This window comes from Corynebacterium sp. AOP36-E1-14, assembly GCF_052377495.1.
Taxonomy (GTDB): Bacteria; Actinomycetota; Actinomycetes; order Mycobacteriales; family Mycobacteriaceae; genus Corynebacterium.
The window spans coordinates 57672-115342 of the sequence record NZ_JBQSWV010000007.1 but is presented as its reverse complement, the minus strand read 5'-3'; the positions used below and the strand labels follow the sequence as shown (position 1 = coordinate 115342).

Here is a 57671-nt window from a genome sequence, read left to right as displayed (position 1 = left end):
TCGAACTTGTGCAGGTTGCGCAGCGGCGCACCCGCACCGTCCAGGAAACTCTGGACGGGGCCGGCGACCGGGGAGAACGGGGAGGCTGCCACGCCGAACACCAGCACGCCGGCGCCCAGCATCAGCAGCCACGTGCCGGCGAAGGGCATCGGACGCGTACGGGTGGCACCGCGTGCGAAGCCGCCGCGCGCCAGACCTGCCAGCCCCAGCAGCGCCACGGCCAGCGTCGCCGCGACGAAGACCGCCTCGGTGGCCAGCGCGAAACCCGCCTCACGCTCGGTCGACAGGAACGCCGTCCAGCTCGTGGTGCCGCGCAGCACCTCACCCAGGTTGAACCAGTGCGTGGTCAGTCCCGCGGCCTCGATGTAGTCGGTGAACGGCGGGGAGTAGCGGCCCAGGATCAGCAGCGGGCCGACCCACCAGAAGCAGGCCAGGACACCGCCGGGAATCCACCAGGCGGTGAAACGCCAGGCCGTCCGGCGGCGCACCGCGGCCCCCGCGCCACCGGCGAACACCCCCTGCGCCAGCCACCACAGCACCGCCGGCACCACCGCGGCCAGCGTGGCCACCGCGTTGATCGCCCCCAGACACAGCACCGCCACGGCCGAGCCGAGCGCCGCGGCGGCGACCCGCCGGCTCGTCGGACGTGGGCCCGCCACCAGGATCCGCACCACCGGCAGCATGATCCACGGCACCAGCGCCACCGTCCACGCCTCCGAGGAGATCGCCCCCAGCGTGGTCAGGATGCGCGGGCTCAACGCGAAGAGCACCGCCGCCACCAGGCGTGACAGGCGCGACCCGGTGGCCGTGGCCTCCAGGAGTTTGAGTGCCCCGGCGAAGGCGAGGAACAGCAGCAGTGCCCACCACAGCCGTTGCGTCACCCAGTCGGGCAGGGGGTCCAGCAGGGCGAAGAACAGGCCCTGGGGGAAGAGGTAGCCGTAGGCCTGGTTCTGCAGCTGGCCCAGCGGGAAGACATCCGTCCACGGCGACAGCGCCTGCGAGAGGAAACCCCACGGGTCGGCCGTGAGGTCGTGCTTGGTGTCGGCGACGGTCAGCCCCGGTCCCTGGAGCAGGGCCACCACCAGCCAGAGGAGGCCGGCGAGGCCCCAGCCGCGGCGGGAGAGCGTCACACCTGTCGGTATCGTCTGTATCGTTCGGCGGCCGCTAGCGGCGCTCGCCGTACTGGATGGAGCCCATCACCGCGTCGTCCACCGCGATCTGGTTCGACGGCAGGTCGGAGGAGTCCGCGATGCTGCCGGCGAACAGGGCCGCGGCACCACCGAGCACGACGCCGACGACGGCGGAGGCGACGGCGGGGCCGAGCGTGCGGCGGGGCTGGGAGTCGGTCTCGGTCGGCATGGGTTATCCCGTCAGTGGGTCGGAGGCGTGTGGGGCGGCGGCGATATTCACCAGATGATACTACCTGGTCGGCGCGTCGCCCGAACCCGCGTCGGAGGCCGTGTCGGCGGAGTCGGCGGAGTCCGCCGTGTCGGTGCCGTCCTCGTCCTCGTCCTCGACGGGCGGGACGATGAGCACCGGGCGCCCGGCGTGCTTGACCAGGCTGTCGGACACGCTGGACTGCAGCAGCGAACGCCACCCGCTCAGCGCGCGGGAACCGGCCACGATGATGCTCACGTCGAGCTCACGGGCGGCGTCCACGATCGCACTCCAGATCGCCGTCGCCGACTCCACCAGGAAGGGCTCGGTGGTGAAGCCCTGCGCCTCGGCGAGGGAGACGCCCTCGCGGCAGATCGCCACCGCGTCGGAGTAGGCGGGGTCCTCGGTGTCGTCGGTGACCGAGGACCAGTCGTGCTGCATCATGCCGCTCATGCCGGCGGTGCGGGCCGCCTGACGGTGGATCGGCTCCCAGACGGTGAGGATGTAGATGTTGCGGGTCGACAGGAACCGCCCGGCGTACTCGATCGCCCCGCGGGCCTCGTCGGAGCCGTCGAAGGCGATGAGTACGGTGTCGCCCTCGAACGACCCGAGCGTGCCGACTGTCTCTGTGCTGGATTCGCTAGCCATGGCCCCGAGCGTAGTACGGTCGGGGTGCGATATGGCGGCACGGTGGTGAAGAAACCGTAAATTCCCTGGCAAACACTTCGCCGTGCCCCCGCCCCGACGATCCCACGACGATCCAGAGAGCCTGAGGCCCACCCGTGAGCGCTGTCCGACGCACCCCAGTCACCGTCCTCGCCCTCGCCGCCACCGGCGCGCTCGCGCTCGGCACCGCGGCGTGCTCCTCGCCGGACGCCGACAGTGCCGGGACCACCGCGGCGGCGCCCACCTCCGCCGCGGCGTCCGGCACGTCCGGCGCGGAGGAACCGGACGCGCAGGACGGTACGGACGCCGGGACGTCCTGCGTGGACGGTGAACAGGACGTGGCGCAGCTGGCGGCGTCCACCCTCGCCGTCGGTGTCGTCGGCTTCGACGACGCCGCGGCGGCCGTCGACGCCGGGGTGCGCCACATGTTCATCGGCTCGTCCACCGACCTGTCCATGCTCGACGGGCAGGGCGACCCGGAGCGCAGCGTCACCGCACTCAAGGAGCGTGCCGCGGCCGCCGGCGGGGAGCTGACCGTCTCCGTCGACGAGGAGGGCGGCCAGGTCCAACGCCTCGGCGAGATCATCGGCGAGCTGCCGGCCGCCCGCGAACTGGCGGACACCCTGAGCCCGGAGGAGGTCCGTGGGGTCTTCGCCGAGCACGGGCGCAAGATGCACGACCTGGGCATCACCATGGACTTCGCCCCGGTGGTGGACCTCGCCGGCGGGGAGTCGATCAGCGACAACGCCATCGGTGACCGGGCGTTCTCCGACGACCCGCAGGTCGTCACCGACTACGGGCGCGCCGCCGTCGACGGCCTGCTCGACGCCGACGTGACCCCGGTGATCAAGCACTTCCCCGGTCACGGCCACGCCACCGGCGACTCCCACGAGGGCACCGTCACCACCCCGCCCATCGAGGAGATGGGCGCCGACCTCGCACCTTTCGCCGAGCTGTGGCAGATCCCCGGAGTGGCCGTGATGGTCGGGCACATGCAGACCCCCGGGCTGGACGCCGGCGACGTCCTCGGCGCGGACACGCCGTCCTCGCTGAACCCGGCGGCGTACACGGCGATGCGCGACGGGCTGGACGGTTCCGGCCCCGGTTCCAGCCCCGGTTTCGATGGCGTCGTCTTCACCGACGACCTCACCGGCATGCAGGCCATCACCGACCTGCACTCCGGCCCGGAGGCCGTGGTCGCGGCGCTGAACGCCGGGGCGGACGCACCGCTGACGTCCACCGCGGCGGACGTCCCGGCGACCGTCGACGGCCTCGTCGCCGCCGTGGAGTCCGGCGACCTCGACCGGGCGCGGCTGGAGGAGGCCGCCGAACGGCTGTGCTCTGTGTGAGGTCCGGGGTGAGGTTTTTGCCGCCTCAGGTTCCGCCTCAGGATAATCTCCGGTTATTGTGAAGGGCGTGAGCAGTAGCAACCCGAACGACAACACCCCCGAGGCCACGACGCACCGGCGCAAGCGTCGGCTGTGGCCGGTGTGGACCGTCGCCGGCATCGTCGGCATCGGTGGGATCCTCTACGCCACCGACCTGATCATGACCGAGGGCAACGTGCCCCGCGGTGTGACCGTCGGCGGGGTCGATGTGGGCTCGATGTCCAAGGACCAGGCCGAGGCCCGGCTGAGGAACCAGCTCGCCGAGGGCGTCCGCGCCCCGGTGGAGGTCACCGCCGGCGAGATGTCCACCAGTATCGACCCCGCGAAGTCGGGACTGTCGGTGGACTGGGCGGCCACGATCGACCAGGCCGGCCAGCAGCCGCTGAACCCGGTAACCCGGGTGATGAGCTTCTTCGAGCAGCGTGAGGTCGGCACCGTGAGCGCCTACAACGACGAGCTGCTCGACAACACCCTCACGCGCGTGGAGCAGGACCTCACCCGCGACCCGGAGAACGCCGCGCTGGCCATCGACGACCGTGGCGCCGCCGACATCACCGACGACGTGCCCGGCCAGGCCGTCGACTCCGGTGAGCTGCGCGAACAGGTCCGCGACCACTGGCTCAACGACCAGCGCGAGGTCAGCGTCGACGCCGACGTCACCCAGGCCGACGTCCGGCGCGACGCCGCCGATGAGGCCGTCACCGAGGTCGTCGACAAGGTCACCAACGGTGACGTGGTCTTCGCCGGACGTGACGACACCGACGGTGTGCTGCGTCCGGGGGACATGGGGCGCATCGTCACCTTCGTGCCCGAGGACGGCGACTTCCGCGTGGACTGGAACCGCGACGCCGCCGAGGAGATCCTCGACGCCCAGCTCGGCTCCACCGAGGTGGAGTACCGCGACGCCGGCTTCAACATCAACGGGCGCGACGTGCAGGTCACCCCCTCGCAGGACGGGGTGACCATCGACTGGGAGAAGACCCTCGACCCCGTCGAGGACAAGCTGCTCGACACCGACGAGCGCCGTCACGAGGTCACCTACGAGGACGAGAAGGCCACCTACACCACCGAGATGGCGCAGCGTGCCAGCTTCGACGACGTGGTCGGCACCTTCACCTCCGGCGGCTTCGCCGACGACTCCGGGGTGAACATCCGACGTGTCGCCGAGCAGGTCGACGGGGCCGTGGTGCTGCCCGGGGAGACCTTCAGCCTCAACGGCTACACCGGCCCGCGTGGCGAGGCCCAGGGCTACGTGGACGCCGGCATCATCCAGGACGGTCACGCCGACACCGCCGTCGGCGGCGGCATCAGCCAGTTCGCCACCACCCTCTACAACGCCTCCTACTTCGCCGGGATGGAGGACGTGGCGCACACGCCGCACTCCTACTACATCAGCCGCTACCCGGCCGGACGCGAGGCGACGGTCTTCGAGGGCGCGATCGACCTGCAGTTCAAGAACACCTTCGACACCCCGGTGCTCATCGAGGCCAGTGCGGACTCCAGTTCACTGACCGTGGACATCCGCGGGGTGAAGGAGGTCGACGTCTCCTCCGACACCGGTGAGCGCACGAACTTCACCGACCCGGAGCGCATCGAGCTCTCCGGCGACAACTGCTCGCCGTCCTCGGGCGCGCGTGGTTTCACGGTGACCGACACCCGGACCGTGCGTGACCTGGGCGGCGCGGTGGTCTCGCGGGACACCACGACCACGGTCTACGACCCGGCACCGATCGTGACCTGCTCGGACTGAGTTCTAACCGGACCGTAGCGCGCAGGAAACTGACCGGTTACATGGTAGTTCTAGATTTGTAGGCAGTCCTCGGGAATGCCGGGGGCAACCCCTCATAAGGAGAACTATCATGGGTCTTGTTTCTGGTCTTGTCGGTATCGTCGGCGATCTTCTTCACCTGCTGCTCGGCGGTCTGTGACCTGATTTTCCGCTCTTTTTCCGGGGCCTGCGCGTGGCATTCAGCCACCCGCGGGCCCCTTTTTTCTGCCCTGGGGAGGGGATGGGCGGTCAAGTCCCCGGACGTGGTGGCTCCAGCGCCGTGGTGGGTGGCGCGGTGAGGGGCCAAGATCGAGCGTGGGGTGTTTGAATCCCCGGGTTCAGCCATCCCACGCTCGATCTTCGCCCCTGTATCCAGCAGCCGTCCCCGCACACGGTCGGGCCCGCCACCGGAAGGGAATTCCGGGGGCGGGCCCGATCGTTCTCGTTCTCATGTGCCGTCGACGACCATTTATAGGAGAGGTCCCGGGCGGTTTCCACGCGCGGCACCTGGAGAGGAGAGGAGAGAGCGGTGCGGCGTGGGCGTTGAGGGGTGCGGTGCCCGGGGAGGGCGTGGACGGCTGTTGAGTTGAGGAGCCAGCGGCGGCGGCCGGGGTGAGGTGGGGCGGGGACGTCCACGGCTAGAGACGCTGAGAGACACCGTTGTCGGACATGCCCGTCCACCTGCGTTCGAGGAGAGAACCGGGGGGCCCGGCCGCTCGTCGCTGGCGTGCCAAGAAGATAGGCAGGCCAGTTGGTCATCTGCAACGGCAGGAAACGGGCTCTGGGGGTGGCCACATGGCCACCGTCAACGATCCCCCCAAGGAAATTGACAGCATTCTTCCAGTACAGACGTACTATCGTTTTTCCGGAGCAATCGTTACGGGGCCGACGGGAAAGTTCTTCCGGGGGTGGAACTTCTCCAAGTATATGCTTAGCTCATTTTCCTGACATGATCCTTCAAGTTCGGGGAAATGAGCCGGTAACCGGGGCGTCGTCTGCAGGATGCCGGGACGCCGGGGCCCCTGACTTCCCTGAGGCCCCTGTGGCCTTCGCCGGACGCGTGTTCGCTCCCTCGCCGGGCCACGGGGCGATGAACAGTCCCGGCACCGGGCGCAGCACCCGCCAGACCAGCAGGGTGCCGGCCACGGTGAGCACGGTGAGCACCACGGTGCCGCCCGCGGCGGTCAGCGGGGTGGAGGTCAGCTGCGGGTCCGCGGTGAGCAGCACGCCGATGACGGGCAGGTGCAGCAGGTACACCGGCAGGGTGTTGCGTCCGAACCAGTCCAGGTGCAGCCACGGCAGGTACCGGGCGATGAGGGTGGCGGCGATGATGCCGGTGGCCATGCCCAGCACGGTCAGCGGCAGCCAGCACACCGACGTCAGGCCGATACCGGTCACGGTGGCCCCGGCGATGCCCGCGGCCCACACCCCGCCCACGGCGACGAGCAGCAGTACGCTGGCACGTCCGGCGACCGCGGCGATCACCCGGTGGCCGTAGACGCCGAACTGGAAGACCAGGAAGTGGGTGAGCGTGCGCTCCCAGGCGAAGTTGTCGATGCCCAGCCACCCGAACGCGACCGGCAGGGACACCACGGCGCCGATCCCGAACTGCAGCCACAGCGGCAGCGGGCGCATCAGCTTCACGGCGGCGTAGTAGATGGCCAGGGCGTAGATGAACCACGGGCCGTACGTGGGGTCGATCGGCACCTCGAGGATGCGCAGGAGGGTGTCGTAGCTGTCGTTCCAGGGGAACACCTGGGCGCTCAGGGCCCACAGGGCGCTCCACAGCAGGAACAGCCACAGGAACGGCCCGAGGCGGTTCTGCACCTGCCACGGCCAGGGCCGGTCGACGCGGCGCAGGAAGAAGTAGCCGGCCATGGCGAAGAACAGGGGCATGCGTACGGTGCGCAGCGGGGACATGGCGTCCAGCACGCGCGGGTCGTACCAGGACTGGTCGACGGCGGCGGTGGCGACGTGCATGAGAACGACGAGGAGGATCGCCGCACCCTTGACGGTGTCTATCCAGGTGACGCGGGAGGGTGGTGAGGACGGCGAGGAGAGAGTACGGGCTGACATGTGGATCCTTGGGGTGTGTGAGGGGGTGCGGGGTGTGTGGGGGGAGGCCTTCAGCAGTCGAGGGTCTTCATCGCGCGGCCCCAGCCGGCGGTCTGGTAGACGGCCTGCTTGAGGTGGTTGACCACGGAGCGCGGGCTCTCGGGACGGTTCACGGAGAGGTCACCGTCCCAGCACCGTTCGAAGTACAGGCGGACGCGTTCGACGTGTTCACGCCCGGTGGACAGCACCATGGCGGACTCCCAGCCGTTGTCCTCGGCAAGGTCGGCGAACTCCCGGGCCTCCCCGCGGGTGGTGGAGGGCTCGGGGGCGAAGCAGTGCACGCGCACGCCCTCCAGCGGGGCGCACCAGGCGTCGTGGAAGCGTTGCACGCCGGTGGGGTCGGAGATCACCAGGTCGGAGATGCCCTGCTCCTGGGCGAGTTGCCGGGCGGCGAGCGCATCGGACGGTGCGGCGCCGCCGACCTGCATGAGCACGTCGACGTCCGCCGGCAGCGGGTCGAGGCGCGGCAGGTAGATCTTCGTCAGGGCGAAGAACCCCCACAGGCACAGCAGGAACGCCAGCAGCAGGACGCCCACCGCACGCGCGTGGGCCCCCGTGGTGCGGGGGCGCAGATGTGTGCGGGGACGTGGGCGGGGCATTCAGGAGTTCCCCACCGGCAGCTGCCCGCTGCCCTCCCGGTCAGGACGCTGCGGCGCCGGCGCCGCGTCGGACGCAGCGTCGGATGCCGGGGCGTCCTGCCCGGTCTGCGCAGTCGGGGACTTACGCGCGGTGCGCGTGTTCGCGCCCTCGCCGGTCCACGGGACGATGAAGACACCGGGGATCCCGCGGATCACCCGCCAGATCAGCAGTGCGACCACCACGGTCAGTGCGGTGCCGAGCAGTGGCACACCCACGGCCACCGGTGTGGTGGAGGGCAGGTCGAGGTCGACGCTGTAGAACACGCCCAGCAGCGGGATGTGCAGCAGGTAGATCGGCAGGGTGTTCTTGCCGACCCACGCCAGGCGCAGGCCCGAGGCGTGCCGGTCGATCAGCACCGCCGCGGTCACGCCCATCGCCATACCCAGCAGGGTCACCGGGATACGCGCCAGGTTGTCCAGCCCCAGGCCCACGAAGAACAGGGCCGCGGTGCCGGCGCCCCACGCCGCGCCGAGTCCCAGCAGCCACCACACGTTCGCCCGGCCGGCCATGGACGTCAACGCCCGGTTGCCGAGTGCACCGATCTGGAAGGTGATGAAGTGGGTGAGCAGCGAGGTCCACACCCACGAGTCGACCGTGAGGAAACCGCAGGCCACCGGCAGGGACACCGCCGCGCCGATCACGAACTGCAGCCACACCGGCAGCGGACGCATCAGCTTGACCACCACGAAGTAGATCGCCAGGGCGTAGATGTACCACGGGCCGATCGAGGGGTCCACGAACAGCAGGACGAACTGGCGGACGTCCGTGCCGCCGTTGCGCTCGACGGGCAGGAACTGGAAGACCAGCAGCCACACCGCCGTCCACACGACGAACAGCCACAGGAACGGGCCGATGCGGTTGCGCAGCTGCCAGGCCCACGGCCGGTCCACCCGGCGCAGGAAGAAGAACCCGGACATCGCGAAGAACAGGGGCATGCGCACGGTCAGCAGCGCGGAGGTGAACATGGAGAGCTGGTCGCCGGACCAGGACTTCGGTTCGGCGAGGGCGACCGCGTGGTAGAGGACGACGAGGATCACGGCGATGCCCTTGACCGTGTCGATCCAGGTGAGCCGTGTGAGGGGCGGCATGGGGGCTCCTAGCGGGGGAGAGGGTGGTGGGGTGTCGGTGGGGTGTTCTAGTGGGAGAGGAGGTCGACGACGGCGCTGACGTCGGCGGCGACGTCGTCGAGCAGACGGTCGTAGTCCCCGGTGGAGGAGAAACCCACCGGGTCGGTGTGGTCGTGGGTCACCCGCGGCAGCCGGTTGCGCTGGTGGGGGAGCTGGGTCAGGGACGTCAGCTCGCCGCCGCGGTGCCACTCGGCGAGCTGGTGCAGCCGGAAGGTGCGCTTGAGCATCGCCGGGGCGAGGCGCAGGCAGTGGTCCACGTGGGACTTCTCCAGGCCGACGACCAGGTCGGCGTCCTTCAGCACGTGCCGGTCGACGCGCCGGGCGGTGAAGCCGGAACCGTCCACGCCGCGCCCGGCGAGGTACTCCAGGGAGCGCGGGTCCATCGGGTAGCCGGTCATGCCGGACGTTCCGGCGCTGGTCACGGTGACGCCGGAGTTCCGGTCGAGGCCGTCGCGCAGCAGGTACTCGGCCACCGGGGAGCGGCAGATGTTGCCGGTGCAGACGAACAGCACGTTCATCGTCTCGTCCCTCCTGCCTTCTCGCCGAGAACGACCCGGCCCACGCGGAACTTGCGCAGCACGACAACGCCCAGGATGGACAGGCCCACCCCGCCGACGGTCAGGGCCACGAACAGTACCGGGACCGAGGTCACGCCCGCCGCCGAGGCCACCGCGCGGCAGGCGCCGATGGCGAAGGAGTGCAGTAGGAAGATGCCCGAGGAGTAGCCGCCGATCCAGGCCAGCCGGCGGTCGGCGAGTTTCCAGCCGAGGAAGACCAGGGGGAACAGGATACCCAGGGCGATGCCCACCAGGCTGTGGCGGGAGTCGAAGGCGCCGTCGATGCCCGGGAACGCGCCGGCCAGGGAGAACTGCACGGCCACGGCCACGACCACCAGCAGCACGGTGCAGCCGGCCAGGACGGCACGGTTGGCGGGGATCAACGAGAAGCGGGTCAGCGCCACGCCGGCGAGGAAGAACGGGGCGAGGGTCAGCGTCTGGCCCAGCTGCAGGAAGCGGAAGTACTCGGTCTGGGTCAGCACCACCACGACCAGCGAGGCGGTGAACAGCAGGGCGAAGTTGAGGCGCGTGGACAGCAGCCGGCGCGAGTCCAGCAGCGCGACCACGGCGAAGAGCCAGAAGGTGGTGAGCAGGAACCAGTAGGGGCTCAGCGAGTACAGCAGCCAGTGCACCGGGTCGAGGTCCCGGGAGGAGTTCGTGCCGGTCAGGTACACCTGCGTCAGCCCGATGGCGGGCACGAAGATCACGTAGGGCACCAGCAGCCGGCGGGCCTTCTTGCCCATGAAGGAGCGGTAGCCGGACACGTCGGTGAGTGGACGCCAGGCGTACACCAGCCCGGCGAGCAGCGTGAACAGCGGCATGCGCAGGTAGTCGACGGAGTCGGTGTAGTAGCGCAGCGCGCTGTCGTCGCCGACCTGGATGCCGTCGGCGGCGTTGTAGCCGATGACGTGGAAGGTCACCAGGAACAGGCAGGCGACGCCGCGAAGCGTGTCGACCGGGAGATTGCGGGACGCCGCACGCGCGCCGCGTGGCGACGCGACGGCAGCGTCCTGCCGGATCTTGTTGGAGGTCATCGAGGAACGTCCTACGGGTGTGAGGGGTGTGACCGGGGCGCAGGGGGGAGAGAGGGGGAGAGCACAGGGAGAGAGTGGGAGAGGGAGAGTGCCCCGGTGAGTCACCCTCATCCTAGGCAGGGACCGGTGGCCGGGCAACGTGACGGGCACGAGTGCGGCGGCTGGCCTACAATGTGCCCCATGTCCAATGTCGACAGGTCCCTCACCCTGCCGTCGGAAGCCAGGACACTCTGGGTCCACTGGGGTCGCACAGGCGGCGGCCCCCGGTTCCTCGCCGATCTCGTCGACGGCGACACCGACTCCACCAGGGCGTTCCAGGCTTCCGCTGAGCACGAGTCAGCGCAATCAGCGCAGGCACCTTCCCCAGCGTCCTTCCTCTCCTACAACCCCGACGCGGAGATCGCACCGCGGTTCGCCGCGCAGGCCCGCGGCGGTGTGCCGGCGTTCCCGGTGCCCACCTACAACTCCACCGCCGGGGTGGTCCTCGGGCTTCCCCGGCTGCTGCTCAACGCGGTGCGTCTGCGCCGGTGGATCCGTTCACACCGGATCGAACGGGTGGTCTGCGTGATGGAGAGCGTCTACCAGTCGCTCGCCCTGCCGCTGCTCATCCCGCGCGACGTGGAGTACGTGGCCTGCATCCACGACGGTTCCGCCCACCCGGGCGAGGGCAACGTGGTCCAGGCGGTGGGCCGGCGCAATGAACTGCGCCGCGCCGACCGCGTCGTCACCTTCTCCTCGGCGGTCACCGACGTGCTCGCCGGGCAGGTGGACGTGCCGGTCTCCACCGGCAGCCACCCGCCGTTCGACCTGCAGGACGCCGCGACCACGCCGCGCGAGCTGCCGCCGGCGGGCCTGCCCGGCGGGGTGCCGGTCATCGGCCTGTTCGGCCGGCTGCAGAAGTACAAGGGCATCGACGTCGCACTCGAGGCGATGGAGATCCTGCGCGGGCGGGACGCACCGTCCTGCGAACTGCACATCATCGGCTCCGGCCCGGAGGAGCGCCTGCGCGAGACCCCGCTGGGGCAACAGGCCACCTGGGACAACCGGTGGATCCCGGAGGACGAGGTCACCGAGGTGGTGCGTGGTTTCGACATCATGCTGCTGCCCTACACCGAGGCCAGCCAGTCCGGCCCGGTGACCCTGGCACTGGCCCACGCGGTGCCGTGCGTGGGGACGCCCGTCGGCGCGATCCCCGACCAGGTCGAGGGCTTCGGCGTGGTCGCAGAATCCGCCTCCCCGGAGGCCGTGGCCGATGCCGTGGAGTCGCTGCTGCGCGACCCGCAGCGCTACCGGGAGCTCTCCGCCGGGGCGATCCGCCGCGTCGCCGAGCAGCCCGACTGGTCGGACCTGGCGGAACTGATCCGCGCCGGGGACGCCGCCTACGCAGAAGGCGCAGCCGGTGCTGCAGAAGGCGCACAGGACAAGCAGGAGGTGCGCCCGTGACCTCTCTCGTGAGCTCACCCGTGAACACCGTCCGTACCGTCCTGAGCGAGCACACCCCGGCCGAGATCGCCCGCGCCGTGGCCCACCGGGCGTCCTCCGTGGACCGGTTGATGGCGCTGGAACGCCGCGCGTCCCTGACGCTCGCCGGACGTGGCACCACAGGACGTGGCACCACAGGACGCGGGAGTGCAGGACGCCGCGCCGCGGCCACCCGCCCCGTCGACCTGCTGGTCACCACCGTCGGCAACGGCAACATCGGTGACCAGGCCATGTTCGAGGCAGCGTTGGGCAAACTGGGCAAGCTCGGCGCGACGTCGGGCGGCCGCATCATCGCCGTCGTCCCCTCCGCCGACGCCTTCACCGTCCCGCCCGTCTACGCCGACCGGGTGACCCTGGTGGAGCTGCCCGCCCTGACCGACGGCAACCTGCTCACCGCCGGGCTCGCCCGCCGCCGGCTGACCAGCTACTTCCCCACGGCACGCAGCCTCACCGTCATCGGCGCCGACGTCATGGACGGCGGCTACCAGGGACGCGAGGCCGCACTGCGTCTGCTCGCCCTGGAGCTCGGCGCGCGCGCCGGGCTGGACTGCCGTGTGCTCGGCTTCAGCTGGTCGGCCCACCCCGACCCCTACGTCCTGCAGCGCTTCCGCGACCTCGACCAGGACGTCCAGCTCTTCGCCCGCGACGCGGTGTCGCGCGAACGCATGGGCGGCGCGGGCATCGGTGGTGTCGGTCTGGCCGCCGACATCGTGTTCACCCACCGCATCGACGCGGCGTCCACCCCCTTCGGCGACTGGGCAGGGCGGCAGCAGGACGACGCCCGCCGCGTCGCGGTGGTCAACGTCTCCGGCCTCGTGCTCAAGCGACTGTCCAGGTCGGGCGGCGCGCAGACCTACCTCGACGAGATGGCGGAGACCGTGCGCCGCCTCGTCGCCCGCGACTGGTCGGTGGTGCTGGTGCCGCACGTGGTGCGCGCCGGCGACGACGACCTCGACGCCTGCCGGCAGGTCCACGACCGACTGCAGGACGCCGCCACCGCACCGTACGTGACACTCGCCGACCGGCTGCTCAGCCCGGCGGAGGTGCTCGGCATCGTCACCCACGCCGACGTGGTGGTCTCCGCGCGCATGCACCTGGGCATCCTGACGCTGTCCAGCGGCCGGCCCTGCGTGCTCTTCGACACCCAGGGCAAGGTCGAGGGCCTGATGCGCGAGTTCGGGCTGTCCGACTGCGTGCTCGCCCCCGCCGAGACCACCGCCGACCGGCTGGTCGCCATGGTCGACACCGCCCGGGCCGTGGCCCGCGACACCGACGCCCTGTCCACCGGGCTGGCCACGATGACGGCGAAGGCCGAACTCAACTTCGCCTGACCCTCCCAGCACACCCCTCAGCACACCCCTCACCGACGTCCACCCCTTTTTCTCCGAAAGGTCTCCGGCCATGATCAACAAAGACTCCCTCCCGCCCGCCGTGCGCAGCCGCCTCGTCTACGCCCGCGACCTGGCCAGGACGGTGGCCGACAGTGCGTCGGACACCGTGCGGTTCATCAGGTACGGCAAGTGCTCCAACGGCGTCGCGCTGGACTCCGGCGACCCCGGCGTGATCGGCTACCAGGTTCTCAAGGACACCCACCGCGTGGAGAAGGCCCTGGCGCTGCCCGCCCCCAAGCAACCCTTCGGCAGCGACCTGGTGCCGCGTCTGGCCAAGGGCGTCGGACGCCTCTCGGACGCCCCGACGTGGGCGCGTCACGACGCCGCCAGCGGGCAGGACGCCCTGACGAGCTGGAACGCCGGCGGCGAGCTCGCCGACGACGTCACCCACCTCCCCGAGGCGGCTGGCGCCTCCGGTGAACTGCTCGAACTGCTGCGCAGCCGCTCGAGCGTGCGCAACTTCGACCCGCAGCGTCCGGTGGACGAGTCGATCGTGGACGAGGCTGTCGCCGCGGCCGGCGGGGCACCGTCGGTGTGCAACCGCCAGCCCTGGCGCGTGCAGTTCTTCTCCACCCGCGAGGACATCGACCGGGTGCTGCGCCACCAGAACGGCAACCGCGGATTCGGGCACACCGTCCCGCTGCTCGCCGTCGTCGCCGTGGACCTGCGCGCCTTCGGCGGTGCAGGGGAACGCAACCAGGCGTGGGTCGACGGCGGCATCTTCCTCGACGAGCTGATGCTCGCCTTCCACTGCCTGGGGGTGTCGTCGTGCGCGCTGAACCTGTCGATCCGCTCCGGGGAGTCCCGCGCGCTGCGCGAGGAGATCGGCGCGGACGAGGGCCTGGAGTTCATCTCGATGGCCGCCTTCGGCTACCCGGCCGAGGGTGCCAGGCACACCCGGTCCACGAACCGTCCGGTCGAGGAACTGCGCAACATCCGGTAACCCCGCTGGCCCACTTCCGGCCCGACGCAGCAACCCCACAGGATGGTCGCACCAACCTGTGGGGTTGCCGTCTGCCTGGGGGACGGGGAGTGGGGGCTACTCCGGCTGGGCCGGGCGCAGGCTGGTCCACATGAGGAAGACCGCGGTCGCCGACATCACCGACACCACGCCGACGAGCAGGGCGGTGTCGCGCAGGAGCAGCAGGGGGAGCAGCAGCACCAGGCGTCCGAACGCCCAGGCCAGGTAGTACCGGTTCAACCGCTTCATCAACGGGATCTTCGAGCACATCGCCGAGGGCATCCAGGTCAAGCAGAACACGCTGACCAGGGCCAGCGACAGGACCGTCACCGAGTCGTCCCCGTGCAGGGAGAACAGCACGGCACCGGCCTGCACCGCCGCACTGGCGGCACCGAGTGCCAGGCCGATGAGCAACGCCTTGCGGCACCAGGAGCGCTCGCCGGCCACGTCGTCGGCGCGCACGGCCGCGGCGATCTTCGCCTCCACGGGAGGGGCCACGACCTGCTGGGCCAGCGTGCCGAACCCGCCGGTGAGGCGCACGACGACCGCCCACAGTTCCTGGTAGGGGCCCAGGAACGGGGTGATGAACCCCTGGAACTGGAAGCCGAACTCCGCCAGCAGCACCCCGCCGGTGGGGCGTGTGGAGTCGCGTAGCCAGCGCCGGTGCACCTCGTCGGTGAGGGAGCCACGGTCACGCCAGAGGACGTTGAGCAGCTTGTTGCGGGTGCGCCACAGGATCAGCACGGCCGCGACGAGCGGGTTCAGTCCCGCCACCACGATCAGCCCGGCCTGGAAGGGCACGGCGAAGACGACCACGCAGGTGGCCACCACGTTCGTCACGCCGAAGACGAGGCGGGCGGTGGAGTAGACGTCCATGCGCTGTTCCTGGGTCGCCACGGCCACGGCCATCACGTACAACCCGTTGGTGAGCAGCAGCATCGTGGACCAGCCGGTGAGCACCGCCACGGTGTGGGTGTCCGGGGTGAACACCAGGTCGGCCACCAGGCCGACGACCACGAGGACCACGGTGACGACGAGCATCGACAACAGCGACAGGGACGTCGCCGCGTCCCGCGAGCCGGTCGAGACCGTGAGGTAGCGGCTGTGGAAACCCAGGATGGAGGTGCGCGACAGCACGGTGGCGAGCGCCAGCGGCAGCATGAGGTAGGCCAGCTGGCCGGTCTCCTGCCCGATGATGGGCAGCAGCATCGCCAGGAAGTTCAGGCCCTGGCCGAACAGGGCGGGGCCCATGCGTAACAACGACGAAAACCGGCCGTGAGAACGACCGGTTTCCTCGGGTGCGGGGGAGGTCAGCGGTCCGCTCCCACCGTTTCCCTGGCGGTGGCGTCGCTCACGCTGCTCGGGCCGGTGGAACCGGTGGAGCCGGCGTTCGTGCTGCTCGTCTTCTTCGCCGAGCTCACCGCGCGGGCGGTGTTGCCGTAGCCGTAACCGTAGCCGTTGCGGTAGTAGCCCTTGCCCTCGGACTTCGGGGTCATGGTGAACACGGTGCCCAGGATGTGGGCACTGACCTGGTTCAGGTTGGTGGTCGTGCGGGTGAGCTGGTCCACGGTGGTGTTGCCGTGGCGCACGGCCAGGATGATGCCGTCGGCCGCGGAGGCGACCAGGGCGGCGTCGGTGACCGGGATGACCGGGGAGGCGTCCACCACGACGTAGTCGTAGCGGGAGTCCAGCTCGGCGAGTAGGTCGCGGAAGCGCTGGGAGCCGAGCAGCTCCGCCGGGTTCGGCGGCTGCGGGCCGGAGGTGATCACCGACAGGCTGTCGCGTCCGGAGTCCTGCACGATGTCGTCGACGTCGGCGGCACCGGAGAGCACCGTGGACAGGCCGACCTCGGACTGCAGGTCACCGTCGAGGTAGTCGGCGACGCGGGGACGACGCAGGTCGGCGTCCACGAGGCAGACACGCTCGCCGTCGTCGGCCAGGGCCAGCGCCAGGTTGGTGGCCAGGGTGGACTTGCCCTCGCCGGGCATGCCGCTGGTCACGGCGATGACGGTCGGGGGGTTGTCCACGTCGAGGAAGCGCAGGTTGGTGCGCAGCTCGCGGAACTGCTCGGCGGCGATGACCGGGGCGGCGGAGAAGTCCAGGACGTGCGAGCCGGCGGTCTCGGTGCTGTTGTTGGCTCCGCCGCCGGAGAGGTTGTCGCTGGTGCTGATCGAGCCGACGGACGGTGCACCGACGATGTCGGTGATCGCGTGCTGGTCGCGGATGCGGCGGTCCGTCATGCCGCGGATGATCGCGGCGGCCAGGCCGACGACCAGGCCGATGAGGATGCCGATGCCGGCGTTCTGCAGCGTCTTGGGGGAGGACGGGGCGTCCGGGGTGAGGGCGTCGTTCAGCGGCGCGAGCTGCGGGGCGCTGGACTCACCGCCGGGGGAGGCGGTGGTGTTGAGCTCGGCGACCATGCTGGTCAGCTCGGTCGCGGCGGAGTTGGCGACGTCCCGTGCCAGCCCGGCGTCGGTGGCGACGGCGTTGATGTTGAGGATCACCGTGTCGCGGTTGGCACCGGCGGTGAGCATCGAGGCCACCTCGGCGGGGGACTGGTCCAGGCCGAGGTCCTCGGCGACACGCTCGCCGAGGGCACGGCTGGTGGCGATCTCGGCGTAGGTGCCGACCTGGCTCTGGCTCAGCAGGGTGCCGCGGTAGGCGTCGGCGGAGTTCCCGGTGTTGGCGGCGCCGACGTAGAGCTGCGAGGTGGCGGTGTAGTCCTTCGTCATCAGTGCGGAGGCGCCCCAGCCGATGAGACCGCCGACGAGTGCTCCGACGAGGAGCATCCAGAAGGACTTGCGCAGGTAACCCAGGTAGGTGGCGAGGTAATTCTGCCCGGAGGCGCCGGACGTCTCCTGTGAGGTGGTGGAGGCTGTCATGGAGAGGGTCCTTTTCTTGTCTGTCGGTTCGGTCGTGTCTGTCGGTTCTGTTTTCGGTCTGTAACGTTCGTTGAGGGCGACGGCGCCCACGATCAGGGGCACCATCGGGGTGGCGTGCCGCAGGGCCGAACCCCAGTCGGGTTCGAACAGGCCCTGGACGACGAGGAAGGACAGCGGCACCGCGGCGAAGCGGGCCATCATCCGTCGGTGCCGTCGCGGGATCCGGGCCCGGTCGGCCGGGGTGGCGCCGGCGCGTGCGGCGGCGGACGCGGCGTACACCGCGCTGACCCAGATCGCGGCGAACACGATGCCGATGACCAGGTAGTAGGGGGAGAACTTCGCCGCCAGCGGCAGCGGCACGATGAAGAACAGGATGGTCAGCACCACGTTGACCATGCCGCCGAGCGGTTCGGGGAGTTCGATGAACCGGGTGATGATCGACCCGGTCACCGCCTGGCGGGCCTCGCCCTCGTTCACGGCGGTGCGGAAGTAGTCGGCGGGTTCACCGGTGCCGATCCACACGGCCAGCCCGGCGAGCGCGCCGAGGAGTGCGAGGATGCGCACGACCCGCCACGGGGTGGTGGAGATCCGGCGTCCCTGCAGTGAGGTGCGGCGGGCGAGCAGCAGGCGCAGCACCACGTAGACGACCGCGACGATCGACCAGTAGGTGCGGTACTCGGTGCCGAGCAGCGCCAGTGCGGCGACGACCACGATCTCGCCGAGCAGGTTCATCGGCATCAGCACGATGGCGATCATGCCCAGGGAGATCAGGATCTCCTTGGTGTAGGTCGCCTGGTACAGACCGATGAGCACCGGGGTGGCCAGGGCCAGGACCAGGGAGATCCGCCCTGCGTGCACCCCGCCGACGCGCACCAGGACGATGCCCAGCGCGGTGGAGCCGATGACCGCGCCGAACACGGAGGCGGCGGTCGGGGCGTCCTCCATGCCGAGGGCGCCGTAGAAGTGGGCGATCACCGAGTAGGAGCCGTAACCCAGGTCCATGGCGCTGAACGGGGAGGTCATGATCTCGCGGATGGTGCCGGCGTCGTTGCCGAAGCCGCCGAAGCGTCCGGTGATCGTGGCGCGGGCCACGAGCCCGACGACGACCGCCACCGCCCCGAGCAGGACGGCGACGAGCAGGGGCGACTCCAGCGGTGACCGGCGGCCCGTGCCGGCCGGTTCAGCTGCTGGGCTGTCGGGTTCTGCCACGTCTCCTCCTTCCGGTGAGTTCGAGTGCGAGTGAGTAGGCCTCGGTGAGGGCCGCGTGCTGGCGTTCGGGGGTGTGGGACTCGTCCAGGCCCGCCCAGTGCGAGGGGTCGGAACGTTCCCGCAGGATCGTCACGGCCTTGGCCGCGGCGTCGTCGGGGGAGTCGAACCGGGCGGTGGCGGGGCACTCCCGCAGCGCCGGGATGTCACGGACCAGCAGCGGGACGCCGATGCGCCGGGCCTCGAGCACGGCCATCGGGAAGCCGTCCCACCGTGCGGTATGCACGATCAGCGACAGTCCGGCGACCTGGCGGCGCAGTTCCTCGCCGGAGAGCCAGCCGGTGACCTCCACCCCGGCGTCGGTCAGGACGTCCACCAGGGAGGCGTCCTTGCCGTCGCCGTCGCCGATCCACACGAACCGGGCGTCCGGGATGCGCCGCCGGATGCGGCGGGCGGTCTCGGCGAAGAACGCCGGGTCGCGTTGCGGGGTGACCCGGGAGACCACGCCGACGACGGGGGCGGCACCGTCCTGCGGTGGCGACCAGCTGCCCGGCACCGCCGGGTGGTCGTCCATCAGGGCGTTCGGCACCACCACGACAGGGGTGCGTCCCAGGCCGACCATCAGCTCACCCTCCCACTGCGCGCAGGACGCGCCGACGGTGGTCAGCGGGTGCAGGGAGCGCTCCATGGCGCGGAAGGCGCCGCGCTTCCAGGCGGGGATGTCCGCGCGCTCGAAGGCGAAGCTGTGCGGGGTGTAGACCACCGGACGTGCCGGACGCCCCGGCGTGACCAGGTCGAAGGACCGTGCCACGCGGGTGTAGGCGCCGGCGAAGCTGGAGTGGGCGTGCACCACGTCCGCCCGGTGGGCGTCCGCGGCGCGGCGCACCGCGGTGACCGCGGCGGCGGGTGAGCCCGGCAGCGTCTCGTCGGCGCTGAACGCGCCAGGGGTGCGTCCTGCGGTGGGGGCGGTGCTGCGGGAGTTGTTGGCCAGCAGCACGTGGCGGTACTCCGGGGTCAGCCGCGCGTACTGGTTGACCGCGGTGGCCACCCCACCGTCGAAACAGTCGGTGACGTGCAGGATCGTGGTCATCTAGTACGCACCCCGCGACAGCAGCACGGCCTGGACGGTCTGCAGGATCGTGCGCACGTCCAGCGACAGCGACCAGTTGTCCACGTAGTAGAGGTCCAGCTTCTCGGCCTGGGTGGGGGTCAGGTCGGAACGTCCGGAGACCTGCCACAGGCCGGTGATGCCCGGGCGGACCTCCATGCGCATGCGCATGTCGTCGCCGAAGGCGTCCACCTCGTGCTGCAGGTGCGGGCGCGGGCCGACCACGCTCATCGTGCCGAACAGGGAGTTGGCGAACTGGGGGAGCTCGTCGATGCTGGTCTTGCGGATGAACTTGCCCACCTTGGTGACGCGCGGGTCGTCCTTCATCTTGAACAGGCCGTCGGCGCCGACGTCGTCGCGCAGCTTCTGCAGGCGCTCGTCGGCGTCGGTGTGCATGCTGCGGAACTTGTAGATCCGGAACGAGCGGCCGTGGTAGCCGATGCGGTCGCTGACGTAGAACACCGGGCCGCCGTCCTCCAGCTTGATGGCCAGGGCGGTGATCGCCAGGATCGGCGAGACGGCGACCAGGGCGAACGCGGAGACCGCGACGTCGAAGAAGCGCTTGGCCAGCCCGTTGGCCGCGTTGAAGCGGGGACGGTCCACGTACAGGGTGTGGCTGGGACCGAAGGGGACCACGTTCAGGCGGGTGCCGGCGATGCCCTCGATCATCGGGTCGAGGTACAGGCGCATGTTCAGCCGGTCCAGGTGCCAGGACAGGCGGCGCAGGTTGCGGTGGCCGAACTCCGCCAGGGAGGCGACCCACACCGCGTCGCAGTTGTAGCCGGCGGCGGTGGCCACGAAGTCCTCGTTGGAGAAGGACTCGTCGATACAGATCGAGTTGAGCGGAACGTCGCCGGTGTCGGCCAGCAGGTGCTGGTTGTGCGGGTCGGTGACCAGGATCGCGTGGATCCAGCCCGGGCGTCCGGCGGCGGTGTCGTCGGTGGTGTTGTTCTCGTGCCAGGAGGTGGTCAGCAGCTTGTTGATGTCGGCGACGTTGCCGATCACCAGGAACTGACGCTGCAGGTCCGTGCGGAACCGGGAGGTGTAGCGGCGCGACAGGTTGCGGGTGATGACCATCAGCACCAGCCCGGTGGGCAGGGCCAGCAGGGCGAACTGGCGGAACAGGCCGTAGGACGACAGGGCGTCCACGCAGGCCAGTGCCGCGAAGTAGCACAGGGACCCCTTGATCACGAGCTCGCGTCCGATGGTGGGGAACGCCCTCGCCTGGTGGCTGTAGCCACGGCACACGGTGATCGCGGCGACCCAGCACATCGTCAGCAGGAAGGTCATCCCCAGGCTGCGCAGGGAGAAGACCTCCTCCACCAGTGCCCAGCCCAGGGGCTTCCACAGGTAGAGGCTCACCGCGTTGGCGATGAACGTGGCGGCGAACAGCGCCATCGCGTCCGAGACGATGAAGAACCACTTGCGCTGCAGGTGGCGGTCCTGGCGGCGCTCCCGGGCCTGGGAGATGCGCTGGACACTGGTGCCTGTCGGGCGCGTGGCCACGGAGCTCGTGGTGGGGGGTGAGGGGTCAGTTGATGCTTTTCCGAGGATCACGGTGAATCACCTTGTTCAGCCCGCATGGTGGTGACGGGCGCGTGGAGAGGGGAGGGGTGAGGGGTGTGTGGAGGTTGGAGGGCGGAGAGGGGAGAAGGGAGAGGCCGGGGAGAGGGCCGGGAGAGGTCGGAGAGTGGTGTCTGTCGCTTGTGGGTCATGCTAACCACTAATGCCGCGCCTGGCTACCGGAGTGGATTGGGGGCGGATATGCAGGGGTGGCCATTTCACCTCCGATACAGTTGGAGCATGACTTCGAACTCGCCGGCTCCCCCGCGGGCCAACCCCCGCCAGGCGGGTGCGGGTGGTCGGCACCGGTTGCCGTCGCCGCGCCCCGTGGGGTGGAGCCTCACCGTCGCCGCCCTGTCGACGGTGATGATGACCATCGACATCACGATCGTGCTCGTCGCGTTGCCCTCGATCAGCGCGGACCTGGGGCTCTCGCTCTCCGGGGCGCAGTGGGTCATCAACGCCTACAGCCTCACCTTCGCCTCCCTGCTGCTGGCGGCGGCGAGCCTGTCGGACATCGTCGGACGCCGACGTATCTTCCTCATCGGCCACGTCCTGTTCCTCGCCGCCTCGATCGGCTGCGTGACGACCGGCTCGGAGGCCGGCATCATCGCCTTCCGCGCCCTGCAGGGTGCCGGCGGTGCCCTGGTGTTCGGCACCTGCACCCCGCTGCTGGCGGACGCCTTCGACCCGGCGGACCCGGACTCCTCGGCGAAACGCACGCGTTCGGTGGCGGCGATGATGGGCATCGGCGGTGCGGCGAGCGCCTTCGGCCCGCTGGTCGGTGGCGCCCTGGTGGAGACCGGGACCTGGGAGTGGATCTTCGCGATCAACATCCCCATCGGCATCTTCGTGATGCTCGCGACCCTGCTGTTCATCCCCGACCTGCACCGCGAGGAGCGCGACGCACGCCGCGCCGCCGGTGCGGCGGCTGCGTCGTCCGGTGCGTCCGGTGCGCCCGGTGCGTCCGGCGTCCCGCGGATCTCGGTGTGGGCGGTGATCCTGATCGTCGTGTCGCTGGTGCTGGTGAACTACGGCATCATCGACGGCCAGGAGCAGGGCTGGACCAGCGAGATCATCATCGCCTCCCTGGCCGCCGGCGTGCTGCTCTTCGCCGCGCTGGTCCTGTTCGAACTGTCCAAGGGTGACCGGGCGATGGTCGACTTCCGCCTCTTCCGCATCCCCTCCTTCGCCACCGTCACCTTCAACGCCTTCGCCTCACGCATGTTCAGCTTCGGCATGATGCCCTTCATCATCCTGTGGCTCGCCGGGCAGCTCGAACTCTCCGCCCTGGAGATCGGCTACGTCTCCAGCGCGCTGGCCGTGCCGATGGTCGTGTTCTCCGCGGTGGGCATCGCCCTGGTGCGGTGGGTTCCCGTCCGCGTGGTCCAGGCGGCGGGCATGCTGATCGTCGCCGGCGGACTGATGCTGGGACTGGTGATGGACGTCGACTCCGGGTGGGCCGACCTGCTGCCGATGTACCTGGTGCTCGGCGCGGGCACCGGACTGATGCTGCCGCACGTGATGTCCCTGGCGGTGGCGGTCGTGCCGTCCGGACGCACGGGCATGGCCACCGGCCTGGCGAACACCGCCCTGCCGCTGGGCACCGCCTTCGGTGTGGCGGTGTACGGGGCGTACCTGTCCAACAAGGTCAACACCGGCATCGACGGCATGCAGTTCCCGCCCGGCATGCCCCCGGCCATGGAGGACCGGCTGCGCGACGCCGCGGAGGGTGGCCTCTTCCAGGAGATCGGCCGGCAGTCGCAGGCCTTCGCCCACGAGACCCTCGGCTTCTTCATCGACGGGCTGCACGGCATCTTCATCATCGCCGCGATCCTGGCGGTCGTCGGCGCCCTCGCCAGCCTGATCTTCATCCGCGGCAAGGACGGCACGGGGCGCGCCGGCTCCTAGAGCTGGCAGCCGTCCGGCCCGCAGGACGCCTCGTCCTGCACCCCCGGGACGGTCGCGATCGTCGGGGCGGGGTGGGACGCCGCCCACTGCTGCTCGAGCGCCCGGGTGAAGACCTCCACCGGCTGCGCGCCGGGTACCGCGAGCTTCATGTCGAGCACGAACGTGGGCACCGAGTTCAGGCCGAGGGACGCCGCATGCCGGACGTCCTCCTGCACCGCGGGGATCCGCGTGCCGTCCTGCAGCTCGGCGGTGACCACGTCGGCGTCCAGACCCGCGGCGACACCGATACGCACCAGGACGTCCGACGCCCCGATGTCCTCACCGTCGACGAAGTGGGCGCGGAACAGGGCCTCCTCCACGGTGTCCACTGTGTCCGTGGTTTCCCCGCCGTGCTCCTTCGCCAGCTGGATCAGCTGGTGGGCGCGCAGGGAGTTGGCGACCACCAGCGAGTCGAAGTCGTAGTCCAGCCCCTCTGCGGCGGCCTGTTCGGCGACGTGGCCGAACATCTGGCGGACCTGATCGATCGGCATCCCCTTGGACGCCGCGAGGTACTCGGCCTCCGAGCGGTCGTCGTGCTCCGGCAGCGTCGGGTCGAGCTGGTAGGAGTGCCAGGCCACGGTGATCTCGTCGCGGTGGGGGAAGGCGGCGAGGGCCGTCTCGAAACGGCGTTTGCCGATGTAGCACCAGGGGCAGGCCACGTCGGACCAGATGTCGATGTTCACATCCGGTGCAACGTGGGCCTGCCCCTGGCTATTCCGTGTACGGCAGTGCCGTGCAGCGCGCTCCAGCGCTCCTACCCGCGGCGGACCTCGTCGGCCAGGGCGTGGAACTCGGTGCTCGGGTTACCGAAGCGGTGCAGCGTCATGGACACGGCCTGCTCCTTGAGCCACAGGCGCAGCTCGACGCGGCCCGAGGCGGTGACCTCGTCGTTGAGCAGGCACACCTCGGGACGGTCGGCCAGCGTGGAGAGGGTCTCCGGGTTGCGGGTGCCGATGACACGCACGCGGGCACCGACACCGTCGTCCAGGGCACGCGACGACAGCTGCGCGGCGAAGTCGTCGTCGTCCGCGGTCGTCATGGTGTGTCCGACGCCCAGGCGGGTGGACGCGGCCAGGACGTCCTGCACCTTGCCGTCCACGGTCGGGTCGACGACGACGCGCAGAGGCGAACCGGTGCGGTGGGCGGCGATGACGGCGCGGGCGACCTCGACGGGGCGGGCGTCCGCACTGATCCGCAGCACCACGTGCGCGGGCCGGTAGCGGAAGATGTTCGCCTCGGCGGTCAGGCCGGTGACGTCGCGCGGGGTGCCGAACTCGGCCTCCCAGGCGTCGTTGTCGGAACGTCCGGCGGCGGCGAGCCAGGCGGCGTCGGCGACGGACAGGGTGTTCCGACGCTGCAGCTCGGCGATGTAGCCGTCCACCGGGGCGGAGCCGGTGGGCGAGACGGAGGAACCGGCGGCGGTGTCGTCGGCCCAGCTGCCCATCAGCATCACGTAGTTCGGGCCGCCGGCCTTGGAACCCAGGCCCACGGAGGACTGCTTCCAGCCGCCGAAGGACTGACGCTGCACGATCGCGCCGGTGATGCCACGGTTCACGTAGGCGTTGCCGACCTCGATGCGCTCCACCCAGGTGCGCACCTCGGACGGGTCGAGGCTCTGGATACCGCCGGTCAGGCCGAAGTCCGTGGCGTTCTGCAGGGTGATCGCCTCGTCCAGGTCCTTGGCCTTCATCAGGCCCAGGACCGGGCCGAAGACCTCGGTGAGGTGGAAGAAGGAGCCCGGCTTCACGCCGTCCTTGATGCCGGGGGACCACAGGCGGCCGGTGTCGTCGAGCTGGCGCGGCTTGAGCAGCCAGGACTCGCCGTCCTCCAGGGTGGTCATCGCGCGCTGCAGCTTGTCGCTGGGCAGCTCGGTGAGCGGGCCCATGTCGGCGCGCATGTTGGTCGGCCAGTCGATGATCATCGAGGCGGCGGCGTCGACCAGCTGGCGGCGGAAACGCTCGGAGTCGTACACGCTGCCGACGAGGATGCCGAGGGAGGCCGCGGAGCACTTCTGGCCGGCGTGGCCGAAGGCGGAGTACACCATGTCGGCGACGGCCAGGTCGCGGTCGGCGGCGGGGGTGACGATCATGCCGTTCTTGCCGGACGTCTCGGCGTTGATCTTCAGCTCCGGGCGCCAGGACTCGAACATCGCGGCGGTCTCGGAGGCGCCGGTGAGGATCACGCGGTCGACCGAGGGGTGGCTGACGAGGCTGCGTCCTGCCGTGCGGTCGGCGGGGTACACGCCGCGCAGGACCTCGCGCGGCACGCCGGCGTCCCACAGGGCGTCGAGGATGGCCATGGAGCAGTGCGGGGTCGGCTTCGACGGCTTGTGGATCACCGCGGCACCGGCGGCCAGCGCGGCGAAGGTGGAGCCGGCGGGGATGGCCAGCGGGAAGTTCCACGGCGGGGTGACCAGCACGACCTTGTCGGGCGTGAAGGCGGCGTTGTCGACCTTCTCGAGCTCCAGGGCGTAGTGCGCGTAGTAGCGGGCGAAGTCGATGGCCTCGGAGATCTCGGTGTCGGCCTGGGAGACGGCCTTGCCGACCTCGGCGGCGGCGATGGAGACCAGGTGGCCGCGGCGGGCGGCGAGCAGGTCGGCGGTGCGGTACAGGATCGCGGCGCGCTCGGTGGCCGGGGTCGCGGCCCAGTCGGCGGCGGCGTCGCGGGTGGAGGTGACCAGGGCGTCGACCTCAGCGTCGGCGACGATGGTCGGCGCGGTCTGGGCGTCCAGCCAGCCGTCCTGCGCGGAGACCGCGATGGCCTCGGCGGCCCACGCCTGGTTGGCGGGCAGTGACGGGTCGGTGTCGGCCTCGTTGTCGAAGGCGGGCAGGACGCCGTCGGCGTAGGACGCGGCGAGCTCGTCGGACGACGGCTCGACCTCGGCGGAACGGTCCTGCAGGTGGTTGGGCAGCGGGGCCGTGTAACCGTTGGTGGACAGCAGCTCGGAGAGGTCGCCGAGGGAGGCGCGGAAGCGGGCCTCCTCGCGGCGGAAGATCTCGTTGCCGGGCTCCAGGTCGAAGATGCCGGACATGAAGTTCGCGCTGGCGGCGTTCTCCTCGAGGCGACGCACCAGGTAGGAGATGGCGACGTCGAACTCCTGGGGACGCACGGCGGGCACGTAGAGCAGCAGCTGGCCCACGTCCGAGCTCACGGCCTCGGCCTGCTCGGTGGCCATGCCCTGAAGCATCTCGAACTCGACGCGGTCGGTGACGCCGCGCTTGACGGACAGCATGTGGGCGAAGGCGATGTCGAAGAGGTTGTGGCCGGCCACGCCCAGGCGCAGGCCGCGCATGTTCTCCGGGTGCATCGTCCAGTCGAGGACGAGCTTGTAGTTGGCGTCCGTGTCCTGCTTGGAGGCGCAGGTGGTGACGGGCCAGTCGGCGACCTCGGCGTGCACGGTCTCCATGGCCAGGTTCGCCCCCTTGACCAGGCGGACCTTGATGCCGGCGCCACCGTCGGCGACGCGCTCGTCGGCGAAGGCGGAGAGCTCCTGGATCGCGCCGAGGGCGTCCGGCAGGTAGGCCTGCAGCACGATGCCGGCCTCCAGGTGTTTGGTCTCCGGCAGGCTGAGCAGGCGGCGGAAGACGGCGATGGTCAGCGTGAGGTCGCGGTACTCCTCCATGTCCAGGTTGATGAACTTGGAGCCCTTCGGCGCGCGGGCGGCCTCGACGTAGAGCGGGGTGAGGCGCTCGACGATGTAGTCGACGGTGCCCTCGAAGCCCCAGAGGCTGATGCGCGAGGCGATGGAGGACGCCTTGATCGAGACGTAGTCCACGTCCGGGCGGGCCAGCAGGCGGCGGGTCTCCTCGAGGTGGTTGTCGGCCTCGGCCTCGCCGAGGACGGCCTCACCGAGGAGGTTGATGTTCAGGCGGTGGCCACCGGAGGTGAGCTCGGCGACGGCCTTGCCGAACTTCTTGTCCCGGGCGTCGACGATCATGTGGCCGACCATGGAGCGGATGCGCTGACGTGCGGCGGGGACCACGATCTGCGGGATGACCGGGGCGAGAGCGGAACCCATCTTGATCTGCGCCTTGTCGAGGGTGCTGAGGGTGTCCGGCATGATCGAGCCGAGCTCGGCGAGGGCGCGGCCGGCGGCGTGCTGGTCCTCGGTACGCACGACCCGGTCGACGAAGCCGACGGTGAAGTCGAGGCCGTTGGGGTCGGAGAGGACGGCGGACAGCCGCTCGGCCGAGGGGTTCGGCTTCACGTCGGACTTCCGGCTGGCGTTGAGCCAGGCGGTGACCTTGGCGACCGCGGCGTCGGCGAGGGGGGCGAGGTGCTCGGTGGAGACGGCGGAGGTGGTGCCGGCGTCCTGTGCCGAGGGCTTGACCTCGACCGGGGCCGTGGTTGTGTTCTTCTTCTCCTTGCCGGACGCGGGGTTCGCGGTCGTCATGGGGTGTCCTCCTCGGAAGCGTTCTTGATCGATGCGGTTAGGGGTGCCTGCCGCCAATGTCACTGATACTGGCCGAGTATCCGCGTATCGCCCGCATCACAGACAGGGGCAGTTCCGGACACGGCCACACTTTGAGTCAAAAATCGGTAAACGGGTACGGGAATGTGGCACCCTGTGCTTATGGCCGTAGAAATCCCCCCCGAGGCGTACCCACCGTCCCCACCACGGGGGCGCCCCCGGGTGCAGGAGGTCGCCGACGAGATCGTCGCCGGAGTTCTGGCGACGGCCGGGCCGCGTGTGGGTGGGCGTGACTACTCCACGCGACGGATCGCGTTGATGACGGGTCTGAGCCAGCCGGTGGTGAGTCGGGCGATGCGTCGGATCCGGGCGGGGGCGGACGACCCGGACGCTCTCACGTTGCCCACCCAGGGGGAGCTGTGGATGACGGGTTTCCGCGTGGAGTACCCGCGGGTCGTCCTGCACTTCGAGGCGCGGGACAGTGCACAGGACGGCGAACACCCAGATGAGGTGACTGTTCGCAGCGGTGAGAGACAGACTGCCGACCGGCGGGCCACGGCGGTGATGGCGGCGTTGCGGGTGGCCGGCGTGTCCGGTTGGCCGCAGAGTCAGGCGTCCTTCGACGGCGGGGACGACGGGCCGCCGCCGGGGGTCGTCCGGGTGATGTGGGAGCCCGGCGGGCAGAGCTGGGACGGCTTCCTGGGGCAGCTGTCGGCGGTGCTCGACGCCTGCGTGCCGACCGTCGACGCCGTCCCCGGCGACCTGCTCGCACAGGTGTCCGTCGCGGTGGGCCACGGGTTGCACGGGTTGCAGTGGGAACGCCCTGAGGTGGGTGGGGCGGAGAGCCGTAGAACCAGAAATGATGGGGGTTTTGACTCGGACCACCTATCCCTGGCGGAGTATCCACCCCCGTCCAACGCCCAGTCAGGGGCGACGCCGAGGCGCCTGCAGAACGAGATCTCGGTGACCGAGCAGATCGCCATCGCGTTGCGCAAGGAGATCATGAACGCCGGCTTCCGCCCGGGCGACCGTGTGACCAGCACCAGGCTGGCGAACCACATGGAGATCCCGGTGTCGGCGGTGCGCTCGGCGATGCGCCGTCTGGTCGACGACGGTCTGCTCACGGCCACGGGTGGCACGTTCGCCCTGCCGTTGGTGACGGGCAGCGACATCATCGACCTTTACGCGGCGCGGCTGCAGGTGGGGGCGGTGATCCTGCGGGGGTGCTCGGGACGCTCGCGCAAGCAGATGCTGGCACCGCAGTTGGCGTTGCGGGCGGTGGAGGCTGCGGTGGAGCACGGGACGGCCGCGGACGTGGACCAGGCTGACCTGCACTTCCAGCAGACGTTGGCGGACGCCAGCGGCCTGCCGCAGTCGTCGCGGGTGTTTCACGCGTTGACGTTGCGGCTGCGCATGTTCATCTCCGTGCTGCAGCTGGACTACGCCCCCGCGGTGCAGCGCATCGTGGGCGACGACCGTTACATCCTCAACGCCCTGTTGGCGGGCAAGGCGGACGGCGCGGTGCGGGTGTGGCGCGCGAAGCTCGACGACGCCGTCCGCCACATGGTGCGTGTCTCCCCGACGACCTTCGACCCGGCCCTGTGGGAGCGGCTGGTCGGGGAGGCGTAGGTGCACTGGGCCCGACTGCAGGACCGCGAGGTAACCGGCCGGCGTCCCGGGAAAGGGGACTATGCTTACTCGGCTGCCTGAAGGTCAGTAATCTCGTCGGTGATGCATTGTCGCAGGGCATCGTGGGCGGAGGACAGTGCAGTGGTGGGGTCGCTCCAGTTGGCGGGGTCATAGTGCCACACGGGGCGGTAGGGCAGGTCGTCCGGTTCCCATTGATACCTCGGGAAGATGTGGGCGTGGACATAGTCGTCCATGTTCCCGAGTACCTCAATGTTGACCCGACGGAAGCCCGGATCAACGCTACGGCACGCACGCTCGACTGCAGTGGCGAGCAGGTCCACGTCAGCAAGGAAGTCAAGACGTTCCCTCCTGGGGAGCTCAGAGAGGGCCGTAACCTCGGAGTTCTTGCTGAGCAAGAGACTGTAGCCCGGGAGGAACTGGGGGTCTCCGATGACAGCGAAGCCCGAATTGAGTTCGCCGAGGACAGTGGGGTTTTCGCCGCGGCGTGCGGACCCTATTCGGTCATTTCTCCAGTCCATGTTGAGCACAGTAGCCGGTCGATGCTGGGGAGTCTTTGTTATGGGGCCTCCCAGCCGGCCAAGTCGGCGAGCACCAGAGCGATTTCCTCAGGCGTCCGTCCGCCGGTCGGGATGCGGTGTACTGACGGCGCCGCCTTCTTCTCGAGGAACGACGCGGCCTTTGTGCTTCGCTCGATGTGCTCCCGGAGACTGTCCCCGTGTTCACGGCGTTCCAGGCGATACTTGGCGGTCGCGTCGGTCGCCTGCAGCAGCACCGAGGTTACGTCCGGATCGCCACCCACGGCTGCGGCAAGTTCGTCCACTTCCAGGACCGAGACGGTGTTGGTGTAGATCAGCCGGTGGTAGCCGTCGTCGCGGTAGTTCGACCACACGGCAGCGAGATTTCGCTCCGCCATCCGCTGCCTCCACGGGGAGGGGTGGGCCAGATCGAGAGCATCACCTTCGATGACGGCATGTGTGACGTCCTTCGAAGCCAGCAGGTCATGGAGCGCGAAGGCCACGGTGGACTTCCCCACGCCCGAGCGTCCGCCGATGAAGAGGATCTCTGGTCGGTTCATGTCTACATCGTTTCACGGTGGGGGACGGCAGCCGGCCGTGCAGGCATCCACTGGTGTGGATGCCGAGGCGTCGGCGGGGGTCAGGCGGGTCGGGCGGAGGTGTCCAGGGCGGAGATGCTGCTGGTGTCGGTGCATTGGCTGGCCTGCCACAGGTCGTATTCCACCTGCAGTCCAAGCCAGAATTCGGCGGAGTTGCCGAAGTAGGCGGACAGGCGGAGGGCCATGTCGGCACTGACCCCGATGGTTCCGCGCACCAGCTTGGAAATCTGCGAACCGGTGGTGTGGATGTCCTTGGCCAGGCGGTACTGGGTGACGCCCAACGGTTCCAGGAATTCGATCCGCAGGATCTCGCCGGGGTGGGGAACGGGCACGACTGCCGCGTCATCGGCGCGGTCAGCGGTGGTAGTCGGTGAAGTCAACGTCAACAGCTCCTTTGTCTGTCCAGATGAATATGATGCGCCACTGTGCATTGACGCGGATGGAGTGGTAGCCGGTCAGGCTGCCACTGAGGCGTTCGAGATGATTGGCTGGCGGGACACGCAAATCGTTGATGTTGGTGGCACGCGCGATCATCACCAGTTTTCGGCGGACGGCTGCTCGGAGCTCCGGGGGGATGTACTTGGGCGCGGCACCGGTGGTGTGGAAGCGCTGCAGGCTGTTTCTCCGGAAGTCCACGCAACGTATGGTATCACAGTGTGAAACTAGGATCACATATTGACTGTATGATCATGATGTGACTCTATTGTCTTGACGGCCGTGCTCAGGGGTGCGAGTCGGATTCCGGGAAGATTCTTCACCGGGGGTGAGGGCGCTGATCGTGAAGAGGATACGCGGGCCCTGGAGTTTCGCCAGTGCTGCGGCCAACAGCGTCCCTTACTCGTTCAGAGTCGCCCTACCGTTGCGGACGGCCACGGGTCGAGTACGGGTCGGGCACGGTTGTTGCCCTCCGTCTCGATGGCGCGCCGCCTGCTGTGGCAACAAAGCGCGCGAATGGGTAGGGGCCATCACGTGTGGTCCCTGCATGTGTGGACGGTAGAACCCCTCCGTCGTTGCTCGGAGGGGTATTTTTTTAGTGAATCCGACCGCGGGGATCGAACCCGCGTATTCAGCTCGGGTATCCGACACGTGGGGGCTCGGCTTCCAGCTGGGCTGTCACTGTTTCCCGGTTCCGGGTTCTCCAGCGCCAACGCTGCGGTCGCGCGCGATCGTCACAGCACGCCCAACGTACCCGCAGATGCCTCACAGGCGTTCACTTTTTCCATTTGCTGACCTGGGGCATGGTTCGGATGACAGGTAGGTCAGCTACCGCGCTTCGCGGCGAGAGCCTCGAGCAGCTTCTCCTCGGAGTCCTCGCCGCCGGCGATGCCCGAGGGTAGGCGCAGGGCGAAGAAGATGCCGAACACCCACCACAGCCCGAAGAGGATCCACGGGCCGAGGCTCAGGAACGCGGGGAGTCCGGGAAGGTAGAGGGCCAGCATCGCCGCCGTGGCGAGGACGGCGAGGACTCCGACGACCTTCCCGGTGACGGGACGTCGTCCGACCATGAAGGGGCGCTCCATCGAAGGCTCGCGCTTGCGCAGGATCAGGAAGACGACGGCGACCATCAGGTACGTGATGACGATGCTGGGGCCACCGGCGTCGACGGCCCAGTCGAGCATCGCCAGGCCGAAGAAGGCCGCCAGTCCGGTGACGGTGCCCAGGAAGAGCAGGGCGTTGACCGGGGTGCCGGTGTTCTCGTTCATCCGGCCGAACCAGGCGGGGATCATCCCTGACCTGGACATCGCCCAGAGCAGTCGGGACGCGCCCACCATGAAGGCGTTCCACGTGGTGATCACTCCGGCGAGTCCGCCGGCGATGACGAGCTTGCCCCACAGGTCATTGCCCAGCATGTAGGTCAGGGCGTCTCCCGTTGCCAGGTCGAAGGACTCGATGGCAGAGGTCGGGGCGGCGAGGGAAGTGGTCGAGACGATGATGATGTAGAACAGGGTCGCCGCCACCACGGAAATGACGATCAGTTTTCCCAGCTGACGTGGCGGGACGTTGGACTCCTCGGCCGACTGCGGGATGACGTCGAAGCCGACGAAGAGGAACGGGACGACGACGAGCACCGCGACCATTCCTGACGTCCCGTTGTTGAAGAAGGGTTCCACGTTCTCGACCTTGCCGTTGAAGATCGAGGAGACCAGCAGGACCAGGCCGACGATGACGAGGAAGAGGATGATGGACGTCTGGAAGAGGCTCGACCCCTTCATCCCGCGGATGTTCATCCAGGTGAGGACGACGGCGGTCGCAGTGCCGATCAGTGCCCAGGTGAGGTACACGGGTTCGCCGCCGATGGAGTACATCGGAACCTGGGCGAGGTCGGGGAAGAGGTACGTCGCCGCGCGGGGGACGGCCACGGACTGGAACATCGAGACGGTGACGTACCCGCCGATGATCCCCCACGAGCCCAGCAGTGCAAGCCGGGGACCCATACCGCGCATCAGGTAGTTGTGCTCCCCACCTGCGAAGGGCATGGCGGACGCGAGCTCTGCGTACACGAGTCCGACGAGGACCATGATCCCGCCGCCGATGAGGAAGGCGATGATGGCGCCGCCTGCGCCGGCGTCCTCGATCCACCCGCCGGTGAGCACGATCCAACCGAATCCGATCATGGATCCGAAGCCGAGGCAGAAGATCCCCAGGTTGCCCAGCGACCTCTTGAAATGTCGGTCAGTGGAGGTCGTCGTCGGTTCCATGTACACCTTTTCTTGATTGTGACCATTATTAATGGAGGGAACTGTAGTCCTGCCTAACCTTTGGTGGCGAATTCCGCGGGGCCAACGGCAGGAGGCGAGTGCGGGGTAGGCATTCAGCAGCAGCTGATGCTGCAGCGCATGCCGCGTCCTGGCCTACTACTACGACGAAACCCCCTCCGGTGCTGCTCGGAGGGGGTTTGTTCAGTGGAGCCGATGACGGGAATCGAACCCGCGTATTCAGCTTGGGAAGCTGATGTTCTACCATTGAACTACATCGGCGATCGCGCCTGAGGTCAGCACGGTGGGCTGTCTCATGCACTGCGGACGACTTTAACACAGCCCAGCGGCGGGGTGGCACAACGGGGTGCCTGCTGGTCGGCTAGGGTAAGTGACGTGCTTCTTTCCGACCGAGACATCCGCGCAGCCCTCGGTTCAGGTGACCTCGCCCTGGACCCGTTCGACCCGTCCCTGATCCAGCCGTCGAGCATCGACGTACGTCTCGACCGCTACTTCCGGGTGTTCAACAACTCCCGGTACACCCACATCGACCCGCGCCTCCCGCAGGAGGACCTCACCACCCTCGTCGAGGTCGGTGACGGCACGGGGGAGGACGGTGTGCCCGTCAACGACGGCGGAGTGGAGTCTGAGGCGTTCATCCTGCACCCCGGCGAGTTCGTCCTCGGCTCCACGCTGGAGTTCGTCACCGTGCCGGACAACCTGGCGGCCCGGCTCGAGGGGAAGTCGTCCCTGGGGCGCCTCGGCCTGCTCACCCACTCGACGGCCGGGTTCGTCGACCCGGGCTTCAACGGCCACATCACCCTGGAGTTGTCGAACACGGCGAACCTGCCGATCGCCCTGTATCCCGGCATGAAGATCGGGCAGCTGGCGCTGTTCAACCTCTCGAGCCCCGCGGAGGCTCCCTACGGCTCCGGCCCCCTGGGCTCGAAGTACCAGGGGCAGCGCGGCCCCACCCCGTCGAAGGCGTACCTGAACTTCCGGAAGTAGCCCCAGAGCTTCTCCGCACACACCTCGCCCCCGGGAGCATTGCTGCTGCCGGGGGCGAGGTGCTGACGTTTCAAGAGGAGAATGCTCAGCTACCGTATACGGGTCCTTTCGCCGGGACGTGTCTATGCGATGATGACGTTTCACTGCGTAGGTTCCGGTGACCACCGTGACTGTGGTGTCTCAGCGACCTCCGGAGGCGCTGATATTCAATCTACGAACCCAGCATTAAAGGATCATGGCAACGCGGTGCGGTGTCGCTGGGGGCTCACTGCCGTGTCTGTAGGACGTCGTCCGGACGGAATCCGGCCTCGGTCGCCAGCACGGCGAGCTGCACGCGGGACGACGCCCCGAACCGGCCCAGCAGCTGCGAGACCTGCTTCTTCACCATGCTGGACGACCGGCCGGTCTTCCTGCTGATCTCCGCGTTGGACATGCCGACGCACAGCAGGGCCAGCACGCGCTCCTCCGAGGCGGGCAGGTGCGGGAGCGTCGGGGCACCCGGATACCGGGGCGGCTCGGCTGCAGGTGGCGCGTGGTTGGCGCCCTGCAGAGCCGAGTTGTCCGGGGAGTCCTGGGACAGGTGCCGAACCAGGTTCGACGCCGGCTGTGGACTGACCACAGTTCCGCCGCCGACGGTGGCGAGCACCGTATCGATGATGAACTCGGGACGTGAACTCTTCAGAATGTAACCCCGCCCGCCCTGGGCGAGGACGGAGAGCATCGTCTCCTCCTCGTCCAGAGCGGTCATCGCCACGAAGACCGGGGGGTCCGGTAGCTCCTGGATTCTTCCCAGGAGTTCCACGCCGTCCATACCGGGCATGTGGATGTCGGCGAGGACGACGTCGACAGGGGTCTCCGGGGTGCAGGCGTCGAGGATCTCGAGTGCGCCTTGGCTTGTGGACGCCTCGCCGACGACCTCGATCTGCTCGCCCGCAGGCGAGCCGAAGTAGAGGCGCAGCGACGAGAGGACGAGTGGGTCGTCGTCCACGATCAGTAGGCGGACAGGGCTTGAGTGCATGTCAGACAGATTGCTGGTGATATGTCTCAGCGTCCGCGGCACCACGGGTGGTACGGGTGGTACTTGCAGTTGAAGATGTCGAAGGCGGCGCGCTTGGCGTCAACGGTCCACGACCCGGAAAGGCCCGAGGATACGGCTGACGACGAGGTGGTGGAAGCTTCGGGGAGTGCGGTGTCTGCGGATGCCACGCCGGAAAGCAACCCGCCTGTGAGGATCGCGCTGGTGGCTGCCAGGACGAGCTTGCGGCCCAGTGGTGTCGAGTGGGACATAGGTGCTCCTTGGATCGAGGTGAGGGGTGTTTATCAAGATTTGGTAACAACTATAGGCAGTCTGAGGGTTGTACGCCAGAAGTACGTTTCCCCTCCCCCCGCTCCGGGTAGCTCGGGGGCTTCAACAGTGCTATCACCGGTGCGCCCGCCGTGAAGTCGGGCGGTCAACGTACCCCCGGCCTTTGTCGCTCGGGCTCGCATGGAACCCAGCCCCATACCCCCGGACGTCAATTCGTCCGGCGGGGTGGGGCGTCGCGTCGGGTTCGTCATACTGACTTCGAACACGTCGCCATCGACCCGGCACTCCAGGTGGATGGTCGCGCGAGGAGAGGAGTGCTTCGCCGCGTTGGACGTCATCTCCGTGAGGACCTTGATGACGGTGTCGCGGTCTGTCCACGCGGCGGCATCGGCCTTGGTTGACTCCGCCGGTGCAGGGTCGTTCAGTACCGCAGCTATGCCTGGTGGCAGTTGAAGTCTCGCGCGGAGTTGCAGCGAGTGAGCCTCGAGTTCCTGCTCGATCCTTCCGACGGCGACATCCAGGGGAGGACTGGCGGTGCGGGTGCGGAAGGACACTCTGTTCGGCTTCTCGTTGAGCAACTGCAGCATGGTGCGGAGATTCGACAACGCTTCGCGTGAAGACTCGGAGATATTCTCCAGACTCTGCCGATGGTTGTGCTCCTCGCCGGGGGGCAGCAGGGTGAGCGCCTGGGCCTGCATCACCACGCTGGTCAGCGAGGTGGCCACCGAATCGTGCAGCTCGCGGGCCAGCTCGAGGCGCTGTTCACGCTCCTGTTCGGCGAGCGAAGCCCGCATGTTCTTCTGCTGACGTTGGTGCCGGTCGCGGGTGTATCCGAGCAGGAGAGCGGCGGTGAGCATGATGCCACCGACCGTGAGCGAGACTATGTCAGTCATGAGTGCCTGGGCCACCGGATCGATCGCGGCGAGGACCCAATGGGCGAAAGTGAGGCAGACCGCAAGCAAAATCTGGCCACTGGCGGCGACGATCTCCACGATCAGCATCGTGAAGAAGACCGAGTACAGCGGAAGGAGATCAGCTACCAGAAAGGACGACAGGACCATCAGCAGGGACAACGTCGAGACTGCCACCGGGAACTTTGCGGCGCAGGCGATGAGCGCCAAGGTGACTACCGCGTAGCCCGTCGTTCCTGCCGAGGCGGGGCTGGGGGCCTCCATCAGCTCGAAACCCATGAGCGATGCGGCGAGCACGGTCTCGACCACACCGAGCCGGGTGATCCGGCTGGCCCGCAGCATGCGGAGCAGCCGGTTGGGGCGGTGAGGCGCCCGGGTTGGAGAGTTCACGTTCGGTGCGTCCTACTGCCGGTACGAGGACAGGAAGTTGCCCAGGCGCTCGATCGCCTCGGCGAGGTCCTGCTTCCACGGCAGGGTGACCACCCGGAAGTGGTCCGGAGATGGCCAGTTCATGCCCGTGCCCTGCACCATCTGGATCTTCTCCGAGCGCAGCAGGTCGAACATGAACTGCTCGTCGTCGTGGATCTCGTGGACCTCGGGGTCGATCTTCGGGAACGCGTACAGCGCACCCATCGGCTTGACCACGCTGATGCCCGGGATCTCGTTGAGCTTCGTGTAGGCGGTGTTGCGCTGCTCCAGCAGGCGGCCGCCGGGGAGCACCAGGTCGTCGATGGACTGGCGTCCGGACAGGGCGACCTGGATGCCGTACTGGGCGGGCACGTTGGCGCACAGACGGGTCGACGCCAGCAGCGTGAGCCCCTCGATGAAGCCCTTCGCGTGTTCCTTCGGTCCGGTGATCACCGCCCAGCCGGCACGGTAGCCGGCGACACGGTAGGCCTTCGACAGGCCGTTGAAGGTGATGCACAGCAGGTCGGGGGCCAGCGACGCGGTGTTCACGTGCACGGCGTCGTCGTAGAGGATCTTGTCGTAGATCTCGTCGGAGAGCAGCAGCAGGGAGTGCTCGCGGGCGATGTTCACGATCTTCTGCACCACCTCGCGGCTGTACACCGCGCCGGTGGGGTTGTTCGGGTTGATGATCACGATCGCCTTCGTGCGCTCGGTGATCTTCGACTCGATGTCCTCGATCGAGGGGGCCCAGTCGTCCTCCTCGTCGCAGAGGTAGTGCACGGGCTTGCCGCCGGACAGGGTCGTCGCCGCAGTCCACAGGGGGTAGTCCGGTGCGGGGATGAGCACCTCGTCGCCGTCGTTGAGCAGCGCCTGGGTGGTCATCGTGATCAGCTCGGAGACACCGTTGCCGATGAAGACGTCGTCGATGTCGAAGCTGGGGAACCCGGGCACGACCTCGTAGCGCGAGACCACGGCGCGACGTGCCGAGGGGATGCCCTTGGACTGGGAGTAGCCCTGGGCGAACGGCAGGGCGGCGATCATGTCCTGGACGATCGTGTCCGGGGCGTCGAAGCCGAAGGCTGCCGGGTTACCGGTGTTGAGCTTGAGGATCCGGTGCCCGTCGGCCTCCATCCGCTCGGCCTCGGAGTTCACCGGGCCACGGATCTCGTACAGGACGTTCTGGAGCTTCGTCGACTGGTCGAGCGGACGGAGTTGACCGGATCCGCCGAGCCCCTGCGCGTTGTTCTCTTCAGTGCTCATTCCAGTAATTGTGCCAGTCCACCTGTCGCCGTGACAGCCGACTACCGGAACTGGGGCACCGATCCGGCCGAAAAGGTCGGCGGAACCGGTGGCTCGCTACTGGGGGCTGTCCTCCCCTGACTCCCCGCCGCCGGTTCCGGCACCGCCGGACTCGCCGTTGTCGGTGCCGTCACCGGTGTCGGTGCCGCCACCGGTGCCATTGCCGGTACCGCCGCCGTTGTTCCCGGTACCGGTCCCGTTTCCGGAGTTGTTTCCGGAGTTGTTGCCGTTCCCCGAGTTGTTCCCGTTCCCGTTCCCGTTGTTGCCGCTGTTGCCGCTGTTGCCGCCACCGGAGTTTTCAGAGGGGGAGGACGGTGCCTGCGACGACGGTGACGCCGGCGCGGAATCCTCGGACTCCTCCGGGGAGGGGGAGTAGTACTCGTCGGGCTCGTCGTACTCGGGTTCGTAGTAGGTGGAACCGGAGTCGGAGCCACTGTTCGGCTGCGCGGTGGGGATCGGGCTGCTGGGGTCCCAGGCCTCGCGGGTGGGGTAGTTCGGTTCCACGCTGCTGTAGGGCGACTGGCGCTCCTGGTCGCTGCCGGAGTTCATCATGGCGACGGCGGTCGCCGCCCCGCCGACGGACAGCACCCCGCCGATCACGAGGATCCACCCCCAGGTGGGGAAGCGCCCGTACCAGGGGCGCGAGGAGTTCTTCGTGGACGTCCCGTCGCCACTACCACTGCCGCCACTGCTGCTGCCGGTCCCCGTGCCGGACGCCGCGGCGGCGCTGCCGGACGCGGCCGACTCTCCGGTCCCGGTGGACGCTGCGCTGGACGTGGTCGGGGCGTCGGCTGACGCTTCGCCCGACGTTCCGGTCGACGCGCTGGCCGCGCCTGCCGACCCTGCGGCGCCAGCCGCTCCCGCCGCACCGGCGACACCGGCCAGGGGGAGGACGCTGGTCGCGGAATCCTCGTCGGAGCCCGCGTCCGTGCTTGGGCCGGCATTCGGGCCGGCGTCCCCGCCCGGGGCGTGCTTGAGTTCGTGGCCGGAGATCTGCTCGTCGTCCACGACGGGGATGATGCCGGTGACCTCGGGGTCGTTGGTGGACCCCAGGGGCGCCTCGGCCTCCCCGGCGTCCCCGGTGTCGTCGGTCACCTCGGCGGATTCGGCGTCGATGACCTCGGTGTTCTCGTCGGAGTCGTCGCGCGCGCCGGAGTCGTCGATCTCGGCGGCGAAACCGTCGGTGCCGTCGGAACTCCCGGAACCGGCGGCATCGCCGCCCATGGTGAACTCGGTGTCCTCGAACGCGTCAGTGTCGCGCGGGAGGTCGTCACCATGGTGGCGGTGGGGGTCTGAGGGGTTGCTCATCTGGTCTCTTCGTCTCGTCACACGGTTCTGCGACGTGCCGAGTGGCACCGGCGCGGGGAACGGTCGCGTCCATTCTAGCCCCCGTCGACCGTCTCACTAACCCACGGCGGCGTCGGACGTGTCGCCGGCACCGCTCACGGGGCCAGCCAGGACAGGATCTCGGCGCGTCCCGCCCGGCCTTCGGGGACGGGCAGCAGCGGGTAGTTGTGCAGTGCACCGTCCACGACGGTGGCCTCGCAGCCGGTGCGCTGCGCCAGCAGCACCGCGTCCGCGTGCAGGACGTCACGGGTGCCGCTCCACACGCGGACCGGGGGTAGCGTCCCCAGCTGGGCGTCGGACGCCGCGAGCGGGCTGACCAGCGGGTCGTCGACGCCCACGTGGCGTCCCCACGCCTCCCCGGCGACGCGTAGCGCGTCCGGGTGCAGCAACGGGTCGGTGTCGACGAGGTCGTCGGTGCCGGGGCTGTGGCAGGTGGCGTCCAGCCAGGGGCTGATCAGTGCGATCCGGTCGATCCTGCCGGCGGTCCCGGACCGGTCCTGCCGGTCGATCAGCCAGCCCAGGGCGAGTCCGGCGCCGGCGGAGTCCGCAGCGAGGGTGACGCGCAGGCACGAGGTCCCGGCCTCGGCGAGGGCCCGGTCCACGACCACGTCGAGCAGACGTGCGGCGGCGGTGGCGTCGAACTCCGGGGCGAGCCCGTAGTCCGGGACGACGACCTTCATCCCGGCGCCGGCGATCTCGCTGACCAGTGACCAGTGCCGGGCGCTCAGGCCGTTCACGTAGCCGCCGCCGTGCACGTACACGCAGATGTCCAGCGGGGTGTCTCGCGGGGCGTCGGTCGCGGGCACCAGGGAGTAGGTGTCGAAGTCCCCGTCGTCGGTGGTCAGCGTGTCCAGGACGACATGGTTGACCTGGTAGAGCTCGTGGGGGACCGGGGTGGAGGTCCGCGGGGTGGACATGAGTTCGCGGACCTTCGCCGGCGAGCGCCAGGACGTGCCCCCGGCCAGACCGGAGAGGCCGGGCAGTCCGGGGGCGGCGGCGAGGAGGCGCATCTGCAGGCTCATGGGGGTCGATCCTAGGGCAGCGGGGGTGGGCCCCAAAACAGGCCCGTGGAAAAAAGTTGAGCGGATCGGGAACAACTTTGCGGTGCGGCGAGTTGTACAGGATGTCAGACATTGAGTCGCAAGCACTCAACTCAGGTTGACACCTCGGAATGTCAGGTGCAGACTTGAGCGCGGCTCACTTAACAAGCTCAAGAACAGCAGGAGGAAGTCACCATGGGACGTGCAGTTGGAATCGACCTGGGAACCACGAACTCGGTCGTCAGCGTGCTCGAGGGCGGCGAGGCCACGGTCATCGCCAACTCCGAGGGCTCCCGGACCACCCCGTCGATCGTCGCCTTCGCCAAGAACGGTGAGGTGCTCGTCGGGCAGTCCGCGAAGAACCAGGCGGTCACCAACGTCGACCGCACCATCCGCTCCGTGAAGCGGCACATCGGCGACGACAGCTGGACCACCAGCGAGATCGACGGCAAGAAGTACACCGCGCAGGAGATCTCCGCGCGTACCCTCCAGAAGCTCAAGAGGGACGCCGAGGCCTACCTCGGTGAGGACGTCACCGACGCCGTCATCACCGTGCCCGCCTACTTCAACGACGCACAGCGTCAGGCCACCAAGGACGCCGGCCAGATCGCCGGCATGAACGTCCTGCGCATCGTCAACGAGCCCACCGCGGCCGCCCTGGCCTACGGCCTGGAGAAGGGCGACGCCGAGCAGACCATCCTGGTCTTCGACCTCGGTGGCGGTACCTTCGACGTCTCCCTGCTGGAGATCGGCGACGGTGTCGTCGAGGTGCGCGCCACCTCCGGCGACAACTCGCTCGGTGGCGACGACTGGGACCAGCGCGTCGTCGACTGGCTGGTCGAGAAGTTCAAGACCGCCAACGGCGTCGACCTGTCCAAGGACAAGATGGCCCTGCAGCGTCTGCGTGAGGCCGCCGAGAAGGCGAAGATCGAGCTGTCCAGCTCCCAGCAGGCCAGCATCAACCTTCCCTACATCACCGTCGACCAGGACAAGAACCCCCTGTTCCTCGACGAGACCCTGACCCGCACCGAGTTCCAGCGCATCACCCAGGACCTCCTGGACCGCACCAAGAAGCCCTTCGAGGCCGTGCTGCGCGACGCGGACTTCAAGCTCGCCGACATCGACCACGTCGTGCTCGTCGGTGGCTCGACCCGCATGCCCGCCGTCTCCGAGCTCGTCAAGGAGCTCACCGGCGGCAAGGAGCCCAACAAGGGCGTCAACCCGGACGAGGTCGTCGCCGTCGGCGCCGCCCTGCAGGCCGGCGTCCTGCGCGGTGAGGTCAAGGACGTGCTGCTGCTCGACGTCACCCCGCTGTCCCTCGGTATCGAGACCAAGGGTGGCGTGATGACCAAGCTCATCGAGCGCAACACCACCATCCCGACCAAGCGGTCGGAGACCTTCACCACCGCAGAGGACTCCCAGCCCTCCGTGCAGATCCAGGTCTTCCAGGGTGAGCGCGAGATGGCCCAGCAGAACAAGCTGCTCGGCTCCTTCGAGCTCGGCGGCATCGCACCCGCCCCGCGCGGCGTGCCGCAGATCGAGGTCACCTTCGACATCGACGCCAACGGCATCGTCCACGTCACCGCCAAGGACAAGGGCACCGGCAAGGAAACCTCCATCACCATCCAGGACGGCTCCGGCCTCAGCCAGGAGGAGATCGACCAGATGGTGAAGGACGCCGAGGCCCACGCCGACGAGGACAAGAAGCGCCGCGAGGAGCAGGAGGTCCGCAACTCGGCAGAGTCGATGGCCTACCAGACCCGCAAGTTCCTCTCCGACAGCGAGGACAAGGTCTCCGAGGAGACCAAGACCAAGGTCGAGGAAGCCGCGACCGCCGTCGACGAGGCACTCAAGGGTGACGACATCGAGGCGATCAAGGACGCCGTCGAGAAGCTGTCCGCCGAGAGCCAGGAGATGGGCAAGGCCATCTACGAGGCCGAGGCCGCCAACGCCGAAGGCGCCGAGGGTGCCGAGGGTGCTCAGGCCGAGGACGACGTCGTGGACGCCGAGGTCGTCGACGACGAGACCGACGGCAAGTCCGGGGATGATGCCAAGTGACCATGCCCGACAACCCCGGCGACCCCGCCGCGACCGACGAGGAGTACACGGCGCCGGAGATGGCCGAGACGACCCCTGAGGAGGATGCCGTGATCGACGCTGAATCCATGGACGCCGACGGTGTGACCGTCGACGCCGAGACGGTGGACGCGGAGGAGGCCGCCGAGGAGGCGACCGAGGCTCTCGCCGGTGATGTCGAGGACGGTGTCGCCGACACCGCCGACGCCGACCTCGACGGCTCCGGGGAACTCTCCGACGCCGAGGCCCAGCTCGCCGAGCGCACCGCCGACCTGCAGCGCGTCAACGCCGAGTACGCGAACTACCGTCGCCGTACCGAGCGTGACCGGGTGGGTATCGGTGAGGCCGCGAAGGCGGACGTGGCGTCTTCGCTGCTCCCGATCCGGGACGACCTGGACCTCGCCGAGCAGCACGGCGACCTCACCGGCCCGCTGAAGGCCGTCGCTGACAAGTTGGACTCCGTGCTCGGCGGCCTGAAGGTCGAGACCTTCGGCAACGAGGGCGACGAGTTCGACCCGTCGATGCACGAGGCCGTGCAGGACACCTCCAGCGGCGACGACACCGTGGTCGGTACCGTCCTGCGCAAGGGCTACCGGCTCGGCGACCGCGTTCTGCGCAGCGCCATGGTGGTCATCGCGGACCGGTAGACCGGTCGGGGCCTCGTAGGGGCCTCGTAGGGGCCTCGTGCCCCACCCCTCATCGACACGACGCGCGGCCCCGGGACACCTTCACCACATGAAGGTGCCCCGGGGCCGCGCGTCGTGCTGTGCCTGTACCGGCCGATGTCACCTGAGCCATGCCCCAGGCTGATTCTCGGCCGTTTTCCTACCTGGGGCATGAGTCAGATGACATGAGGGGCCCAGGAGCATCAGGGACCCGGCACGGCCCCTACCTGCCGGTGATGAGGGCGGTGAGGTGGGCGTCCGGATGGATGCCCACGGTCCGACGGCCGCGTCGGTCGGTGGTGACGGTGGTGAACGCGGCGGTGGCACCGTCGTGGTGCAGGTGCAGCCGGGGGCTCAGCGGGCCCGGGTTCGACCCGTGGCGTTCGAGGGCCACGGTGGACATCGCGGTGATGCCGTCGAGCAGGTCCTGGCCACTGTCGACACCGCGTACCAGCATCAGGTGACGGTGCGGCACGGCGAAGATCACCCCGTCGGTGGCGTCGAGCCCCGGCACCCAGCTCGGCAGCAGTTCGTCGAGGAACAGTGGGGCGCTGGCGAGGAAGAAGGAGTCGGACTCCACGGTCCAGAGGTGCGCGGTGGTGCCACGGTCCTGGACGGGTGCGTGCAGCGGGGTGACGGTGACGCGGGCGTCGGCGAGTTCCTGCCAGGTGTTGCGGCGCGCCACATGGTGGAGGTCGGCGAGCTCGGTGCTGGTGGCGGTGCCGTGGGTGGCGAGGGCGGGGTCGTCGAGCACGGTCACGGCGTCGGGGCCGTCGAGGACGAGGGAGGTGCACAGGTCGCCGGCGAAGTCGCGGGAGGCGTCGTCGACGGGGCCGTCCAACGCGTCGAGGATGTCGCGTGGGGCGAGCCGGACGCGCAGACGGCGCAGGAACTCCGCGTCCGTCAGTGTTGAGGCGCCGGACGGGCCGGACGCGCCGACCGTGTCGGATCCACCTTCCACACCCGCGTCGTCCAGGTCGGTGACGTCACGGACGTGCCGGCGGATGAGTTCCAGCAGTTCGGAGAGGTTGGCGTGGGCCCCGGCGTCGGCGAGCTGCAGGGAGAGGGTGTGCAGGCTGACGGTCAGGGTGGTGGTGCCGCGGGCGCGGATGCGTCCGTCGGGCAGCCAGGTGGTGGTGAAGCCTTCCTCGTGGAGCAGGCGGATCGTCTGGTCCCGGAGGAAGTCCGCGCGGTGCCGTGGCAGGTGCGGGAACATCCGGTCGGGCGCCGTGGGCGCGGTGTGGGCACCGGAGTTCCGCGGGGCGTGTCTCCTGTGGTCGCGGCGGAACATGTTCACCAACACTAACAGCCCGGGCGGTCACACCGTGCGGTAGAACTCCGCCCGGTAGGCCTGCGCCTCGGCGGCGTCGGCGTGCACCTTCTCCCGACGCTGCGCCAGGACGCGCACCTGCGGGCGGGCCTCACGGGCGCCGACGGTGGTGGCGGTCGGGTTCTCGGAGTCCTCGGGCATCGCCTCACCCATGTCCACGGTCTCGGAGAACTCACCGGTGGGCACGGTGACGGTCTTCTCGTCGAGGGCGCCGTCGACCTGGCGGCCGAGTACGCGCAGGACGAGCCGTCCGTCGGTGTCGTTGACGCCCTCGACGATCAGCGCGTCCTGTCCGTTCTCGTCACCGCGGCGCACGGTGACCTCGCGCAGGGCGACGGACATGTCGCCGGTGACGTCCTCGGGGCCGGTGAGGTCGGCGTCGATGTCACCGGTGACGACCACGGGGGACGCGGTGACGGTGACGGTGCTGCCGTCGCGGGCGCCCTCGCGACCCAGCACGTCGCGCACCGTCTTCACCCCGGGGACGGTGACCTGCAGCGACGAGGCGTCCGGCCGGATCCACGCCTCGGGGTGGGGGAAGTAGCTGTCGGTGCCGTGGGCGGCGTTGTTGAGGTAGCCGTCCTGCCTGCTCCACAGGACCCAGTAGGTGGAGTCGTCACGCGAGAAGCGCAGTCCACGCAGGTCGGGGTGGGGGGACTCCAGCCAGCCGAGGAAGGTCGCGCCGTCGAGCATCTCGGCGGCGAAGGCGAAGGCGGGGAGGGCGGGCTTCGGGGAGCGGTCCACGTGCACGAGCCCGTAGTGGTACTCGGGTTCGGTGGGGTTCACCCCGTACTTGTCGTGCCAGAGCCCGTCGGTGAGCTGGAACCAGTGCACGCCGGTGACGCCCTCGGCCTTGGCGAGCATGAGCGTGAGCAGGACGGAGTCGGCGGCGGTGCGCTCGTCGTCGTACCACCAGGCGTTGGGGCGGGTGCAGGCGTAGGTCTCGGTGAGCCAGAGTTCGCTGGGTGCGTCCCCACCGTCGCCGGCACCGTGGCCGTCGAGGTAGGCGCGGGCGGTGCGCACCTGGCCGAGGAAGTTCCACTTGCCGCCGTCGTAGTCGACCACGTAGTTGCCGCGTCCGGCGTGTTCGGCGATGCCGTCGAGCAGGTCCCAGCCGTCGCGGTCGCGGATGGTGTCGAGGAAATCGGCGTCCCAGCCGGCCAGGGGCATGGCCAGCAGTTTGGCGTCGGTGCCGCGGCGGTCCATCTCCGCGCGGAAGGGCTTGAGCCACTGGTCGGTGTACTCGGTGGCCAGTTCCACGGTGTCGGCGTCGGAGAGGCTCCACTCGTTGAGCAGTTCGTAGTGCTCCACCCCGGCGTCCTCCCCGCGGTCGAGGGCCTTGCCGGCCCACTCGGTGAAGGTCTCACCGCTGCTCTCACCGTCACCGTCGTCGTCGAACTTGCCGGGGGCACCGCCGGGCTGGGAGCCGGTGTTGATGCCGAGGTCCTCGGACTCCTCGGCGGTGAGCCAGGGGTTGCGCAGGTGGCGGATGCCCAGACGGCGCCACATCGCCCGCTCGGCACTGCGGGACTCCAGCCCGTCTGCCTGGGAACTGCCGGCGGAGGCGGTGGAGGCGAAGCCGCCGAGACCCACGATGGACTGGTCGGCGGGGCCGAAGTCGTGACCGGGCCACACCGCGGCGGTGGTGCGGGCGAAGGAGTCGGCGCAGGTGACCTCCACCGAGCACCAGGAGCGCGGGCCGGGCAGGTCGATGTTGACCGCGGTGTCGGCGTAGGCGGCGTCCTGCGGGATGGCGACCTCGTGGCGGGAGCGGTGGAACTCCGCGCCGTCGAAGTCGCGGGCGGTGACCTCGAGCACCGTGGTGCTGCGTGCGGAGCGTCCGGCGAGCCCGACGGTGAACGTCCTGCGCCCGTCGTCGGTGAAGACGTTGTAGGTGGCGGAGGTGGTCACGTCCACGGTGGGGTCGGGCAGGCCGGTGCCGCCGAGGACCGCGCCGGCGAGCAGGGTGCGTCCGTCGTCGACGAGGCGGCGGGCGGTGCCGACGGTGGTGTCGGCGCGGAACTCGACCTGGGCGCGCCACACACCGTCATCGGAGCCTGTGTCGCCGGGGGCGGACGGCGCGGCGTGCAGCATCGAGGAACTGCGCGACATGCTGTTGCGCGTGGTGATGCAGCCGTAGAGTCGTTTCGGGTCGTCGTCGGTGGTGTCGGGGACGTCCCACTCCACGAAGTTGAGCTCGGTGACGCGCTCCTGGACGGGCACGCCGCCGCCGGTGTCGTGGACCCATTTCGTGGCGGGGACGTGGAACTCGGTGTCCTCCCGGGCGTCGACGAGGGTGCGGTAGATCCGCCCACCGCGCAACAGGGCACGGTCGGAGTCGTCGAGACCGTCACCCGGGACGGTGAACTCCCAGTCGGCGGTGACGCGCCCGCCGTCGGCGCGGTAGGTGACCGCGGCGGTGTAGTCGGGGTCGGTGACCTCGAACTCCACGCGCACCGGCCCGGAGGACGGTGCGCCGTCACCCGGGTCGTCCACGGTGGCGCCGCGGGTGCCGGTGGAGGACGACAACCGGTAACCGTCGAAGTGGACGAGCTGTCGTCCGGCGCTGGTCAGCACGGTGACGCGTCCGGGGTGGTCGGCGTCGCCGACCTGCAGCTGCAACGGTCCGGGATCCACGGCCGGGGGCGGGCCGGACGCCTCGTCGTCGCGGTTGCGCAGCACGGCGACGCCGCCGACGGTGGCCACGGCACCGGCGCCGAGCACGCCGCCACCGATGAGGAAGGAGCGGCGGCTGATGCCGTTCTTCTGGGTGCTCACTACTCCTGGTCCTCGCTCTCGAGCCGGGACATCAGGTAGTCGTCGGGTTCGACCTGCAGCACCTGGTCTCCGTCCTCACCGGTGGTGACGTTGGTGAACACGCGGAACTCCCCCTCGTGCGCCAGGTGCAGGCGCGCGGTCAACGGTCCCGGGTTCGCGGCCAACTGGCCCAGGGCGACGGAGGTCATGGTGTTGATGCCGTCGAGCAGGTCCTGGCCGGTGGTGACCTCGCGGACGAGCATGAGGTGACGGTGCGGCACGGTCACCATCACCCCGGCGGAGGCGTCCAGCTCCGGCAGCCAGCGTGGCAGCAGTTCGTCGAGGAACAGCGGTGCGCTGGCCAGGAAGTAGGAGTCGGACTCCACCACGTGGAAGTGTGCGGCGGGGGATTCCTGGCGGGCCTCGGCGCGCACCTCGTTGACCTCGACGTCGGCGTCGAGCAGCTCCTGCCAGGTGTTGCGGTAGCCGGCCTGGTAAAGGTCGGCGAGCTGTTCGCGGGTGGCGGTCCCGTGGGCGGCGAGTGTGTCGTCGTTGAGGGTCACGACCGCGTCCGGGGTGTCCAGGACCAGGGAGACCAGCAGGTCGCCGGTGAACTCGCGGGAGGAGTCCTCGACGGTGCCCGACGCGGCGTCAAGGGTGTTGCGGGACACCAGCCGGACGCGGAGCTGGCGCAGGAACTCCGCCTCGTCCAGCCCGTCGACGTCGATGTCGGTGAGCACGGTGCCGAGGAAGTGGTGGATCATCTCCACGACCTGGGCCGGGGTGGACCCCGGGGCGGCGGCGATCTGGAGGGAGAGGTTGTCGAGGCCGATGAGGCGGCGTGACGGGGGTGTGTCCGGCTCTGTCCCTGTGCCCGTTGCCGGCTCCGTCGCGGGGGTGGCGGCGATGTAGCCGTCGGGGCGCCAGGAGGTGTCGTATCCTTCGGCGTGCAGGCGGCGCATCGTCTCCTCGCGCAGCAGGTCGGCGCGGTGCCGGGGCAGGTGGGGGAACATCGCGTCCGGCGCCTCCGGGTCGACGACCCGCCGCGGTGTGGGGCGCTTACGGCCGTCTCTGGAGAACATGGGAACTTACCCTAACAGCCGGGAATGTCTGCTGCGCGTCATGCGTTGCAGGAGATAGACCTTAGCGTGATAGGCTCAAGTTTCATGTGACGGGTCCCGTGGGGTCCTGTGGGGCCCACGGCGGCAGCCAGGCCCTGAAATAGAGCCGAGACAGAACCCAGGAAGAGAGGAACCAGGTGGCCCAGAAGGAGTGGATCGACAAGGACTACTACGCCGACCTCGGCGTGTCGTCCACCGCGGAGGCCGACGAGATCAAAAAGGCCTACCGTAAGCTCGCGCGCGAGAACCACCCTGACGCGCACCCGGGCGACACCGCGGCGGAGAACCGGTTCAAGACCGCCTCCGAGGCCTACTCCGTGCTCGGCGACAAGGACAAGCGCGCCGAGTACGACGAGCTCAAGCAGATGGTCGCCTCGGGCGGCTACGGCGCGCCGGGCGGCGGGTACGGCACCCCGGGCGGGACGTCCGGCGGTTTCGGCGGGTTCGGCGGCGGTGCCGGCGGCACCGGCGGTTTCGACCTCGGTGACCTCTTCAACCGTGCCGGTGGATCCGGTGGCGGTGCAGGTGGGTTCGGTGACGTCTTCGGCGACATGTTCGGCGGCGGCTCCGGCGGTGGTGGCGGTGGTCGTACCCAGCGTCGCACCCGTGGTGCGGACGTGGAGACCGAGATTACCCTGGACTTCCGGGAGGCCACGAAGGGCGTCACCGTCCCGATCCGGCTGACCAGCCCCGCGGCGTGCACGACCTGCCACGGCTCCGGCGCCACGCCGGGGACCTCGAGCGCGAGGTGCGGCACCTGTTCGGGTGCCGGGGTCGTCTCGGAGAACCGCGGCGCGTTCGGGTTCTCCCGCCCCTGCCCGGACTGCAACGGCACCGGTACCCGTATCGAGGACCCGTGTGCCGACTGCAGCGGGTCAGGCCGGGTGACCCGTACCCGCACGATCACCGTGCGCGTGCCCGCCGGTGTGGTGGACGGCCAGAAGGTCCGCCTCGCCGGGCAGGGTGAGGCCGGTGAGCGTGGGCGTCCGTCCGGTGACCTCTTCGTCACCGTGCACGTGCGCGCGGACAAGCTGTTCACCCGCAACGGCGACGACCTGAAGATGACCGTGCCGGTCAGCTTCACCGAGCTCGCCCTCGGCGGGGCGGTCACCGTGCCGACCCTGGACACCCGCGTGCGGGTAAAGATCCCAGCTGGGACGGCGGACGGCACCACGCTGCGCGTGCGCGGCCGCGGCGTGACCAAGCGCAATGGCGCGTCCGGCGACCTGTTGGTGACGGTGAAGGTCGCGGTGCCGAAGAATCTCGACGAGGGCGCGGCGAGTGCGTTGCGTCACTACGCTGAGGAAGAGAAGCGGACCGGTTTCGACCCCCGTGCGGGCTGGTCCGGGAACTGACGGACAGTTGGTGGTTGAAGATGAGTGACAGGAACGGAGACGTCCCGGGTGAGCCCCGGGAGGTGTTCGTGATCTCCGTCGCCGCGGAGATCACGGGCATGCACGCGCAGACGCTGCGCACCTACGACAGGTTGGGGCTGGTCTCCCCGGAGCGCACCAGCGGCGGGGGGCGGCGCTACTCGCGCGACGACATCGAGCAGCTCCTGGAGATCCAGCGGCTCAGCCACGACGAGGGTGTGAACCTCGCCGGCATCAAGGCGATCATCGGCCTGCAAAACAAGGTCCGTGACCTGCGTGACGAGGTGGACGTGCTGCAGGTCCGCCTCGCCGCCGCCGAGCACGACGCCGACGAGGCGGGACGCTCCGGCGGCGGGCGCCGCCGTGGCGAGATCGTCCACGTCCCGCGTTCCACCGCGGTGGTCCTGTGGGAGCAGCGCCGACGCCGGGGACGGGATGGCCGTGACGGTCGCGACGGGCGCGGCGGCAACGGGTCCGACGGCCGTCAGGGCTGAGGCTGGGGGAATTCCGCGTGACCGTGGAACAGGGTGGTCGTGGCGCCACCGACCAGGACGTTGCGTCCTGACCCGACCGGGGTGACGCTGATGCGTCCCGTGCGGCCCAGGACGGTGCCCTGGGCGGCGGTGTAGGCCTCGGTGATCTTCCCGCTGCGCAGCAACCACTGGCCGACCGAGGCGTTGAGCGACCCGGTGACCGGGTCCTCCGCACCGGCGGCGCCGGGCACGAAGGCGCGGATCTCCAGTCGGCACGCCGCACCGTCCGGGTAGAGGCCGAAGACGCCGACCTTCAGGTCGGGGTGGGCGCTGAAGTCCGGACGCAGGTCCAGGACGTCCTGCGCGTGGGGCAGCTGCACCGCCGCCCACCCGGGGCCGTTGTCGGCCCACTGGTGGTCGACGATCAGCGACCGGTCGATCCGCAGCGCCTCGCTGATCCGGGCGAGGTGTTCCTCCTCCAGCGGCCCGGTGCGGGTCGTCGGCGGGGCGGTGAAGGACAGTGCGCCGGTGCCGGGATTGCGGTGGACCTCCACCAGGCCGGCGGCGCACTCCTGGATGATCACGTCGTCCTGGTGCGGCTCGCCGCCGACTTCGAGCCAGGCGTGCGCGGTGCCGAGGGTGGGGTGTCCGGCGAAGGGGAGCTCGCCTTCTGGCGTGAAGATGCGCACCCGGTAGTCGGCCTGCGGTGCCGGTGCGTCCTGCGCCGGATCCGGGGTGGACGGGGAGAGGACGAAGGTGGTCTCGGAAAGGTTCGTCCAGCAGGCGATGCGCTGCATCTGCTCGTCGTCGAGGTCGTCGGCGTCGAGGATCACGGCGACCGGGTTGCCGCGGTAGGGCTCGGCGGAGAAGACGTCGACCTGGGCGAAACGGTGCTGGCGTGCGGGGTCGTGAGGCATGCACGCATCGTACAGCGGGGCAGTTACAGGCTCAGCGTCCCCTGCGCGATGAGCACGATCGCGACGATCGCCGCCACCGAGACCCCGGTGGCGATGACCCACTCGAAGGCGTTGAACACCCGGCCGCCGGCGCGGCGACGGGTCACCACGTAGGCGATCATGCCCGGCACGATCAGCACCATGCCCATGAGCACGTACTTCACGTCCGCGGCGTAGAACAGCCACAGCGAGTAGACCAGCGCCAGCACGCCGGTGAGCAGGTGGACGCGGTTGGTCCGGCGGTCGACCGAGGGGCCGGAGAGGTCGAACTTCGTACCGGCGTCCGGGTGCGACAATCCGGCGCCGCGGGTGCACAGGAACACTAGGTACAGCGCGGAGAACAGGTAGGGGATCAGGTACAACGACGTCGCGAGCTGCACCATCGTGGTGTAGGCGGACTCGTTGAGGTAGAACACCACGATGAACAGCTGGATGACCACCGCGGAGAACAGCTGGGCGACCACCGGGGCGCCGCGGTGGTTGATGTAGCCGAGTTTGCGGGGCAGCAGACCGTCCTGCGCCATCAGGGTGATCGGTTCGGCGCACAGCATCTGCCAGGAGACGTAGGCGCCCAGCACTGAGATGCACAGGCCGATCGACACCAGCCCGGCCCCCCACGGGCCGACGACGAGTTCGAGCACCTCGGCCATGGAGTTGTCGCCCATCGCGGCGAGTTCCTCGCGCGGGGCGACACCGTAGGACAGGAAGCTCACCATCACCAGCAGCAGGAAGACGGTGAGGAATCCGAGCAGGGTGGCCAGTGAGACGTCCTTGCGGCGGCGTGCGCGGCGCGAGTACGTTGACGCGCCCTCGACACCGATGAACGCCCACACGGTGAACAGCATCATGCCCTTGACCTGGTCGGACAGGCTGGACGCCTGGTCGGCGTTGTCTCCGAAGGTCTCGGCGGAGCCCCAGAAGTCGGCGGTGAAGACCTCGGTGTGGAACCCGGCGAAGGCGACGATGCCGAGGAAGGCGAGGATCGGCAGCAGCTTCGCCGCGGTGGTGACCACGTTGAGTACCGCGGCCTGGTGCACGCCGCGGGACAGGGCCAGGAAGATCACCCAGTTCAGTCCGGAGACGAAGAACGCCTGCACGAGTGACTGCCCGTCGGAGAACAGGGGGAGGAAGTGGCCGAGTGAGCCGAAGAAGAGGGTGGCGTAGCCGACCTGGGCGATGATGCTGCCCAACCAGTAGCCCCAGCCGGAGGCGAAGCCGACGAAGTCGCCGAGTCCGCCGCGGACGTAGCTGTACACCCCGGAGTCGAGGTTGGGTTTGCGGTGCGCCAGAGCCTGGAAGACGAAGGCGATGCACAGCATGCCGATGCCGGTGACGACCCAGCCGATGACCGCGGCGCCGGGTGAGGCGACGGCGGAGATGTTCTGGGGCAGGGCGAAGATGCCGGCACCCACGCAGGAGCCGACGATGAGCGAGACCAGCGTCGGCAGGCGGACGGTGTCCCTGCGGGCTGTGGACCCCCGGGTGTCGGGGTCGGCGGAGAGGCCGGGGTCGGCGGAGGTGTCAGTCACGGGGAGTCAGAGTATCCCGAGTGCCGTGGTGCACACGAATGCGGTGCGAGGTGGTGGCCGGGGAGGGACGTCGCTCCAGGTGGTCAGTGGTCGCTGGTCAGCGCACGCAGGTGGCGCAGGATGGCGGCACCGTCCTGGCTGATCCCGTTGTGCTCCCACCGGTTGGTCACGTGGGGGCGCAGGCCACGGATCGTGGCGGCGGTCTCCATGGACAGTTCGAAGGGGACGAAGATGTCGTCGAGGTACACCGCGGCGGCGGTCGGGACCTCGGTGCGGCGCAGCTGCGCGGCGTCGTACAGGGGCGTCCAGTCGTCCTTCGCGGCGAGCAGGTCGGCGACGGCCTTCCACGGGCGCAGCGCGGGGTCCTCGTCGAACTGCCAGGGGAAGAAGTGCTCCGCGGTGAGGTAGAGCGGAGCGTCGGTGTCACCGTCGGTGCGTCCTGCGTTCTCGGCGAAGCCGGGGACCTCCTCGCGGATGCGGTCGGCGGCCCAGTTCGTCGCGGTGTCGATGCCGTAGATCGTCTCGTGGACCACCGCGTACAGCGGTGCGGCCGACACGGAGAGGTGACCGGCGAGTTCGGTGAGGAAGGGGGTGCGCAGCCGGCGACGTCCCGCGATGCCCGGGCCGCCGGGCACCGCGCGGAAGGGGTCCTCCAGCAGGTATGCGAGCATGTCGAAGCCACCGGTGCGGCCCAGGTTCATGCCCACGGTGCGGAAACGGCGGGACGTCAGACGTTCCCCGGTGGGCAGCGTCTCCTCCGTGTCGTCCAGGTGCCGGCAGATCTCGGCGACACGGTCGGCGGCCCAGGGGAAGCGCTCGTAGAAACGCTCGTTGCGCACGGCGGTCTTGGCGAAGGTCGCCCGGTAGATGTCGTCGACGCTGGTGTGCGGGGCACCGACGTAGCCCGGCAGGCCGCCGGTGAAGAACGCCTCGCGGACGCCCTCGGGGCGGAAGGAGAGGTAGGTGGTGATGCAGAAACCGCCGAAGGACTGCCCGAGCAGTGTCCACGGCTGCTCGCCGAGGGCGTGGCGTAGCAGTTCGGCGTCCTCCACGATGCTGTCGGCGCGCAGGTGGGTGAGGTATTCGGCCTGGTCGTGGGGTGTGGGGCCGAGGGCTTCGGGTGCGGCGACGTCGACCGGGGTGGAGCGGCCGGTGCCGCGCTGGTCGAACAGGATCACCCGGTAGTTCTTGAGCGCCTCGCCGAGCCAGCCGGACAGCACGCCTCCGTCCCCGTTGGCGACAGGGCGCGGCGAGCCGTGGCCGGGGCCGCCCTGCAGGAAGAGCAGGGCGGGGCGGTCCTCACCGCCGTCCGGGACGTACTCGCGGGCGTAGATGTCGATGGTGCGGGGGTCGGTACCGCCGTGGACGAGCGGTGCGGTGAGCACGTGCTCGCGCACGGTGTGCCCGTGACGCCGGGTGGAGGTCGTGTGCAGGTCGGTACCGGAGGAGGCGGGGGAGTTCATGCCCTCAAGTTCTACCCGAGAGCACGGACATGGACGGAGCTGACTCATAGCGACACTTGTTGACCGGGATCACCCCAGGTCGTAGTCCACGACCACCGGTGAGTGGTCGGAGAGCCGGACCCCGCGGAAGTCACGGTCGACCTGCGTGGTGACCGCGGCGCGGGCCAGGCGCGGCGACGCCAGGTGGTAGTCGAGGCGCCATCCCGCATCCTTCGCGAAGGACTGGCCGGCCCACGACCACCACGAGTACGGGCCGTCCTCGTCCGGGTGCAACCGGCGGACGACGTCCACCAGTGTGCGGGCCGAGAGCTGTTGGCCGAACCACTCGCGTTCCTCCGGGAGGAAACCGTCGTTCTGCTGGTTCCGACGCCACGCCGCGAGGTCCTGCCTGGTGTGCGCGATGTTGAGGTCACCCATCAGCAGGAACTCCCTGCCGTCGGCCATCGCGGCGCGCCGGGTGAGTGTGAGGTAGCGGGCGAACCCCGCCAGGAACCCCATCTTCCGGTCGTAGCGGGCACCGCCGTCCGGTGCCTCACGCATTCGCCCGGGGCGTTGCAGCTCCGCAGGGAGCCCACCTTTGGGCAGGTAGAGGCACGCGATGGTGACCGGGGCATCGGCGAGATCGACCTCGATGTAGCGGCCCTGGGTGGTGAAGGGCCGTAGCTTCCTCGCCAGCGGCACCCGGTCGTCCGCGGGGATGTCCCGGAGGTCAGCGGCAGTGCAGTGCGGGGTGCCGCGCAGTGCCGAACCGCTCCACGTGCGAACGGCCACCGGCGGGCGGCGGGTGAGTACGGCGACGCCGTTGCGTCCTGCGATGGAGCCGGTCTCCAGGGCGACGTGGTAGTCGCCGAAGGCGGCGTCCGGCACTTTGTCGGCCTGGGCGCGGACCTCCTGGAGGGCGACGACGTCGCAGTCGCGTCCGGCCAACCAGTCGCCGAAACCACGTCGGTGGGTGGCGCGGATGCCGTTGACGTTGGCGGTCGCGATGCGCAGCATTCCCTGAGGTTACCTCCCGTGGGCCGGGAGCTCTCGAGAGGCTGGAAGGTACCGGAAGGCACCGGAAGGCACCGGAAAGCTAGGAGAGCCTCTTGGAGAGGTGGATGAGTGAATAGTCCCCGACAAGCGTGCGAGCCGTCTCGACGTACCCGCTGCGCTCGTACAGGCGGATGTTTGCCGTCGAGTGTTCGCCGGTGAAGAGCCGCATCTCCAGGGCGTGGGGGAACGCCGTCTCTGCCTCGTCGAGCAGGAAGCTCCCGACCCCCTTTCCCTGCATGTCAGGAACCACGGTCAGGCGTCCCAACTCAACGGTGGAACCGATCCGACGAAGTCGCACAGCTCCGATCAGGCGTCCGTTGTACCGGACGCCGAGTGCGGCGACGTCCGGGGCGGCCAGTTCGGTGCGTAGCTCGTCGAGGGTCTGGGTCAGTGGTGGCAGGTCGAGATCCTGGTGTGCCCGAGCCTCTGTGACGTAGGCGGCGCGCTGGAGGGTCATGACTTCCCCGGCGTCGGCGTCGCCCAGCGCGGTGATCGTGTACGTGGTTGTCTTCGGCATACCGTGACTCCAGTCCTTGGGGTGATCGTGATCCTACGGGACCGGGGGGGATGCTGTGCTCGGTGTGGAGTACAGGGGCGTGGAGGTATCGTCGGCCCGGTGTACAGCATCTCCGCGGCGGACCTCGACGACCCACGTGTCGTGCAATTCATCGGTGAACACCTGCGGGATCTGGCTCCGACAGCTCCTGTCGAGAGTCAGCATGCGCTGGGTCTGGCTGAACTGAAGGCTCCCGGGGTGAGGGTGTGGGTCGCCGTCAGCGACGACCGTGGTCATGGTGTGGTCGGCTCGGTGGCGCTTGCGCCGGTGGGCGTGGGCCATGAGGAGCTCAAGAGCATGCGGACCGATCCCGCCCGGCGCGGTGAGGGGATCGCCGCCAAGCTGCTTGGACATGCGCTCGCTGATGCAGGACGGAGAGGCGTGGGGCGGGTGTCGTTGGAGACCGGGAGCGGGGACTTCTTCGCACCGGCCCGAAGGCTCTACCGCAGGTCGGGGTTCCTGGAGTGTGCCCCGTTCGGTGACTACGGCGAGGACGCGAACAGCGTCTTCATGACGGTCGAGGTCACCGGGAGTCACCTATCGCGGTCGGCTCAGAGCGGGTAGCCGGTGACCGGGCCGGCGGTGTTGGGCTGCCAGCCGAGTTCCGGGGCGACGTGCTCGGCGAAGGCGGAGAGGATCCGCAGGTTGGCGTCCACGCCCAGCTGGCTGGGGATGGTGAGCATCAGGGTGTCGGCCTCCATCACCGCGGCGTCGTTCTTCAACGCCTCGACCAGTTTGTCGGGCTCGTCGGCGTAGGTGCGTCCGAAGGTGGCGGTGCTGTCGTCGATGTACCCCACGCCTCCGGAGTCGCCGGAACCGAACATGCGCCGGTCGGTCTCCGAGAGGATCGGGAAGATCGATCGGGACACCGAGGTCCGCGGCGTCCAGGTGTGGCCGGCCTCCTTCCACGCGGTGCGGAACAGTCGCAGCTGGTCGGCCTGCAGGTCGGCGAACTCCTCGCCGTTGGCCTCGGTGAGCAGCGTGGAGCTCATGAGGTTCACACCCTGCTGTGCGGCCCACACCGCGGTGTCGCGTGAGCCCGCACCCCACCAGACGTGCCGGCGCAGCGTCGGGGAGTTCGGCATCACCGGGACCTGCACGTTCGGCTGGTACATGCGTGGGTACTGCTCGTCGAGGGGGAGTGAGGTGGCGATGCCTTCACCGTCCACGGCGGACATGAAACGGTCGAACTTCTGCCGTGCCATGGCCGCCCCCTTGGGGTCGTCCGGCTCGGGGACGTAGCCGAACTCGGCGTAGCCACGGTCGACGGGTTCGGGTGATCCCCGGGAGACGCCGAGGGCGACCCGTCCGTCGGCGAGGAGGTCGAGCTGGGCGGCTTCCTCGGCCAGGTGCAACGGGTTCTCGTAGCGTAGGTCGATCACGCCGGTGCCGACCTCGATGCGGCTGGTGCGGGCGGCCGCGGCGGAGAGGATCGGCATCGGGGCGGCGTGCTGCGGGGCGAAGTGGTGCACCCGCCAGTACGCGCCGTTGACACCGATCTCGTCGGCGCCGACGGCGATGTCCACGGCGTTGCGGATGTTCTCCTTCGCGCCGGGCATGCCGCGGCCCGGGGTGGACGCCCCGGACGCGGCGAGGTCGTAGTGGCCGAAGCTGAGGAAGCCGAATGCCTTCATGGTGTCTCCTGGAGGAGGGAAGTAGTTGACACGTCAACTATATGCCTGCGGGTGCGGACGGTGCAAGGGTCGGCGCCTACCCCGCCAGGCGCCGCGCGGCGACCTGCCCGGCGAGACGCCCGGCACGGTTCGCGCCTACCGTCGAGGCCGTCGACCCGTAGCCGGCGAGCAGCACCCGGTCGTCGCGCACCACCTCCACCTCGTTGGTCACGGTGATCCCACCGCCGGGTTCGCGCAGGTGCAGTGGGGCGAGATGGGTCAACGCCGGGCGGAAACCGGTGTTCCAGAAGATCACGTCC

48 protein-coding genes and 1 tRNA gene (2 of these 49 cut by a window edge) are annotated in these 57671 nt (G+C 69.3%); 13 read left to right on the top strand and 36 right to left on the bottom strand.

All coding sequences use genetic code 11. From position 1 onward, the window contains the following. The 3 genes in view from ACT3TD_RS05255 to ACT3TD_RS05245 are tightly spaced (at most 60 nt apart) and all read right to left on the bottom strand, a layout consistent with a single transcriptional unit that may run on beyond the window. Nucleotides 1-1130, bottom strand: partial view of an alpha-(1->3)-arabinofuranosyltransferase domain-containing protein gene (locus ACT3TD_RS05255; protein ID WP_444614813.1) — the 5' end (the start) only. Its footprint begins 2530 nt before the window's first position; the window shows 1130 of its 3660 coding nt (coding positions 1-1130); its start codon is at nt 1128-1130; the stop codon falls past the left edge of the window. Nucleotides 1131-1164: 34 nt separating this feature from the next. Beyond that, entirely contained in the window at nt 1165-1359 is a 195-nt protein-coding gene (locus ACT3TD_RS05250; RefSeq protein ID WP_301442583.1) for a DUF2613 domain-containing protein, read from the bottom strand. A 60-nt stretch (nt 1360-1419) separates the two neighbouring features. Beyond that, a complete protein-coding gene (locus ACT3TD_RS05245; protein WP_301442584.1) occupies nt 1420-2025 on the bottom strand; it encodes a universal stress protein in 606 nt (201 codons plus the stop codon). Nucleotides 2026-2159: 134 nt separating this feature from the next. Here ACT3TD_RS05245 and ACT3TD_RS05240 point away from each other — a divergent pair, with 134 nt between their 5' ends. Next, nucleotides 2160-3392 carry a glycoside hydrolase family 3 N-terminal domain-containing protein gene (locus ACT3TD_RS05240; protein WP_444614812.1) on the top strand — a complete coding sequence of 411 codons (1233 nt, stop codon included), beginning with the start codon at nt 2160-2162 and terminating at the stop codon, nt 3390-3392. Between the two features lie 199 nt (nt 3393-3591). After that, on the top strand, nt 3592-5181 hold the full coding sequence (locus ACT3TD_RS05235; RefSeq protein WP_301442586.1) for a VanW family protein: 1590 nt from the start codon (nt 3592-3594) through the stop codon (nt 5179-5181). A 975-nt stretch (nt 5182-6156) separates the two neighbouring features. Here ACT3TD_RS05235 and ACT3TD_RS05230 read toward each other — a convergent pair. Genes ACT3TD_RS05230 through ACT3TD_RS05210 form a run of 5 tightly spaced genes read right to left on the bottom strand, consistent with a single transcriptional unit; the run spans nt 6157 to nt 10671 of the window. Continuing rightward, nucleotides 6157-7275, bottom strand: coding sequence for an acyltransferase family protein (locus ACT3TD_RS05230; RefSeq protein ID WP_441579111.1), 1119 nt, complete (start codon nt 7273-7275; stop codon nt 6157-6159). A 50-nt stretch (nt 7276-7325) separates the two neighbouring features. Continuing rightward, a complete protein-coding gene (locus ACT3TD_RS05225; protein WP_301444291.1) occupies nt 7326-7913 on the bottom strand; it encodes a hypothetical protein in 588 nt (195 codons plus the stop codon). Then, nucleotides 7914-9041 (bottom strand): acyltransferase family protein, encoded by a 1128-nt coding sequence (locus ACT3TD_RS05220; RefSeq protein ID WP_441579112.1) that lies wholly within the window; start codon nt 9039-9041, stop codon nt 7914-7916. It lies immediately after the preceding gene. Between the two features lie 47 nt (nt 9042-9088). Beyond that, the gene (locus ACT3TD_RS05215) at nt 9089-9598 is read right to left on the bottom strand and encodes an arsenate reductase/protein-tyrosine-phosphatase family protein (RefSeq protein WP_441579113.1); all 510 of its coding nucleotides are present in this window, start codon (nt 9596-9598) and stop codon (nt 9089-9091) included. Next, a complete protein-coding gene (locus ACT3TD_RS05210) occupies nt 9595-10671 on the bottom strand; it encodes an acyltransferase family protein (RefSeq protein WP_441579114.1) in 1077 nt (358 codons plus the stop codon). The genes ACT3TD_RS05215 and ACT3TD_RS05210 overlap by 4 nt, the downstream gene beginning before the upstream one ends. Before the next feature lie 180 nt (nt 10672-10851). On the opposite strand from ACT3TD_RS05210, the gene ACT3TD_RS05205 reads away from it, so the two are divergent. From ACT3TD_RS05205 to ACT3TD_RS05195, 3 genes are all read left to right on the top strand, one after another. Continuing rightward, complete coding sequence (locus tag ACT3TD_RS05205; protein ID WP_301442987.1) at nt 10852-12114, top strand: glycosyltransferase family 4 protein; 1263 nt, start codon at nt 10852-10854, stop codon at nt 12112-12114. Continuing rightward, nucleotides 12111-13484 (top strand): polysaccharide pyruvyl transferase family protein, encoded by a 1374-nt coding sequence (locus ACT3TD_RS05200; protein WP_301442988.1) that lies wholly within the window; start codon nt 12111-12113, stop codon nt 13482-13484. Before ACT3TD_RS05205 ends, ACT3TD_RS05200 begins: the two co-directional genes overlap by 4 nt. A gap of 70 nt (nt 13485-13554) precedes the next feature. Further along, complete coding sequence (locus ACT3TD_RS05195) at nt 13555-14487, top strand: nitroreductase family protein (protein ID WP_301442989.1); 933 nt, start codon at nt 13555-13557, stop codon at nt 14485-14487. Nucleotides 14488-14583: 96 nt separating this feature from the next. Here the strand turns inward: ACT3TD_RS05195 and ACT3TD_RS05190 are convergent, their stop codons facing one another. The 4 genes from ACT3TD_RS05190 to ACT3TD_RS05175 are packed head-to-tail and all read right to left on the bottom strand — an operon-like array spanning nt 14584 to nt 21207. Beyond that, nucleotides 14584-15756, bottom strand: a complete 1173-nt coding sequence (locus tag ACT3TD_RS05190; RefSeq protein ID WP_301442990.1) for a hypothetical protein — start codon at nt 15754-15756, stop codon at nt 14584-14586. 59 nt (nt 15757-15815) lie between these two features. Beyond that, complete coding sequence (locus ACT3TD_RS05185; RefSeq protein WP_301442991.1) at nt 15816-18596, bottom strand: polysaccharide biosynthesis tyrosine autokinase; 2781 nt, start codon at nt 18594-18596, stop codon at nt 15816-15818. Further along, a complete protein-coding gene (locus tag ACT3TD_RS05180) occupies nt 18568-19683 on the bottom strand; it encodes a glycosyltransferase (protein WP_301442992.1) in 1116 nt (371 codons plus the stop codon). The genes ACT3TD_RS05185 and ACT3TD_RS05180 overlap by 29 nt, the downstream gene beginning before the upstream one ends. Next, a complete protein-coding gene (locus ACT3TD_RS05175; RefSeq protein WP_301442993.1) occupies nt 19684-21207 on the bottom strand; it encodes a sugar transferase in 1524 nt (507 codons plus the stop codon). A 297-nt stretch (nt 21208-21504) separates the two neighbouring features. On the opposite strand from ACT3TD_RS05175, the gene ACT3TD_RS05170 reads away from it, so the two are divergent. Beyond that, on the top strand, nt 21505-23175 hold the full coding sequence (locus ACT3TD_RS05170; protein WP_301442427.1) for an MFS transporter: 1671 nt from the start codon (nt 21505-21507) through the stop codon (nt 23173-23175). Here the strand turns inward: ACT3TD_RS05170 and ACT3TD_RS05165 are convergent. After that, nucleotides 23172-23897 (bottom strand): DsbA family oxidoreductase, encoded by a 726-nt coding sequence (locus ACT3TD_RS05165; protein ID WP_301442428.1) that lies wholly within the window; start codon nt 23895-23897, stop codon nt 23172-23174. The two genes, ACT3TD_RS05170 and ACT3TD_RS05165, sit on opposite strands and share 4 nt — an antisense overlap. Nucleotides 23898-23968: 71 nt before the next feature. Then, nucleotides 23969-27607, bottom strand: coding sequence for a bifunctional proline dehydrogenase/L-glutamate gamma-semialdehyde dehydrogenase (locus ACT3TD_RS05160; RefSeq protein WP_444614811.1), 3639 nt, complete (start codon nt 27605-27607; stop codon nt 23969-23971). 240 nt (nt 27608-27847) lie between these two features. Between ACT3TD_RS05160 and ACT3TD_RS05155 the strand changes: the two genes are divergently transcribed. Next, a complete protein-coding gene (locus ACT3TD_RS05155) occupies nt 27848-29254 on the top strand; it encodes a GntR family transcriptional regulator (RefSeq protein ID WP_301442430.1) in 1407 nt (468 codons plus the stop codon). Nucleotides 29255-29319: 65 nt separating this feature from the next. Here ACT3TD_RS05155 and ACT3TD_RS05150 read toward each other — a convergent pair whose 3' ends face one another. The 6 genes from ACT3TD_RS05150 to ACT3TD_RS05125 all read right to left on the bottom strand — a co-directional run bounded on the left by ACT3TD_RS05150 (nt 29320) and on the right by ACT3TD_RS05125 (nt 33367). Then, on the bottom strand, nt 29320-29793 hold the full coding sequence (locus ACT3TD_RS05150) for an HIT family protein (RefSeq protein ID WP_301442431.1): 474 nt from the start codon (nt 29791-29793) through the stop codon (nt 29320-29322). A gap of 38 nt (nt 29794-29831) precedes the next feature. Next, nucleotides 29832-30350, bottom strand: a complete 519-nt coding sequence (locus ACT3TD_RS05145; RefSeq protein ID WP_441579576.1) for an adenylyl-sulfate kinase — start codon at nt 30348-30350, stop codon at nt 29832-29834. Nucleotides 30351-30430: 80 nt separating this feature from the next. Beyond that, entirely contained in the window at nt 30431-30769 is a 339-nt protein-coding gene (locus ACT3TD_RS05140; RefSeq protein ID WP_301442433.1) for a HigA family addiction module antitoxin, read from the bottom strand. Further along, nucleotides 30744-31025, bottom strand: a complete 282-nt coding sequence (locus ACT3TD_RS05135) for a type II toxin-antitoxin system RelE/ParE family toxin (protein WP_301442434.1) — start codon at nt 31023-31025, stop codon at nt 30744-30746. The genes ACT3TD_RS05140 and ACT3TD_RS05135 overlap by 26 nt, the downstream gene beginning before the upstream one ends. Before the next feature lie 623 nt (nt 31026-31648). Then, the gene (locus tag ACT3TD_RS05130; RefSeq protein ID WP_301442435.1) at nt 31649-33088 is read right to left on the bottom strand and encodes an APC family permease; all 1440 of its coding nucleotides are present in this window, start codon (nt 33086-33088) and stop codon (nt 31649-31651) included. Nucleotides 33089-33293: 205 nt separating this feature from the next. Further along, nucleotides 33294-33367, bottom strand: a tRNA-Gly gene (locus tag ACT3TD_RS05125). Between the two features lie 114 nt (nt 33368-33481). On the opposite strand from ACT3TD_RS05125, the gene dcd reads away from it, so the two are divergent. Further along, a complete protein-coding gene (gene dcd, locus ACT3TD_RS05120; protein ID WP_301442436.1) occupies nt 33482-34093 on the top strand; it encodes a dCTP deaminase in 612 nt (203 codons plus the stop codon). A 265-nt stretch (nt 34094-34358) separates the two neighbouring features. Here dcd and ACT3TD_RS05115 read toward each other — a convergent pair whose 3' ends face one another. From ACT3TD_RS05115 to ACT3TD_RS05090, 6 genes are all read right to left on the bottom strand, one after another. Next, nucleotides 34359-35111 (bottom strand): response regulator transcription factor, encoded by a 753-nt coding sequence (locus tag ACT3TD_RS05115; protein ID WP_301442437.1) that lies wholly within the window; start codon nt 35109-35111, stop codon nt 34359-34361. A gap of 26 nt (nt 35112-35137) precedes the next feature. Continuing rightward, nucleotides 35138-35380, bottom strand: a complete 243-nt coding sequence (locus ACT3TD_RS05110) for a hypothetical protein (RefSeq protein WP_301442438.1) — start codon at nt 35378-35380, stop codon at nt 35138-35140. A gap of 33 nt (nt 35381-35413) precedes the next feature. After that, nucleotides 35414-36700, bottom strand: a complete 1287-nt coding sequence (locus ACT3TD_RS05105) for a sensor histidine kinase (protein WP_301442439.1) — start codon at nt 36698-36700, stop codon at nt 35414-35416. Nucleotides 36701-36712: 12 nt separating this feature from the next. Next, a complete protein-coding gene (locus tag ACT3TD_RS05100; protein ID WP_301442440.1) occupies nt 36713-37978 on the bottom strand; it encodes a pyridoxal phosphate-dependent aminotransferase in 1266 nt (421 codons plus the stop codon). Nucleotides 37979-38074: 96 nt separating this feature from the next. Beyond that, the gene (locus ACT3TD_RS05095; protein WP_441579577.1) at nt 38075-39325 is read right to left on the bottom strand and encodes a hypothetical protein; all 1251 of its coding nucleotides are present in this window, start codon (nt 39323-39325) and stop codon (nt 38075-38077) included. A 134-nt stretch (nt 39326-39459) separates the two neighbouring features. Beyond that, nucleotides 39460-40386 (bottom strand): alpha/beta hydrolase fold domain-containing protein, encoded by a 927-nt coding sequence (locus ACT3TD_RS05090; protein WP_301444203.1) that lies wholly within the window; start codon nt 40384-40386, stop codon nt 39460-39462. 213 nt (nt 40387-40599) lie between these two features. On the opposite strand from ACT3TD_RS05090, the gene dnaK reads away from it, so the two are divergent. Both dnaK and grpE read left to right on the top strand, forming a co-directional pair. Then, nucleotides 40600-42462: a molecular chaperone DnaK gene (gene dnaK / locus ACT3TD_RS05085; protein WP_444614810.1), complete on the top strand. Its 1863-nt coding sequence runs from the start codon at nt 40600-40602 to the stop codon at nt 42460-42462. 2 nt (nt 42463-42464) lie between these two features. After that, a complete protein-coding gene (grpE, locus tag ACT3TD_RS05080) occupies nt 42465-43127 on the top strand; it encodes a nucleotide exchange factor GrpE (protein ID WP_301444224.1) in 663 nt (220 codons plus the stop codon). Nucleotides 43128-43368: 241 nt separating this feature from the next. Here grpE and ACT3TD_RS05075 read toward each other — a convergent pair whose 3' ends face one another. The 3 genes from ACT3TD_RS05075 to ACT3TD_RS05065 are packed head-to-tail and all read right to left on the bottom strand — an operon-like array spanning nt 43369 to nt 48314. Beyond that, nucleotides 43369-44436, bottom strand: a complete 1068-nt coding sequence (locus ACT3TD_RS05075; RefSeq protein ID WP_301444260.1) for a hypothetical protein — start codon at nt 44434-44436, stop codon at nt 43369-43371. 27 nt (nt 44437-44463) lie between these two features. Beyond that, entirely contained in the window at nt 44464-47253 is a 2790-nt protein-coding gene (locus ACT3TD_RS05070; protein ID WP_444614809.1) for a hypothetical protein, read from the bottom strand. Next, the gene (locus tag ACT3TD_RS05065) at nt 47253-48314 is read right to left on the bottom strand and encodes a hypothetical protein (RefSeq protein ID WP_441579494.1); all 1062 of its coding nucleotides are present in this window, start codon (nt 48312-48314) and stop codon (nt 47253-47255) included. Before ACT3TD_RS05065 ends, ACT3TD_RS05070 begins: the two co-directional genes overlap by 1 nt. Before the next feature lie 176 nt (nt 48315-48490). Here ACT3TD_RS05065 and dnaJ point away from each other — a divergent pair, with 176 nt between their 5' ends. Next, the gene (gene dnaJ / locus ACT3TD_RS05060) at nt 48491-49708 is read left to right on the top strand and encodes a molecular chaperone DnaJ (protein WP_301442177.1); all 1218 of its coding nucleotides are present in this window, start codon (nt 48491-48493) and stop codon (nt 49706-49708) included. Nucleotides 49709-49728: 20 nt separating this feature from the next. Beyond that, a complete protein-coding gene (locus ACT3TD_RS05055; protein ID WP_301442176.1) occupies nt 49729-50220 on the top strand; it encodes a heat shock protein transcriptional repressor HspR in 492 nt (163 codons plus the stop codon). On the opposite strand, the gene ACT3TD_RS05050 is transcribed toward ACT3TD_RS05055, so the two are convergent. From ACT3TD_RS05050 to ACT3TD_RS05030, 5 genes are all read right to left on the bottom strand, one after another. Further along, entirely contained in the window at nt 50211-51116 is a 906-nt protein-coding gene (locus ACT3TD_RS05050) for a PhzF family phenazine biosynthesis protein (protein ID WP_441579495.1), read from the bottom strand. The two genes, ACT3TD_RS05055 and ACT3TD_RS05050, sit on opposite strands and share 10 nt — an antisense overlap. A gap of 23 nt (nt 51117-51139) precedes the next feature. Next, nucleotides 51140-52684, bottom strand: a complete 1545-nt coding sequence (locus ACT3TD_RS05045) for an amino acid permease (protein ID WP_301442174.1) — start codon at nt 52682-52684, stop codon at nt 51140-51142. Between the two features lie 83 nt (nt 52685-52767). Beyond that, nucleotides 52768-54117, bottom strand: coding sequence for an alpha/beta fold hydrolase (locus tag ACT3TD_RS05040; protein ID WP_444614818.1), 1350 nt, complete (start codon nt 54115-54117; stop codon nt 52768-52770). Nucleotides 54118-54216: 99 nt separating this feature from the next. Then, nucleotides 54217-55140 (bottom strand): exodeoxyribonuclease III, encoded by a 924-nt coding sequence (locus tag ACT3TD_RS05035; RefSeq protein ID WP_301442180.1) that lies wholly within the window; start codon nt 55138-55140, stop codon nt 54217-54219. Nucleotides 55141-55222: 82 nt separating this feature from the next. Then, nucleotides 55223-55699, bottom strand: a complete 477-nt coding sequence (locus ACT3TD_RS05030; protein WP_301442173.1) for a GNAT family N-acetyltransferase — start codon at nt 55697-55699, stop codon at nt 55223-55225. Between the two features lie 99 nt (nt 55700-55798). Here ACT3TD_RS05030 and ACT3TD_RS05025 point away from each other — a divergent pair, with 99 nt between their 5' ends. After that, the gene (locus ACT3TD_RS05025; protein WP_301442172.1) at nt 55799-56302 is read left to right on the top strand and encodes a GNAT family N-acetyltransferase; all 504 of its coding nucleotides are present in this window, start codon (nt 55799-55801) and stop codon (nt 56300-56302) included. Here ACT3TD_RS05025 and ACT3TD_RS05020 read toward each other — a convergent pair. Further along, complete coding sequence (locus tag ACT3TD_RS05020; protein ID WP_441579496.1) at nt 56290-57372, bottom strand: LLM class flavin-dependent oxidoreductase; 1083 nt, start codon at nt 57370-57372, stop codon at nt 56290-56292. The two genes, ACT3TD_RS05025 and ACT3TD_RS05020, sit on opposite strands and share 13 nt — an antisense overlap. Nucleotides 57373-57448: 76 nt before the next feature. Beyond that, nucleotides 57449-57671 carry the final stretch of an NAD(P)-binding domain-containing protein gene (locus ACT3TD_RS05015; protein ID WP_301442170.1) on the bottom strand. 992 nt of this gene lie beyond the right edge of the window, so only the last 223 of its 1215 coding nucleotides appear in the window; its start codon lies off the right edge, out of view; its stop codon occupies nt 57449-57451.

Excerpts from the sequence above, each read along its gene's own strand:
- ACT3TD_RS05250 (WP_301442583.1), bottom strand. The coding sequence starts at position 1,359 with ATGCCGACCGAGACCGACTCCCAGCCCCGCCGCACGCTCGGCCCCGCC.
- ACT3TD_RS05245 (WP_301442584.1), bottom strand. The coding sequence starts at position 2,025 with ATGGCTAGCGAATCCAGCACAGAGACAGTCGGCACGCTCGGGTCGTTC.
- ACT3TD_RS05235 (WP_301442586.1), top strand. The coding sequence starts at position 3,592 with ATGACCGAGGGCAACGTGCCCCGCGGTGTGACCGTCGGCGGGGTCGAT.
- ACT3TD_RS05230 (WP_441579111.1), bottom strand. The coding sequence starts at position 7,275 with ATGTCAGCCCGTACTCTCTCCTCGCCGTCCTCACCACCCTCCCGCGTC.
- ACT3TD_RS05225 (WP_301444291.1), bottom strand. The coding sequence starts at position 7,913 with ATGCCCCGCCCACGTCCCCGCACACATCTGCGCCCCCGCACCACGGGG.
- ACT3TD_RS05220 (WP_441579112.1), bottom strand. The coding sequence starts at position 9,041 with ATGCCGCCCCTCACACGGCTCACCTGGATCGACACGGTCAAGGGCATC.
- ACT3TD_RS05215 (WP_441579113.1), bottom strand. The coding sequence starts at position 9,598 with ATGAACGTGCTGTTCGTCTGCACCGGCAACATCTGCCGCTCCCCGGTG.
- ACT3TD_RS05210 (WP_441579114.1), bottom strand. The coding sequence starts at position 10,671 with ATGACCTCCAACAAGATCCGGCAGGACGCTGCCGTCGCGTCGCCACGC.
- ACT3TD_RS05205 (WP_301442987.1), top strand. The coding sequence starts at position 10,852 with ATGTCCAATGTCGACAGGTCCCTCACCCTGCCGTCGGAAGCCAGGACA.
- ACT3TD_RS05195 (WP_301442989.1), top strand. The coding sequence starts at position 13,555 with ATGATCAACAAAGACTCCCTCCCGCCCGCCGTGCGCAGCCGCCTCGTC.
- ACT3TD_RS05190 (WP_301442990.1), bottom strand. The coding sequence starts at position 15,756 with ATGGGCCCCGCCCTGTTCGGCCAGGGCCTGAACTTCCTGGCGATGCTG.
- ACT3TD_RS05180 (WP_301442992.1), bottom strand. The coding sequence starts at position 19,683 with ATGACCACGATCCTGCACGTCACCGACTGTTTCGACGGTGGGGTGGCC.
- ACT3TD_RS05170 (WP_301442427.1), top strand. The coding sequence starts at position 21,505 with ATGACTTCGAACTCGCCGGCTCCCCCGCGGGCCAACCCCCGCCAGGCG.
- ACT3TD_RS05160 (WP_444614811.1), bottom strand. The coding sequence starts at position 27,607 with ATGACGACCGCGAACCCCGCGTCCGGCAAGGAGAAGAAGAACACAACC.
- ACT3TD_RS05150 (WP_301442431.1), bottom strand. The coding sequence starts at position 29,793 with ATGGACTGGAGAAATGACCGAATAGGGTCCGCACGCCGCGGCGAAAAC.
- ACT3TD_RS05145 (WP_441579576.1), bottom strand. The coding sequence starts at position 30,350 with ATGAACCGACCAGAGATCCTCTTCATCGGCGGACGCTCGGGCGTGGGG.
- ACT3TD_RS05130 (WP_301442435.1), bottom strand. The coding sequence starts at position 33,088 with ATGGAACCGACGACGACCTCCACTGACCGACATTTCAAGAGGTCGCTG.
- ACT3TD_RS05115 (WP_301442437.1), bottom strand. The coding sequence starts at position 35,111 with ATGCACTCAAGCCCTGTCCGCCTACTGATCGTGGACGACGACCCACTC.
- ACT3TD_RS05110 (WP_301442438.1), bottom strand. The coding sequence starts at position 35,380 with ATGTCCCACTCGACACCACTGGGCCGCAAGCTCGTCCTGGCAGCCACC.
- ACT3TD_RS05100 (WP_301442440.1), bottom strand. The coding sequence starts at position 37,978 with ATGAGCACTGAAGAGAACAACGCGCAGGGGCTCGGCGGATCCGGTCAA.
- ACT3TD_RS05095 (WP_441579577.1), bottom strand. The coding sequence starts at position 39,325 with ATGAGCAACCCCTCAGACCCCCACCGCCACCATGGTGACGACCTCCCG.
- ACT3TD_RS05090 (WP_301444203.1), bottom strand. The coding sequence starts at position 40,386 with ATGAGCCTGCAGATGCGCCTCCTCGCCGCCGCCCCCGGACTGCCCGGC.
- dnaK (WP_444614810.1), top strand. The coding sequence starts at position 40,600 with ATGGGACGTGCAGTTGGAATCGACCTGGGAACCACGAACTCGGTCGTC.
- grpE (WP_301444224.1), top strand. The coding sequence starts at position 42,465 with ATGCCCGACAACCCCGGCGACCCCGCCGCGACCGACGAGGAGTACACG.
- ACT3TD_RS05075 (WP_301444260.1), bottom strand. The coding sequence starts at position 44,436 with ATGTTCCGCCGCGACCACAGGAGACACGCCCCGCGGAACTCCGGTGCC.
- ACT3TD_RS05065 (WP_441579494.1), bottom strand. The coding sequence starts at position 48,314 with ATGTTCTCCAGAGACGGCCGTAAGCGCCCCACACCGCGGCGGGTCGTC.
- ACT3TD_RS05055 (WP_301442176.1), top strand. The coding sequence starts at position 49,729 with ATGAGTGACAGGAACGGAGACGTCCCGGGTGAGCCCCGGGAGGTGTTC.
- ACT3TD_RS05050 (WP_441579495.1), bottom strand. The coding sequence starts at position 51,116 with ATGCCTCACGACCCCGCACGCCAGCACCGTTTCGCCCAGGTCGACGTC.
- ACT3TD_RS05030 (WP_301442173.1), bottom strand. The coding sequence starts at position 55,699 with ATGCCGAAGACAACCACGTACACGATCACCGCGCTGGGCGACGCCGAC.
- ACT3TD_RS05020 (WP_441579496.1), bottom strand. The coding sequence starts at position 57,372 with ATGAAGGCATTCGGCTTCCTCAGCTTCGGCCACTACGACCTCGCCGCG.